Here is a 57,671-nt window from a genome sequence, read left to right on the forward strand (position 1 = left end):
GAAACAACTTTGCGCCGATGATAGTGCTGCAACCAGTGTGAAAGTAGGTTATCGTCAGGCTTGTTATTCGCAGTAGAGAGAAACCCCGCCAGCAATGGTGGGGTTTTTTTTCGTCTGGCGCTTTGTCTGACTAGGCATGCAAGTGTAAAAAAAAGCAGCGTTGCACGCTGCCTTTGTCGCCGAACGTCGCTTAACTTCCCCGATAAGTCGAATACGACCACGGTGACACCACCAGCGGCACATGGTAGTTTTCATCCGTATGCGCAATGCCGATGGCCAGGGTAACCAGGTCGATAAAGCGTGGTGTAGGCAAGTCGAGGCCTTGGGCGGCGAAATAGTCGCCTGCGTTGAACACCAGCTCATATTGGCCCGCCTTCATGCTCTCGCCTTCCAGCAAGGGCGTGCTGCAGCGGCCGTCGCTATTGGTCATATCCATCTTCAATAACACTTTGCCTTCCGGCGCGACGGAAAACAGGGCCACCTTGACGCCGGCTCCCGGCCTGCCGTGGGCGATATCGAGTACATGCGTGCTGAGTTTTCCCATTTGCTGTCCTGTATATAGGGTGAATGACTGTGCTTATCGTGCAAATCATATACCGGCGACTGCGCCGGGCTATATGATTGGGCATATAGCCAACATTGTCCTCCTATAGGCGCGCCTCCGCATGAACAATTACGAACATTATCCACGCGACTTGATCGGCTATGGCCGCACGCCACCCCACCCGCAATGGCCGGGCAAGGCCCGCATCGCACTGCAATTCGTCCTCAATTACGAGGAAGGGGCGGAAAACAGCGTGCTGCATGGCGATCCCGCTTCGGAAACGTTTTTATCGGAAATGATCGGTGCGGCCGCTTTTCCTGCGCGCCACCTCAGCATGGAGTCGATTTATGAATACGGCTCGCGCGCCGGTCTGTGGCGCTTGCTGCGCATGTTCGAGGAGCGGCGCCTGCCGCTGACAGTGTTTGGCGTATCGATGGCCTTGAAACGCAATCCGGAGGCGGTGGCCGCCTTCCAGCAACTTGGGCACGAAATCGCCTGTCACGGCTTGCGCTGGATTTCCTACCAAAACATGGATGAAGCGACGGAGCGCGAACACATGCGTGTAGCCGTGCAGATAATCCGTGAATTGACAGGTTCCGCCCCACAAGGCTGGTACACGGGGCGCGATTCGCCCAATACGCGCAAACTGGTGGTCGAGCATGGCGGTTTTCGCTACGACGCCGATTATTACGGTGACGACTTGCCATTCTGGGACAAGGTGGCATACACGGATGCCGCCGGCCTGCCCGCCGTGCAGCCGCAGTTGATCGTGCCCTATACCCTGGACACGAACGACATGCGTTTTGCCGCCATGCAGGGCTTTAATTCAGGCACGCAATTCTTTGATTATCTGAAGGATGCCTTCGATGTGCTGTACGCGGAAGGCGATCCGAACGGCTTGAATCAGCCAAAGATGCTGTCGGTGGGCTTGCATTGCCGCCTGGTGGGGCGTCCGGGACGGGCCGCGGCATTGGCGCGCTTCCTTGACTATGTACAGCGCCATGAGCAGGTGTGGATCACGCGCCGCATCGATATCGCCGAACATTGGCATGCGACGCATCCTTGCGCTATTTGATGGGTATTGATATTGGATGATAAGTAAAATCAGTCTTTGCATATAGTTGTCCCATATGCCGGTGTTAATCTCCTATACTGGGACTATACCGAGGCCAGCATGTCAGAACCGATCCGCTTTTACTATCGTGGTGCCGTACAGGAAGTACGCAACGCCGCCCCTACGCAGACTGTGTTGCAGCACCTGCGCGAGGACTTGCATTGCACGGGCACCAAGGAAGGCTGCGCGGAAGGCGATTGCGGCGCCTGCACGGTGGTCATCGGCAGCCTGGTCGATGGCCAGGTCGAGATGAAGGCCGTCAACGCCTGCATCCAGCTTACGCCCACCCTCGATGGCAAGGCCCTGTTTTCCGTGGAAGACTTGCAGCAGCCCGATGGCGCCCTGCATCCGGTGCAGCAGGCGATGGTCGAATGCCACGGTTCCCAGTGCGGCTTTTGCACACCCGGCTTTGTCATGTCGCTGTGGGGCATGTATCTGGCGAAAAACGGCGAGACGCCCACGCGCTGCGAAATCGACGATACCCTGTCGGGCAATCTGTGCCGCTGCACGGGCTACCGGCCCATCATCGATGCAGCCAGACGCATGGGCGAACTGCCGCATGTGACATTTGACCGCGATGCCCTGGCGCAGCAATTGCAGGCGCTGCAGCGCGACAGCGTGAGCACCTATGAACACGGCGGCCAGTCTTTCCACGCGCCGCGCAGCATCGATGAACTGGTGGCACTGCGCGCGGAAAAGCCGCAGGCGTGCCTGCTGGCCGGTTCCACCGATGTGGGCCTGTGGGTCACCAAGCAACTGCGCGACTTGGGAGACATCATTTATCTCGGCAACGTGGCTGCCCTGAAAACCATCGCTGTGGACGATGGCAAGCTGCACATCGGCGCCGGCGCCAGCCTCAACGATGCCTATGCGGCGCTGTGTGGGCACTATCCGCAAGAATTGTCGGAACTGTGGCAGCGCTTTGCTTCCTTGCCGATTCGCAACGCCGGCACCCTGGGCGGCAATGTGGCGAATGGTTCTCCCATCGGCGACTCGATGCCGTGGCTGATTGCGCTGGGCAGCGAGATCGTGCTGCGCGGTGCCGCCGGCCAGCGCAGCATGCCGCTGGAAAACTTCTATCTGGCTTACCAAAAGAAAGATCTGCAACCAGGAGAATTCGTCGAAGCCGTGCGCGTGCCCTTGCCGCGTGCCAATGTGCATTTCCGCACGTATAAACTGGCGAAGCGCTTCGACCAGGATATTTCGGCCGTGTGCGCCGCGTTTGCCTTCCAGCTCGATGGCGAGCACATCATTGATGCGCGCATCGCCTTTGGCGGCATGGCGGCCACGCCGCAACGCGCCGCGCAAACGGAAGCATTTTTGCTGGGGCAGGCGTGGACGGAAGACAACCTCGTCATCGCCATGCGCTTGCTGGCCGACGATTACGCGCCGTTGTCGGACATGCGCGCCTCGAATGCCTACCGCATGACGACGGCGCAAAACCTGTTGCGCCGCTTCTGGCTGGAAACACGCCCCGGTGCGCCTTTGCTGCGCACTGCCGTCAACGCCTACGCTTGCCGCGCCTGAAAGGAGCAGCATGAACCATCCTGTCACGCCCGAATTGCAAGCGGCCGCCTGGGCCGCCGTGGGCAAGCCCAGCCCCCATGAATCGGCGCAATTGCATGTGCTGGGGCAAGCCACGTACACGGACGATATCGCCGAATTGCAGGGTACCTTGCACGCGGCGTTGGGCCTGTCGCAAAAGCCCCATGCACGCATCACGGCCATGGATTTGTCGGCCGTGCGCGCCGCCGCCGGTGTTGTCGCCGTCTACACGGCGCAGGACATTCCTGGTACCAATGATTGCGGCCCCATCATCCATGACGACCCTATCCTGGCTGCCGAACTGGTGCAATACGTGGGCCAGCCCATTTTCATCGTGGTGGCCGATACGCATGACCATGCGCGCCGCGCTGCGCGCCTGGCGCAGGTGTCGTACGAGGAATTGCCCGCGATCATGACGCCGCAGGCGGCCAAGGCCGCGCAATCGTATGTGCTGCCGCCGATGCAATTGACGCGTGGTAATTACCAGGCTGCCTTCGAGAAGGCGCCGCATGTGGTCAAGGGCCAGCTGTATGTGGGCGGCCAGGAACAGTTTTACCTGGAAGGACAGATTTCCTACGCCATCCCGAAGGAAGCGCAAGGCATGCTGGTGCTGTGTTCGACCCAGCACCCGAGCGAGATGCAGCACGTGGTAGCCCATGCGCTGGGAGTGCATTCGCATAACATCACCGTCGAATGCCGGCGCATGGGTGGCGGTTTTGGCGGCAAGGAATCGCAGTCGGCTCTGTGGGCGGCTGCGGCATCGATTGCGGCGGCAAAACTGAAGCGTCCCGTCAAATTGCGCGCCGACCGCGACGACGATATGCTGGTGACGGGCAAGCGCCACTGTTTTTACTATGAATACGAAGTAGGCTACGACGACGACGGGCGGATCCTTGCCGCCAAGGTCGACATGACCACACGTGCGGGCTACTCGGCCGATCTGTCCGGCCCCGTCGCCACGCGCGCCGTCTGCCACTTCGACAACACCTATTATTTGTCCGACGTGGACATCCGTGCCGCCTGCGGCAAGACGAATACCCAGTCGAATACGGCATTCCGCGGCTTTGGCGGGCCACAGGGCGCCATTGCCATCGAGTACGTGATCGATGAAATCGGCCGCCACTTACAACGCGATGCGCTCGATATCCGCCTGCTCAATTTCTATGGCCGCAATGATGGGGAAGGGCGCAATGTCACGCCGTATGGCCAGAAGATCGTCGACAACGTGATCCATGAACTCGTTGCCGAACTGGAAGACAGCAGCGATTACCGCGCACGCCGCCGCGCCATCGACGCCTTTAACGAGGCCAGCCCCATTTTGAAAAAGGGCCTGGCATTCACGCCGCTGAAATTCGGCATCGCCTTCAACGTCACGCATCTGAATCAGGCCGGTGCCCTGGTCCACGTGTACGTGGACGGCTCCGTGCTGGTCAACCATGGCGGCACGGAAATGGGGCAGGGCATCAATACCAAGGTCATGCAAGTGGTGGCGCACGAGCTGGGACTGGACCTGGACAGAGTGCGGGCCACGGCTACCGATACCAGCAAGGTGGCGAACACGTCGGCCACGGCGGCATCCACCGGCGCCGACCTGAATGGCAAGGCGGCGCAGGATGCAGCGCGCCAGATCCGTGAACGCCTGGCCGATTACGCGGTCAAACTGTATGGCGGCGAAACGGGCACGGTGGGCTTCTTTGATAACCACATCCACGTCAACGGTCACGTCGTGGCATTTGCCGAGCTGGTGCAAAAGGCTTACCTGGCCCGCGTACAACTGTGGTCGGACGGTTTTTATGCCACGCCCGGCCTGTCGTGGGATGCAAAGACGATGACGGGCCATCCGTTTTCCTACTATGCGTATGGTGCGGCCGTGGCCGAAGTGGTGGTCGATACCTTGACGGGCGAGTGGAAACTGCTGCGTGCCGACGCCTTGTATGATGCGGGTCAGTCGCTCAATCCCGCGATTGATCTGGGTCAAGTGGAAGGCGCATTTATCCAGGGCATGGGCTGGCTGACGACGGAGCAGCTGTGGTGGAATGCGGCGGGCAAGTTGATGACGCACGCGCCATCGACGTACAAAATTCCCGGCATTTCCGATTGCCCGGAAGATTTTCGCGTCAAGCTGTTCCAGAACCGCAATGTGGAAGACAGCATCCACCGTTCCAAAGCCGTGGGTGAACCACCGCTGCTGTTGCCATTTTCCGTGTTCTTTGCCATTCGTGACGCCATTTCCAGCGTCGGCCATCATGCCGTGCAGCCACCGCTGAATGCCCCCGCCACCAGCGAGGAAATCCTCAAGGCGGTCATGGCCGTGCAAGCGGCCGGCGTGGCCGCTTAAGAGACGATGATGAGCGACTGGCTGACAGCGATGGAGAATGACATGCAGGCATCCGTGCTGGTGACGGTGGCCCTGGTGGAAGGTTCCGGGCCGCGCGAGGCGGGGGCGAAGATGCGTGTCACCCTCGATGGCCAGGTCGACACCATCGGTGGCGGCCACCTGGAATTGCGCGCCGTGGAAATTGCCAAGACCATGCTGGCCACGGGCGACACGCATGCGCGGCTCGAGCGTTTTGCGTTGGGCCCCAGCCTGGGACAATGTTGCGGCGGTGTCGTCCACCTGGCGTTCGAGTATGTCGATGCCAGCCTGAAAGAGTTGCTGGCCGCCTTGCGCGAGCGCCGCCAGCAGGATAGTTGGCGTCTGATGGCACTCGATGGCGATGCTGCGTCGGCCCTGTTCGATGCCGCCGGTAAATTGATCGCCGGCACGCCAGGCCAGGCGCCCGACACGTTTTCACGCGAACGCAGTACCCATGTCGCGCAGGGGAGTGAAGGGCGGCGTTGGCTGGTCGACCCCTGCCTGGCGCCGCGCGCGCACCTGACCTTGTTTGGCGCCGGTCACGTGGGTGCCGCCATCGTGCGTGCTCTGGCCCACTTGCCCTGCAATGTCACCTGGGTCGATGAACGCGAAGACATGTTTCCAGCGCAACTGCCAGATAACGTGCGCATCGCCGCCACCGACACGCCCGAGGAATTCGTCGCGATGGCGCCGCCGGGCGGCAGTTTTCTCGTCATGACGCACAGTCATGCGCTGGATCAACGCTTGACGCAAGCCATCATGGCGCGCATGGACGCGGGCTGGTTCGGCTTGATCGGTTCGCACACGAAGCGCAAGCAATTCGAGCACCGCCTGCAGGCGCGCGGCGTGCCGGACGAGCGCATTGCCGCCATGGTCTGCCCCATCGGCATGCCAGGCATTCGCAACAAGGCGCCGGCAGTGATCGCCGCCTCCGTTGCCTGTCAATTACTCATGGTGTGGGAGGAAGCGGCCGCTGCCGCCCTGGCCGCACCGCTGCGGCTGGCCTCTGCCAGCGCACCGCCGCGCCGCCAACCACGCGCCGCCATTCACCCGTTATAGAAAGAAGTCATGCCGATTGTTCCCGCCACATTGCAAGCTTACCGTGCCAGCTTGCTGCACTTCCACGCCGATCCAGCTTTCACCGAGGAGGCGCACGCCTGGCATGCCGATGGCTTGCTGATCGTGGCCGAGGGCAAGGTCGTGGCGGCTGGCGATTACGCGCAACTGCAAGCGACTTTGCCGCCTGGCACGCAGATCGTCGATTATCGCGGCAAGCTGATCGTGCCGGGTTTCATCGATACCCATCTGCATTTTCCGCAGACGGAAATGATCGCCTCGCCCGCGCCCGGTTTGCTGCCATGGCTGGAAACGTACACCTTCCCCACCGAGCGGGCATTTGAGAATCCCGAGCATGCGCGCAATGTCGCCGAGTTTTTCCTCGATGAACTGCTGCGCTGCGGCACCACCACGGCCATGGTGTATGGCAGCGTGCATCCGCAATCGGTCGATGCCTTCTTTGGCGCCAGCGAGGCGCGCGGCTTGCGCATGGTGGCGGGCAAGGTCATGATGGACCGCAACTGTCCCGAGTTCCTGCGCGACACGGCCGAGTCGGGCGCGCGCGAAAGCGAAGAGCTGATCCGGCGCTGGCACAAGCACGGCCGCTCACTGTATGCGATCACGCCCCGTTTCGTGCCGACGTCCACGAACGAGCAGATGCACCTGGCGGGCGAACTGGCGCGCGCCTATCCGGATACGTATTTGCAGACGCATGTGTCGGAAAACGAGGATGAGTGCCGCTGGGTACGCGAACTGCATCCGCAGGCGCGCAGCTACCTCGATGTGTATAACCAGTACGGCATGTTGCGCCCGCGCGCCATGTTTGGCCACTGCGTCTGGCTCGACGAGGGCGACCGCGCGCGCATGGCGGAAACGTCCTCGGCGGCCGCCATTTGTCCTACTTCAAACCTGTTCCTGGGCAGCGGCCTGTTCGATTTCGAGCGGGCCGATGCGGCGCGCGTGCTGCTGTCGCTGGCCACCGACGTGGGCGGTGGCACCTCGTTCTCAATGTTGCAAACCATGAACGAAGCCTATAAAGTAGCACGCTTGAAAGGCAGCTATCTGCCCGCTTTGCGCATGTTTTACCTGGCGACTCTGGGTGCCGCACGGGCCATGCAACTGGAAGGCACCTTGGGCAATTTCACGGCTGGCACGGAAGCGGACTTTATCGTGCTCGACAAGCAATCGACGCCGCTGCTGGCGCGCCGCACGGCCGGCTGTCAAAGCCTGGAGGAATTGCTGTTTGCCTTTGCGCTGCTGGGCGACGACCGGGCCGTTGCCGCCACCTATTCAGGCGGGCAATGCGTGCATGTGCGGGGGCAGGGCTGACCTACCCGTTGTTCAATACGAATTATCCTCAGCGAGAACGCGAATGCACAAGAAACTCACTGGCCTGGCGCTTGGCGCCGCGCTGGCACTGACCGGAACGGCGCAGGCCGCCAAGGCATTGGCCACCCCGACTTCCAACGAAGCGGCCACCGCGCGCCATTTTGCAACCCTGCTTGCGGGCGCGCAGCCGAAGACAGCAGAGTTGAGCCTGTTCTTTTCCATGATGCCCAAGGGCGGCGATTTGCACCACCATTACTCGGGCGCCATTTATGCCGAGCAATTCCTTGACTGGGTCGACAAGGAAAACTATTGCGTCAACAAGACGACGTATCGCATCGAAAGCAACAAGGACGTCGTAGCGGCCGAGCGCGCCAAGCCGGCGGCGCAGCGTGGCTGCCTGTCGTCCACGGAAGTGTTTGCCGACGCGGGCCTGTATGCGGAATTGCTGCAGCGCTGGTCGACCAAGGATTTCTATAACCACGGCGCCATCCAGACGCCGCCGGACCGTACCTTCTTCGATACCTTTGGCTATTTCGGCCCGGTGGCGTCGAGCAATACGGCCGACGGCTTGAAAACCCTGAAGCAGCGCGCCATCGCGGAAAACCTCAGCTACATCGAGACGATTTTCGAGCTGTCGCCATTCGTGCAAAACGCGCAGTTCGACCAGCAAGTGCTGGCGCCAGGCTTGCCGCCGGCGGCGTTGCAAGCCGTGCTGGCCAATTGGACCAATAGCCTGGAACAGGATGCCAGCTTCCAGAAAAGCATCACTGCCTATAATGACAACGTGAACGCCAGCAGCGCCGGCATCGACGATGCGAACTTCACCATGCGCTACCAGGCGTATGTGTTGCGTTTCCTGTCGCCATCGCAAGTGTTCTCGTCCATGGTGGCCGCGTTCAAGGCGGCCAGCCTGAATCCGTTGCTGGTGGGCGTGAACATCGTGGGCCAGGAAAGCGTGAATGTATCCATGCGCGATTACAGTCTGCACATGGAAATGTTCAAGTTCCTCAAGGCAAAATATCCGAACGTCAAGATCGCCCTGCACGCCGGTGAGTTGGCGCTGGGAATGGTGCCGCCGGAAGGCATGGCTTTCCATATCGCCGAAGCCGTCGATGTGGCAGGCGCCGACCGTATCGGCCACGGCATGGATATTGCCTACGAGCACAATGCGCTGGCGACCATGCAAAAGATGCGCGAACGCAGTATTCCCGTGGAAGTGAACCTGACCAGCAATGATTACATTCTCGGCATCAAGGGCCAGGCCCATCCGATCACCCTGTACCGCAAGTATGGCGTGCCCTTCGTCATCTCCACCGATGACGCGGGCGTGTCGCGCAATACCCTGTCGAATGAATACGTGCTGTTTGCCAGCCAGTACAAGACCGATTATGCGGAAATCAAAAAGCTGTCGTATAACAGCCTGCGCTATTCCTTCCTGGCGCAAGCGGACAAGCAGCGTTTGCTGAAAGCACTCGATGCCCGTTTCACCCGTTTTGAAGCGCAAATTGCCGCGGCTGACAAGGCAGACAAGAGCAGAAAACCGTAAGTTGCGCGACGTTCACAACTGATACTCTCAGGGCGGCCGGATCTTCCGGCCGTTTTCCATTTACCTTCTCAAATCCCCGCAGTGTTTTTTTGTTAATTTTGTGGCGGCCATGCGACACAATTAACGGCAGATACACGACTTTATCCAATTTCCTGGATGAATCAATTTCAAGTACATATTGCTCATTTATAATCACGCGCCATAAGCCCGGACGCTGTCAGCACGATATCAATCCAGCTAGTTACCCTATGCTATTTATATTTTAAATATATAAATAGGTAAAAAAAATCGTATTTGTCATCCATTTTTTGATGATGCATAGTGGGATGAAGGTGATATTAAAAAGTCACAATTCATCTGGGCGATATCGTATGAAGATGGGTATTTGCAGTAAATAAAGGTGAGATGCAGAGTGAAATAGACAGTCGCGCAGCTAAATGACGACATTCTTCTGTATTTTGCCGCCGTGTCACAGTCTTGAAATATTTAACAATTACACTCGCGGCTTGCCATGTTAGCCGGGTAAGCATGTCGGGTGAATGACACAGGTGCTAGCGCCCTGGGTTGTACGGATCGGTTGCAGTTTTTCCGCCGTTATTGTCTGGATAGGAATAGTTGTGATGTGTGGAGCGGCGTTTTGTGATGGTCTTGTCAGGACCGCAGCCAGTCCCGCCGGCGTAACAGTTGCAGCATCGTAAAGAGGAAATGTTGTGTTTGTGTTGCTGTGCGGCGCAGCCGGACGGTGGGGCAATCCAGGATTTTCAAAAAATAATAGTCTTTTCTGGGGTTAAAGATGATCAATCACAAGCGACTTCGGCTAACGCAAATCGCGTTCAGCCTGTCTATTGCACTGGCGGCGGCACCATCGTTCGCACAGAACACTACTTCGGCCATCAGCGGACGTATCTCGTCCAATGATGGTCGCCCAGCAGCTGGCGTTCAGGTCAATATCGTCCACGTTGAATCTGGCTCCGTCAGTAACGTGACCACCGATGCCGAAGGCCGTTATGTTGCACGTGGCTTGCGCGCAGGCGGTCCTTACACGATTACCATCACCAAGAACGGTGAAGTGGAAAAACGTGAAAACGTTTTTGTGGACTTGGCTGAAACAGCCAACGTCGATGCCACCTTGGGCGCGCCGATGCAAGTGGTTAGCGTGGTTGGCTCTGGCGTGCGTGCACAGATTTTCAACCGCAACAATATGGGCGCCGGTACCAATATCAGCTCGGCAGAACTGGCTTCCCAGGCATCTATCTCGCGTAGCCTGCAGGACTATGCACGTGCTGATCCGCGCCTGTCCCAAACGGACAAGGATCGTGGCGAGATTTCCGTTGCCGGCCAGAACTCGCGTTACAACTCGATGACGATTGACGGCGTAGCCGTGAACGATACCTTTGGCCTGGAGGCTTCCGGTACTGCTACCGGTAAACAGCCGATTTCGATCGAAGCCATCCAGTCAGTGCAAGTGAACGTCGCCAACTATGACGTGACACAAAAAGGCTACACGGGCGCCAATATCAATGCGGTGACCAAGTCCGGTACTAACAAGGTCAAGGGTAGTGTCTATTATGTCTTCCGCAATGACAAGATGGCTGGTGATCGCCACAACGACACGACTGGCGAATATTATGCGCCACCGAAATCGAAAGACACTACCAAGGGTATCACCCTGGGCGGCCCGCTGATTGAAGATAAGTTGTTCTTGTTTGCCAACTACGAAAAGAGCAGCAGCAGCCGCAGTTCGCCGACGTTTGGTCCGATTGGCAGCGCGCTGACCAACGTGACGATTCCACAAGCGGCTATCGATAGCGCCATTGCGATTGGCCAGAATACCTACGGCATCCCAATCGGTACGTCGGTAGTACCTGGTGGCACCGAATTCACAGCCACCGAAAAGCTGTTGAAGTTGGACTGGAACTTGACCGATACCCAGCGGATGATGCTGCGCTACTCGAAGACCGAACAGTCGGAACCAATCTTCCCTGGCTTCTCGAAAGATGGCTTGTCGCTGAGCTCGTACTGGTATGCCCAGAACAAGAGCTTGGAAACTCTGGTGGCCCAATGGACCTCCGAGTGGACGCCGACTTTCTCGACCGAAGTAAAATTCTCGACGCGCAAATATGATAGTGTGCCGCAGAACAATGCCAATCTTCCATCTATTGGCCTGAAATTTACTGGCGCCGCGCCAATTGGCTCGCCTTCCGGTTTGAGTACTGCAGATCGTTACCTGAATTTCGGTACAGAATCGAGTCGTCAAAAAAACGTCTTGAATAACAAGGCGCTGGACGCCTATGTCGGTGCCACGTGGTCGTTGGGTGAGCATGAAATCAAGTTCGGTACTGACTATAACGCAACCAAGGTCTATAACGCCTTCTTGCAAAACGTCAATGGTAACTATACATTTGGTTGCGTGACTGGTCTCAGCTACTCGTTTGGCGCCTTGGACTGTACACAGGCAACGGCTGCTCAACAGCAAGCTGCAATCCTGGAAAACTTCCAGAAAGGGCGTCCTGCTTCCTACACGCTGCAGGCACCGGTCGCTGGCGGTTCGCTCGATGATGCAATTGCCCGCTTCACGCTGAAAAATATCGGCCTGTTCGTGCAAGACAGCTGGAATGTCAACAAGCAACTGACTGTAATGGTCGGTCTGCGCGTCGACGGTACGCGTATCGGTGAAAAACCAATCCGCAATGCGATCGCAGCTCAGCCTGTAGGCCCCGTCGTCGGTGGTCGTCAAACAGGTGGATTTGGCATCGATAATACGCATACGATCGATGGTGAAAACCTGGTCCAGCCACGTCTAGGCTTTAACTACAAGCTCAATGCGGCACGCCCAACGCAGGTGCGCGGTGGTTTCGGCCTGTTCCAGGGCGCTGCCATGGCCGTTTGGCTGGGTAATCCATACCAGAATACGGGTGTGGCCACGCTGAACTATACCTGCAGCTCAACCGGTAAAGCATGTCCTACGAACGACGGTTTCTTCAGTACCGATCCGTTAAACCAACCTAGGAACGTTGGCGCAACTGTCCCTGCCATGAAAGTTGATGTGCTGAGCAACGATTTGGCACAACCTTCTGTCTGGAAGGGCAATCTGGCGCTGGAGCATGAATTGCCATGGATGGGCCTGGTGTTTGGTGCGGAATACATGCGCACGCAAACCAAGGATGCGATCTACTACCAGGAGCTGAATCTGGGTGCGCCGACCAAGACTGGTACGGATGGCCGCGCATTGTACTGGGGAGCGAATGCTTACCTGAACAAGTGCTGGGATGTGAGCAAGGGTGCCCTGACAGGAAAAGCTGATTGCCGTGCTGATACCAAAGCTGGTAACAATGCCGCATTTGGCCAGGTACTGATGGCAACCAAGACCGACAAAGGCGCAGGTAATATCCTGACACTGTCGCTGCGCAGTCCAATGCGTAGTGGTCTCTCGTGGGGTACCTCGTACACCTACACAGACGCTACCGAAGTGTCGCCGTTGAGCTCGTCGACCTCCAGCTCCAACTGGGGTGGCCGTGCTTCGTTCAACCCGAACGAAAACGTTGCCTCGAATTCGAACTACATGGTTAAGGACCGCTTTACTGCCAACGTGAATTGGCAAAAGCGTTTCTTCGGCGAATACAAGACCGGATTCGGTCTGTTCTACGAAGGCCGTAGCGGCAAGCCATATAGCTGGACTTTCAACAATGACTTGAACGGCGACGGCTTGGCTGGCAATGACTTGATGTACATTCCAAAAGCGCCAGGTTCGGGCGAAGTGGCTTTCTACGGTACGACTGCAGCTGCTCAGGCCGCCAATGAAGCAGCATTCTGGAAAGTCGTTAATGGAAACGGCGATCTGCGCAAGGCCGCTGGCGGCGTTACTCACCGTAACGATAGCTTCTCTCCATGGACCAACAGCTTTGATGTGCGCTTCAGCCAGGAGGTGCCGGGCTTCTTTAAAGGTAATAAAGGTATCTTTACTTTTGATATCTTGAACGTTGGTAATATGATCAACCGTAAATGGGGACGTATCAACGAAGTTGCCTTCCAAGCGCAAGGTGGCCAGGTACGCAGCTTTGTCGATTTTGTTGGCATCGACCCACAGGGCCGTTATATCTATAACACCCGTCCGGTGACGGAAGGCACGGAAACGCGCCAAGCTAAAGGCGAATCGCAATGGGCACTGCAAGCAACGATCAAGTACGAATTCTAATTTCGTAGTTGCCTCGTAGTTTGGCAAGCTAAAGACGGCTGGTGGCGACACCAGCCGTTTTTTTTATAGACCAGATGGTTTACTCTTTCCTCTTTTTGACAAATATCATTCCATGGCTCACTTTTTACGCACTCCGGTCGCCAGCGCGGCTCTGATTCTGTCCCTGTCTGCCTGCAGCCATTTCGCTTCCGTGCCGCAGCCCGCGCCGAGCGGTCCGATTGAAGTGAACCTGGTCGCCTTGAACGACTTCCACGGCAACCTCGATCGCAGCAAATTTACCTACACGAGCGTCGTCGATGCCGAGCGCAGGACGGTACAGGCCGGTGGCATCGATACCTTGTCTGGCGCCCTGACGGCGTGGCGCCGCGAAGATGCGCAACTGATCTTTGTCGGCAATGGCGACCTGGTCGGCGCCAGCCCCGCCATGTCGGCGCTGTGGGCCGATGAACCGAGCATCGTCGCCATGAATATGCTGGGCATGAAGGCCAGTTCCGTCGGCAACCATGAATTTGACCAGGGCAAGGCGGAATTGCTGCGCCAGCAGCGCGGCGGTTGCGAGTCGTCGCGCGCGGACAAGGCGTGCAAGTTCACGTCGGACTTCAAGGGCGCCAGCTACACCTATATGGCGGCCAATGTCATCGACACGCAAACGGGCAAGTCTCTGCTGCCCGCCTACCGCATCGAAGAGGCGCATGGCGTCAAGGTGGGCTTGATCGGCGCCGTGCTGAAAGATACGCCGTCCGTGGTGACGGCCGCCGGCATTGCCGGCCTGCAGTTCGGCGATGAAGCGGACGCCATCAACGCCACCTTGCCGCAGTTGCGCGCGCAGGGCGTGGGCGTGTTCGTCGTGCTGCTGCACCAGGGCGGCGAGACGAAGGAAGCCGTCGACCAGCCCGATTGCAGCCATTTGAAGGGCGAAGTGGTCGATGTAGTGAAACGTCTCGACCCGGCCATCAAGCTGGTCATCAGCGGCCATTCCCACCAGGGCTATCTGTGCCGTGTCGATGGCCGCCTCGTGACGCAGGCACAGATGGGCGGACACATGTTGACGCGCATCAAGCTCAAGGTCGATCCCGTCAAGAATGCCGTCGTCGATGCCAGCGCGCAAAACGTCGTCATGCTGCCAGGCATGTATGAGCCGGACCCGGCCGTGGCAGCTTACCTGGAATCGGTCAAGCAACGTAGCGCGGCGGAATTGTCGCGTCCCGTGGCCCTCATCGCCGTGCCGAACGTGGGCCGCAGCACCAAGGGCGGCGGCGCTTCCCCGCTGGGCGATCTGGTGGCCGACAGCACCCTGTTCGGCGCGCGCGCTGCCGGTGCGCAAATTGGCCTGATGAACAATGGCGGCATCCGCAAGGACCTGGAAGCGGGCGCCGACCTGATGACGAACGTGGGCCAGAACCAGGCAGTTGTACCGTTCGGCAATACCCTGATCGTCGTGAGTCTTTCCGGCGCACAAATCCGTACCTTGCTCGAACAGCAATGGCCAGGCGAAGAGGCCGGCGAGGGCAATCTGCTGCAAGTGTCCGAAGGCTTCAGCTATCGCTGGGACAGCACGCAGCCGCAGGGCCAGCGCGTGCTGCTGGGCAGCATCATGCTGAATGGCCTTCCCCTTGAGGACAATCAACAATACCGTGTCGCCGCCAACAGTTTCCTGGCCGGCGGCGGCGACCGCTTCACCGTGCTGGCGGCCGGCACGCGCCGCCTGGACACGGGCGTGCGCGACATCGACGCTTTCAGCAATTACCTGATAGCCCGTGCGCGCGCCGGCAAGCCCGCTGGCAGTGCCACGGCGGCAGGGCGCATCGTGCGCGTCAAATAATTTACAAGGAATAACCATGCGTCGTTTATCTGTTTCCCTGCTCGTCGCTACCCTGTTCGCGGGCACGGCCCACGCGGATTTCACCATTCCCGGCTTTGAGCTGGTGCACACTTCGCCCGTGGAAACGAGCTTGACCAATCCCGACCTGCGCGAGCCCGTTGCCGTGTGGAGCGAGCTGTTTGATTCGGCCAAGAAAGAAATCGTCATCGCCCAGTTCTATGCCGTCAGCAAGCCGGGCACGGCTTTTGAAAAAGTGCTGGCCAGTTTGACGGCCGCGGGCCAGCGCGGCGTGAAAATCCGCTTCCTGCTGGACCAGAAGGGCGTGGGCCTGTCGGAGGCGGCGACCATCGCCCGGATCAAGGCGATTCCGAATCTGGACTTGCGCCTCATCGATTTCAATAAAATCACGGGCAACGGCATCGTGCACGCGAAATACCTGGCCGTCGATGGTCAGGTGGCGTACATCGGCAGCCAGAATTTCGACTGGCGCTCGTTCGAGCACATCCATGAGACGGGCTTGAGAATCACCGAGCCCGCCATGGTGAGCCAGGTGCAAGCCATCTTCGAGCAGGATTGGCAAGCCCAGGCATTGACGTCGCAAGGCAGCCGCGCCACGGTGCTCAACAGCAAGGTGGTGCCGGCCAACTATGCGCAAAACGCGTTTTTGCTGGCCAGCCCGAATGCGTACAACCCGGCTGGCGTGGGCGACTCGGAAACGGGCTTGCCCGCCTTGCTGGCGGAAGCGAAAAGCGAAGTGCGCATCCAGCTGCTCGATTACGCGCCCTTGTCCTACGGCCCGAACCGCACGCGCCCGTACTACGCCGTGATCGACAACGCCGTGCGCGCAGCCGCCCAGCGTGGCGTGAAAATCAAGCTGATGGTATCGGCCTGGAACACGGAAGCGCCGGCCATCGCCTACCTGAAAAGCCTGGCCCTGGTGCCGAACGTGGAAATCCGCATCGTGACGATTCCTGCCGCTTCGACCGGTTTCATTCCCTTCGCGCGCGTGATCCACAGCAAGACCATGAGCATCGACGGCAAGCTGGCCTGGGTCGGCACGAGCAATTGGGCGGGCGGCTATTTCGACTTGTCGCGCAACCTGGAAGTAGTGCTGCGCAACGAGCAGATGGCACAGCGTATTGCCGCGCTGCATGAGCAGACGTGGAGTTCGGCGTATGCGCAGCCTATCGACATCAACAAGCAGTATCCGAAACCGGCCAAGGCCGCTCCGCAAGGCAAGGAGTAATGGTGAACATGAAAAAATTACTCTGCGTGCTGGCGCTGGGCACCGCTTTTGCTTCCGGCAATGTACTGGCGTGGGGCAATGACGGCCACCGCGCCGTGGGCGCCATCGCCGATCAATTGCTCAAGGGTAGCGCGGCGCAGGCGCAGGTAGCCAAGTTGCTGTTGCCCGGCGAAAGCCTGGAAAAGATCGCCAACTGGCCCGATTGCGTGAAGGGCACGTATTGCGGTCCGCAATCGCCGGAAATGCTGACCTATGTGGCGGCGAACCCGAAGCATGGCGAGTACCATTACACGAATGTGCCATTCCAGAACGCGCACTACCATGACCATGGCGTGGGCACGGCCGACGACGATATCGTGCAAACGCTCAAGCAGGCAATCCTGGTATTGCAAGGCAAGGCTGATGCGGCCAGCAATCCGCACGGCTTCAGCCAGCGTGTAGCGCTGATCCTGATCACGCACCTGGTGGGCGATATCCACCAGCCACTGCATGTTGGCAATGCGTTTCTCGGCAAGGATGGCCAGTTCTTTGCGCCCGCCACGCAGGCGCAGATCGACGACATCGCGGTTTTCAATGCACGGGGCGGCAATGACTTGCTGCTCGACGATGCGAAGATGACGGCGCTGTCGGACGCCGTGATCCCCGCGCCGCTGCCGGTGGAAGAAGGCGCGGCCAAACCTGCCAGCGCATATCCGAAGTCGCCCACCAAGCCCCTGCATTCGTACTGGGATACAACCGTGGTCGATTACGCCATGCGCCGCCTGAGCACGCGTACGCCGCAGCAGTTCGCCAGCACCGTGATCGCCAGCGCGCCTGTGGTGAGCGCCAATAGCGGCGACCCTGCCACCTGGCCGTATCAGTGGGCCGATGCCTCGCTGGCGGCGTCAAAGATTGCTTTCACGGACGTGGTGGCAGGCCCCGCCACCGAGCAGACCAGCCGCAAGGGTGAGGTCTACAATGTCTGGAGCTTGACGGTGCCGGACAATTATCCTGTGCCCAGCTCGGCGCTGGCAAAGCAGCAGCTGATCGAGGGTGGCTATCACCTGGCCGCCGTGTTGCAAATGATTTGGCCACAATAAGTTGGCCGCAATAAGATGAGGAGTGGAAAGCGGCCTGCGGGCCGCTTTTTCATGCCAGGGTGACGCTAATTCCCATCTCGCGGTAGGGCGCGACCAGGGCGTCGTCCACGTCGCGGTGCACGATGATATCGTTGACCTGGCTCAAGGGCACGATTTGAAACGGCGAAGCCGTGTTGAACTTTTCCGGTGAGGCCAGCACGATGGTGCGACTTGACGCCTCGCTCAGGGCGCGTTTCACGCACGCTTCTTCATAGTCTCCCGTGGTGATGCCCGCTTGCGGATGTAGGCTGGACACGCCCATGAAATACAGGTCGGCGCGGATGCGGCCGATGGCTTCCACGGTGGCAGCGCCGACGGCCACGATCGAATGCTTGTACAGGCGCCCACCCAGCATCAGCACTTCGATTGATGGGTGATTCACCAGTTCGACGGCAATCGAAGGACTGTGCGTGACGATGGTGGCGCGCAATTCGCGCGGCAACTGGCGCGCCAGCTGCACGGCGGTTGTACCTCCATCGAGAAACACCACTTGTCCCGTCTGTATCATGGCCGCGGCTGCGCGGCCGATGGCGGGTTTGGCTTCAGGTGAGATCTGTTCGCGCCCCGCAAATGGCGCAAGCGCGGGCGAGCGCGGCAACAAAGGCAGGGCGCCACCGTGCACGCGTTCCAGCAATCCCTCTTTCGCCAGCTCGCGCAGGTCGCGCCGTATCGTATCTTCCGACAAGCCCAAGGCGTCGCTGACGGCCCTGGCGACGATCTGGCCTTCGCGCTGGAGCAAGTCCAGCAGGTATTGTTTGCGTTGATGTGTCAGCATGGGTTTTCTTGAATTATCTTATATTTTCTTGATATTGCACGAGTTTGCATGATAAAGTCGTCAAAGGCAAGGTCATGCAAGCACAAGGAGACACTATGCGCGAAGAAAATGCTGAGCAACAACGGGTACGCATCCAGGGTGTGGTAACCCTGTCGCACGACTGGTATTTGTTGCAAAAGACCACGTTCGACTATCTGCGCCGCGATGGCCAGTGGCAGACGCAGACGCGGGAAACCTATGACCGCGGCGATGGCGCCACCATCCTGCTCTACAACAAAGTCAAACGCACGGTGATCCTGATCCGCCAGTTCCGCTTTCCCACCTACCGCGATGGCCACGATGGTTTCCTGATCGAATCAGCGGCCGGCTTGCTGGAAGAGGCCAGTGCGGAGCAGCGTATCCGCGCCGAAGTGGAAGAGGAAACCGGTTACCGGGTGGGGCAGGTACAGAAGATCTTCCAGGCTTTCATGAGCCCCGGTTCCGTGACGGAGCGTTTGCATTTTTTTGTGGCCGAGTATGACCCAGCCAGCCGCATCAGCGAAGGCGGCGGCCTGGCGCACGAGGGCGAAGATATCGAAGTGCTGGAATTACCGCTGGCGCAAGCGCTGCAGATGGTGGCGGACGGGCGCATCTGCGATGGCAAGACCATCATGTTGCTGCAGCATGCACAGTTGCACTTGATGCCGCCAGCGCAAGAGATGCGGCGGGGCATGCAGATCCTGGTTGCCGGCCCCTACCGCTCGGGCACGGGCGACGATCCCGCCCTGATGGCGGCGAATGTGGCGGCCATGCAAGCCGTCTGTCTGCCTTTGTACGCAGCCGGTCACATGCCCGTGCTCGGTGAATGGCTGGCTCTGCCCATGCTGGCGCTGGCCGGTTCAACCCGGGTAGGCGATGCCGTGTATGAAGAATTGTTCCACGCGCATGCGACGCGCCTGCTCAGCCATTGTGATGCCGTATTGCGCCTGGTCGGCGCTTCCCTGGGGGCCGACCAGATGGTGGATGTGGCGCGCAGCCTGGGTCTCCCCGTGTTTTTCTCTCCGGAAGAGATTCCCCAGGCGTAAAAAAAGCGAAGCCTGCGGGCTTCGCTTTTTTGCATCAAGTTAAAGTCAGACTTAACGCGATTTTACAAATGGGATACCAATAGCTTTCGGCGCGATGGATTTCGCCATCAAGCCGGCCAGCACGATCACGGTGACCACATACGGCACCATCTGGATCAGCGAGCCGGGGATGCGGCCCACGACGGGCAAGTCCACGCCTTCGATCTGGATCTGGATGGCGGCGAAGAAGCCGAACATCAAACAGCCCAGGAAGGTATACACGGGACGCCAGTTGCCGAACACCATGGCCGTCAAGGCCAGGTAGCCGGCGCCGGCCGACATGTCGCGCAGGAAGAAGCCGCTTTGCACGATGGCGAGATAGGCGCCCGAGAACGAGCACAGGATGCCGGCCACCAGCATGGCCAGGTAGCGCGTCGCCTCCACGCTCACGCCAGCCGAGTCTGCTGCGTGCGGGTTTTCGCCGCAGGCGCGCAGGCGCAGGCCGAAGCGCGTGTGGTACAGCAGCCAGTGCACCAGCGGAATCAGCAGGAAAGCCACGTAGACGAGGATGGAATGGCCGCCGATCAGATGGGCATACACCCAGCCGATGAAGGGAATGTGCTCCACGTATTGCGTGCCCGGTAAGACCACGTCGAACAGCCGCGCCGAACCGAGGTCGGGCGTGCGGCCGCCTTGCTGGAAGAAGAATTGCGCCAGCACAAACGTCAGGCCGCTCATGGCGATATTGATGGCCATGCCGGCCACCAGCTGATTGCCCTTTTGCGTGATGCTGACGTACGCCTGCAGCAGGGCCAGGGCGACGCAGACCAGCATGCCGGCAGCCATGCCGTAATATGGGTTTTGCGTCGTGTAGGCCACGGCGGCGGAAGCGAAGGCGCTGGCCAGGATCTTGCCTTCCAGGCCGATGTCGATCATGCCGCTGCGTTCGGCAAACAGGCCGGCCATGGCGGCAAAGATCAGGACGGGCGCATTGCGCACGGTCGATACCAGGATGCTGGCGAATTGAAAGTCGTCGAGTGTCATGGTGTTAGCCTTTGGTGCGCTTGAGCAGGGCGGAAATGGCCGGTGCGTAGAAGTTTTCCATGGCGCCGCAGAACAGTATGATCAAGCCCTGGATGAAAATGAAGGTTTCCGTCGGGATATTCGGTTTTTCCAGCGACAGGTCAAAGCCACCCTGGATCAGCGCGCCGAACAGCACCGCCGACAAAAAGATGCCGATAGGATGCTGGCGGCCCATCAGCGCGATGGCGATGCCGATGAAGCCGGCGCCACCGACGAAGTTGAGCGACAGGTAATGGGTCGAACCCATGATGGAATTGACGGAACCGAGGCCCGCCAGCGCGCCGGAAATGAGCATGACGATGATGATCATCTTGCTGATCGACACGCCCGCATAGTGGGCCGCATGCTTGTTGAGGCCCGTGGCGCGCAGCTTGAAGCCCCACGACGAGCGCCAGACCATTACGCCGTAGATCACCAGCGCGGCAATTGCCAGCAGAAAACTGATGTTCAGCGGCGTGTCGCCCAGCGACGGGAACCAGGTGGAGAGGCGCGGCATTTCGCCGCTTTCCGCAAACACGCGGCTGGCCGTGTTCTGTTCGCCCGGTGGAATCAGGTACTTCACGATCACGAAGTTCATCAGGCTGGCGGCGATGAAGTTGAACATGATGGTGGTGACGACGATATGGCTGCCGCGCCTGGCTTGCAGGTAGCCGGGCAAGAAACCCCACAGGGCGCCGAACAGGGCCGCACCGATCATGGCGGCGGGAATCAAGAGCCAGGCGGGCAGGGTCTGGTCGAAGGCCAGCATGGCCACCGTCAAGCCCAGGCCGCCGATATACATCTGGCCTTCGGAACCGATATTGAACAGGCCGGCCTGCATCGCCACGGAAACCGACAGGCCCGTGAAAATGAAGGTGCTGGCGTAGAACAGGGTGTAGCTCAAGCCTTCCGGATTGAGGATGGCGCTGTGGACCAGGATACCCAGCGATTCGGCCGGATCTTCGCCCAGCATATAAATCACCAGGGCTGCGACCAGCAAGGCCGACAGCAGGTTTAACATGGGCATGACAAAGGCTGTCGCCCAGCGTGGCAAGTCGTTATTCATGATTTATGCATTCCCCCCATCAACAGACCGATGCGGGTGGTATCGAATTCTTCAATTTTCAGTTCGCCGGTGATGCGTCCGCCGCACATGACCAGAATGCGGTCGGCCAGCGCCCGCACTTCTTCCAGTTCGACGGACACCAGCAGGATTGCCACGCCCGCGTCGCGCAGGGCCAGCAATTGCGTATGGATGCTTTCGATGGTGCCGATGTCGACGCCACGCGTGGGTTGCCCCACCAACATCAGTTTCGGCTTGGCCAGCACTTCGCGCGCGATCACCACCTTTTGCTGGTTACCGCCCGACAACAAGCCGATGCGCAGGTCCGGATTGGCCGGGCGCACGTCGAAGGTTTTCAGCAGTTCCGCGCAGCGGGCGCCGATGGCCTTGAAGTTGAACAAGCCCCAGCGGTTTTTCAGGTGGTCCTGGTAACCGAGGATGGTGTTTTGCATGACGGAGAAATTTTTCACCACGCCATCGCGCAAGCGGTCTTCCGGAATGTGGGCGATGCCCAGTTCGCGGAAGGCCAGCGGCAAGCCGTCGGCGTCAGTGCGCTTGGCAAAGGGCAAGTCCTTGTCCAGGAAGCGCAGCTTGCCCGAGGTCGGCAAACGCATGCCGGACAGAATTTCCAGCAACTCGCTCTGGCCATTGCCGGAGACCCCCGCGATGGCGACGATTTCGCCGGCACGCAAGTTGAAACCGATGTCGGCCAGCAGCTTGACTTGCTGCGCGTCAGCCAGTTGCAAACCGTCAACTTCCAGCACCGTGGCGCCCGGATTGTAGGGCGCGCGCGGCAGATGGCTCTGGATGGGGCGGCCCACCATCATATTGGCCAGTTCCTCTTTCGAAGTGGTCGCAGTGGCAACGGCGCCTACCACCGTGCCGCCGCGCATGACGGTGACGTTGTCGGTGATTTCCAGGATCTCTTGCAGCTTGTGCGTGATCAGGATGATGGTCTTGCCTTGCTCCTTGAACAGGCGCAAGATTTCAAACAGCGAGGCCGTTTCCTGGGCCGTCAGCACGGCTGTCGGCTCGTCGAGGATCAGGATGTTGGCGCTGCGGTAAATCTGCTTGAGAATTTCCACGCGCTGCTGCGCACCGACCGACAAGTCTTCGATCTTCGCCAGCGGGTCGACGTCGAGGCGGTAGCGCGCGCAAATCTCGCGCAACTTGGCTTCCGCTTCCGTACGGTGGCTGGCCAGGCGAAAACCGCCTTCCGTGCCCAGCATGATATTGTCGAGGACGGTGAAGTTCTCGACCAGCATGAAATGCTGGTGCACCATGCCGATGCCGAGATTGATCGCTTCCTGGCTGTTGCGGATAGGCTGTACTTTTCCGTCGAGCAAGATTTCTCCGCCGTCGGCACGGTAATACCCGTACAGGATGCTCATCAAGGTCGATTTGCCGGCGCCATTCTCTCCCACCAGGCCGTGGATACTGCCCTTGGCGATGGAGAAGCTGACGTCGGCGTTCGCCTTCACATGTCCAAACTGCTTGGAAATGCTGCGAAATTCTACTGCTGGCTGCATAGGTTCATAACTGGATAGTTTCATGGAAACGCGCCGCGCGGAGACAGGCCCCGGCGGCGCGCTAGAAGATACGGAGAAAAATTAAACCGGGCAGTTGCTGCCGACGCGGTAATCGATCACTTTGATCTTGCCATCGATAATGTCCTTACGCGCACCCAACACGCGCTTTTCGATTTCCGGCGTAATCAGCTTGCGGTTGTTCGCATCGAGCGCCCAATCCACGCCGCCTTCTTTCAAGCCTTTGTAGCTGGTGCCGCCCTTCCAGGTGCCGTTCTTGACTTGCATGAAGCTGTCATACACGGTGTTGTCGACGCGCTTGACCATCGAAGTCAGGATGCTGCCCGGGTACAAACCATTCTGGTTCGAATCGACGCCGATCGCCAGCTTGCCTTTTTCCTTGGCCATTTGCAGCGTGCCCATGCCGCTGCCGCCAGCGACGGCGAAGACGACATCGACGCCGCGCTCGAATTGCGAGCGGGCCAGTTCGCCGCCCTTGGCCGGGTCGTTCCAGGCGCCGGACGTGGTGCCGACCATGTTTTGCGTGATTTCCGTCTTCGCATTGACGGCCTTGACGCCTTGCGCGTAGCCGCAGGCGAAGTTGCGGATCAGGGGAATATCGATGCCGCCGATGAAGCCGACCTTCTTGCTCTTGCTGGCCATGGCCGCAGCCACGCCCACGAGGTAGGAGCCTTCTTCTTCCTTGAAGACGACGGAATTGACGTTGCTGCCGGCAGCCTGGCCGTCGATCAGCACGAATTTCACATTCGGGAATTCCTTGGCGACCTTTTGCACGGCTTGCGTTTGCGCAAAGCCGATGGCGGCGATCATATCGAGTTTCTTGCGGGCCAGGCCGCGCATGACTTGTTCGGCTTGCGTATCGCTCGATGCCTGGACTTCGATGAAGGAAATGCCTGTGTCTTTTTTGAAGCGCGATGCGCCTTCGAAAGCGGATTGGTTGAACGACTTGTCGAACTTGCCGCCCGCGTCATACACGACACCCAGTTTTGGGGTAGCCGCGGACGCTTGAGCAGTCAGAAATACGGCTGCGATCGTCAAACTAAATTGTGTAAGTTTCATGAGTGGCTCCTGGAAGATCGATATTGTATATTTTTTATAGGTGAAACATATAATTTGGGGCCGATTTAGCCTGTTTTTGATGCACGAGGTGATAATTCCTTATCAACATTGCACTGTATCGCACAAGATCATTGCTGGCCTTGTCTGCTTTTATGTTGTCAGTGTGATGCTCATGCAACAGTCGCGCCCCGTCTCTTTTATAGGTACAACATCGAATGGGGCTGCCGGAGCGGGCTGGGATGCGCCGTCAGTTGACGGGCAGGGCAAGCACGGGACCGGCGCCGCGATGGGCGTCCGGATCACTATGCATCATGCCAGATATGTATGACAAATACGTTTTTGTTTATGTATTTATATGCAGCGCATATAAATAGGCGGTAAAGGTCAGGCTGGAGGATTCAGTATGTTTAAAAAGGCCCGCACGACGGGAGCGTCGTCCAGCGTGGTGTAGCTGATATACAGGTTGGCCGATGGCGGATTGGTCTTGATCGGCAGGAAGACGACGCCGGGCCAGCCGATGCGGCTCGTTGTTTCCGGCACCAGCGTCACGCCCAGGCCCGCACCCACCATGGCCAGCAGGGTTTGCGGTTCGCTCGCTTCCTGGAAAATCACGGGTTCGAAACCGGCATTGATGCAGCATTGCACCAGGTAGCGGGGAAAGGCCGACTTGTCGAGGTTCAGCGTGAGCATCGGTTCGTGGGCGATGTCGATCAGCTCGATGGCCGTGTTTTTTGCCAGCGGATGATGTTCGTTGACAGCCACGCAGACGTTTTCGCGGAAGCATAGTTCCTGGCGTAAATTATCGTGACGCAAGTCGTCGTCGTTGAGCTTGGGTTCGCGCCAGAAACCTACGTCGATTTGCTTGGCGCGCAAGGCTTCGTATTGCACCGTGGGACCGAATTCATGGATGGTCCAGGTGACGCGGGGAAATTTGGTCTGGAATTCTTCCAGCAGACTGGGGATGGGACCCCACATGGCCGAGCCGACGATGCCCACGCGCAAGCGGCCCACTTCGCCGCGGTCGATCTGGCGGATGGTGTCGATGGTCATGCGCATCTTGGCCAGCAGGTCGGCCGCCTCGTTCATCAGCGCCTTGCCCGCCACGGTCAGCTCGAAAGTGCGCGTGGTGCGCGCAAACAGGCGCACGCCCAGTTCGCTTTCCAGTTTCATGATCTGCTGGCTCAGGGGCGGCTGCGAGATATGCAGGCGCTCGGCGGCGCGGCTGAAGCTTTTCTCCTCGGCAACGGCAAGAAAATACTTTAACTGTTTCAGATCGATGGACATGCTTTCCTTGGCGTTGCGTGGTGCTTGGCGATGGAACGGCGCGCAGGCCTTGATGCCGGCATGCGCGCTTTCTTTACAGCAGTCCTATTATCGTGCCACGACTGCCTGCATGGCAATGGCCAGCGCGGTGCCGACCTGGGCATTGTGCTTGACCAGCGCGATATTCGTTGCCAGGCTGCGCCCGTCCGTCAGTTGCTTGATGCGCGACAACAGGAATGGCGTGACTTGCTTGCCCTTCACGCCGCCCGCGTCCGCTTCCTGCAGCGCTTGCGTGGTGATCGCATCGATCTCTTCCTTCGGCATGGCTTGCGCAGCCGGCACGGGGTTGCTGACGATCACGCCGCCTTTCAAGCCCAGCTGCCACTTGGTGCCGATGAAGGCAGCCTGCTCGGCGGCCGTGTCGAGGCGGAAATCGGCCTTGAAGCCGCTTTCGCGGGTAAAGAAGGCAGGAAAACCTTCCTGGCCCACGCTGATGACGGGCACGCCGTGGGTTTCCAGGTATTCCAGGGTCAGGCCGATGTCGAGGATGGATTTGACGCCCGCGCAGACGACGGCGACGGACGTTTGCGCCAGTTCCTGCAAGTCGGCGGAAATGTCGAAGCTGGTTTCCGCGCCGCGGTGCACGCCGCCGATGCCGCCCGTAACGAACACGGAAATACCAGCCAGTTCCGCGCAGATCATGGTGGCGGCCACGGTGGTGGCGCCTAGCTTGCCTTGCGACAGCACGAACGGCAAGTCGCGGCGGCTGACCTTCATGGCGTCGGGTGAGGTGCCCAGCAGTTCCAGCTGCTCGGGCGACAGGCCCACGCAAATCTTGCCACCGATGATGGCGATGGTGGCCGGCACGGCGCCGCCGTCACGGATGATCTGTTCCACTTCGCGCGCCATTTCCACGTTTTGCGGATACGGCATGCCGTGCGAAATGATGGTCGATTCCAGCGCCACGATGGCCTTGCCGGCGGCGCGCGCGTCGATGACTTCTTGCGAGAACGAGAGGAAATTATTCAATTGCGTCATGTGTCAATCCTGTTGAAAGAGGGTAGGGGGAGGTGGCGCCAGGTCGGCGTCGTCAATGTTGTCGAGCGCGCCGGCGGAAATCTGGGGGGAGACGGTGGCAGCCGATTCCAGGGTCATGGCAGCCAGCTTCAGGCCGCGCCGGCATGCCAGTTTCAAATCGCTGCTGTCGTGGTATAGGGACCAGCAGACGGCGGCGGAAAACGCGTCGCCGGCGCCCGTCACGTCGACGGCGTCCACTTCGCGCGCGGCCAGGTGCACGACTGGCGCATCCTGGCTGTCGCCATTCGTAAAGTACACGCCTTCGCCGCCGCAGGTGACGATCACCTGGCGCGCACCCTGGCGCTGCACTTCGCGGCAGGCGGCGCGCACATCAAACGCCGTGGGCAAGGCGCGCGCCACGCGCGTTTCCAGTTCTCCCCGGTTAAGGATCAGCAGGTGCAAGCCCGTCAGGTCTTGCGGCAGGTGCGCCATCTTCGGCTGCGAGACGGCGACGATGACGAGCGGCGTCGCGTAGGCCGCCTCCTGGCGCGCGTCGGCCAGCAGTGCCTGCACGCTGTCGTGGCCCAGGTTCAGGTCGCAGACGGTGAGGGCGGCGGCGGCGCGCTGCGGCTGGCGGCTATGTAAAAAGGCTGGGGTCAGCTGTTCGTACAGTTGCATATTGGCCATCGCCAGCAGCATTTCGCCAGTTTCGTCAAGCACGGCCGTGTAAGTGCCGCTGCTGGTGTTGCTCAGATGCAAGCTGCCGCGCATATCGATGCCCGCGTCTTCCGCATGCGTCTGCAGGGCGTGGCCGGCCGCGTCGTCGCCCAGCGCCGTCAACAGGGCCACGGGGATAGCCAGACGGGCCAGGTTTTCCGCGATGTTGCGGCCCACGCCGCCAAACACTTCTTCCGAGCGCACGGGATTCGAGGTGCCCATCTGCAGGGGCGCCAGGGTGCGCATCTTGCGGTCGAGGTTGGCTGCACCTATGCACAGCACGGGGCGACTGTCGGGCAGCACGTAGGCGCGTCCCAGCAGGCGGCGCTCGCGGATCAATCCGGCGATGTGGCCGGCGACGGCCGAGCGCGACAAGCCCAGTTCGCCCGCCAGGTCTTGCTGCGAGATGAAGGGGTTGTTGCGGATCAGCGTGTACAGCTGGTCTTTTTTATTGGTATCGGTCACAAGGTGTTCGCTGAAGGGTTAAACATTTGTCTGTGACTTTAAACATTTGTCCGATCGGTGTCAAGTTCGCGTCAAGGGTGTGCGAAAATTGTTCGTATGGAGCTTGTATGCATGCATTTCCCGGGCATCGCAAGGGCGTGGCCGTCGCTGGCGGGCGAGCGCTTGCCTCGACTATAATATCGGCCATTTATATTTGAATTGTATAAATGGGCAAGAAAAATGGTATTTGCCATACATATTCCGTTTGATGCATAGTGGCGGCAAATAGTGGCAATACGCATTTGGATATACCCGTAACACCCATACATACCCGATTCCTGGGCGCGATACTTTGCGTACCCCGCCGCGCAGGCAGCAACCATCATCATTAGTCAATCAGAGGATAACCATGTCGAACAACGCCCCTTTCCACGCCGCCGAAATCATCCGTGCCCGCGCTCCTGAAAATTTCAAGCCGCGCGTGGCGATGATCCTCGGCTCCGGCCTGGGTGTGTTGGCCGAGCAGATGACGGACGCCGTCAGCATCAGCTTTGACGAATTGCCAGGTTTCCCGATCAGCACCGTGCACGGCCATGCCGGCGAACTGGTGGTCGGCACCCTGTCGGGCGTCGCCGTCGTCTGCATGAAGGGCCGTGGCCACTTTTATGAAGGCTATGGCATGGGCGTGATGACGAGCGCCATCCGTACCTTGAAACTGCTGGGCTGCGAAATGCTGTTCGTTACCAACGCTGCCGGTTCCCTGCGCCCTGAAGTGGACGCCGGCAGCCTGGTGGCCATCAGCGACCATATCAACCTGCTGCCAGGCACGCCGATGGTCGGCCCGAACGACGACCGCTTCGGCCCGCGCTTCTTCAGCATGGCCAACGCCTATGATGCGGACCTGCGCCAGCAAGTCAAGGACACGGCGGCCGCCAGCGGCATCACTCTGCACGAGGGCGTGTTCGTCGCCTACCCTGGCCCGAATTTCGAAACGGCGGCCGAAATCCGCATGATGGCCCGCCTGGGCGCCGACACGGTCGGCATGTCGGTGGTGCCGGAAGTGGTCTCGGCCCGCCATTGCGACCTGAAAGTGGTGGGCGTGTCCGTCGTCACCAACCTGGCCGAAGGCATGTCGCCATTCGCCCTGTCGCACGAGCAAACCCTGAAATACGCGGCCATCGGCGCGAAAGACCTGGTCAAGCTGATCCTCGCTTTCCTGGCCAAAGTCGCTGAGAAACCGCAAGCCTAAGCACTTTTTTACGCAGTAGCGGCGCGCCGGCCACCGGCGCTGCTGCGCGGCAGGCCGGGGAAATCCGGCCTACACTGTTCGCATCATCCCGCATCACTCCATAAAGCGAGCCTTATCATGTCACGCGCATTTATCCTCCTGCTTGATTCCTTCGGCCTTGGCGCGACGCCAGACGCCGCCAAGTATGGCGACGCAGGTGCCAATACCTTTGGCCACATTGCCAGCACTGTCGCCAAAAGCGGCAAGGCCTTGAAACTCCCTAACATGGAACGCCTGGGACTGGGCGCCGCCGCGCACCTGGCCAGCGGCGAATGGGCCACGGGCTTCGACCAGCGCGACGGTTTCACCGGCGCCTACGGCGCGGCGCGCGAGCGCTCCACCGGCAAGGACACGCAGAGCGGCCACTGGGAAATCGCCGGCGTGCCCGTCGAATTCGACTGGGGATATTTTCCCCGCACCACGCCATCGTTCCCCGCCGACCTGACCGACAAGCTGAAAGCCATGTCGGGCGTGCCCGGCTTCCTGGGTGATTGCCATGCCTCCGGCACGGACATCATCAACAAGCATGGCGATGAACACGTCGCCACCGGCAAGCTGATTATCTATACCTCGGGCGACTCGGTGATGCAGATCGCCGCGCACGAAGAATCGTTCGGCCTCGAGCGCCTGTACGCAGTGTGCGAAATGGCTTTCAAGCTGGTCGAGCCATACAACATCGGCCGCGTCATCGCCCGCCCGTTCACCGGCAGCAATGGCAACTACACGCGCACCAGCAACCGCCACGACTACGCCGTCGCGCCGCCAAGCAAGACCCTGCTCGACCACGTCAAGAATGCGGGCGGCGAAGTCGTCGGCCTGGGCAAGATCAGCGACATTTTCGCCACCCAGGGCATCTCGCGCGTCGTCAAGGGCGTCGACAACATGGCGCTGTTCGAAGCGCTGTTGAAAACGGCCGATGAAGTGCAGGACAAGTCGCTCACTTTTGTGAACTTCGTCGATTTCGACCAGGCCTTCGGCCACCGCCGCAACGTCGAGGGCTATGCCGACGCGCTGCGCGAAATGGATGCGCGACTGCCGGAATTCATGGCCAAGCTCAAGGAAGGCGACCTGGTCGTGATCACCGCCGACCATGGCTGCGACCCGACCTGGCACGGCTCCGACCACACCCGCGAACACATTCCGATGATCTTCTTCGGTCCCGGCGTCGCCCCGCGCGCACTGGGTATTTCCGAGACGTTCTCCGATATTGGTCAAACCCTCGCCAAGCACCTTGGCGTACCACCACTTGCTAATGGAACCAGCTTGTTATGACACTCATGCACCCCGAATTCAAGCGTAACGAGGCCGTAGGCCTCGACCTGGGCTGGATCAACCAGATCCGCGTCAACCGCGCCGCGACGGACCGCCGCGCGGCCAGCCTGGCGAACCGCCGTACGGTGAAAAAGGAATACCAGGCCGCCTGGCTGGTCAAAGCCATCCAGATGATCGACCTGACCACCCTGGGCGGCGACGATACGCCGGGCCGCGTGGAACGCCTGTGCATGAAGGCCATGCGCCCACTGCGCGCGGACCTGATGGCCGCACTGGGCCTGACGCAATTGAGCACCGGCGCCGTGTGCGTGTACCACGAGATGATCCAGCCAGCCGTGAAAGTCATCCAGGGCCGCATGCCCATCGCCGCCGTGTCGACAGGTTTCCCGGCCGGCCTGACGAGCATGGAAACGAAGCTGCGCGAGATCGAACTGTCGGTCGCCGCCGGCGCTTCCGAGATCGATATCGTCATCACGCGCCAGCACGTCCTGAACGGCAACTGGCAAGTGCTGTACGACGAAATGCTGGCCTACCGCAAGGCTTGCGGCGAAGCGCACGTGAAGGCGATTCTCGCCACGGGCGACTTGCTGACCATGGAAAACGTGGCCAAGGCTTCGTGGGTCTGCATGATGGCCGGCGCCGATTTCATCAAGACCTCCACCGGTAAAGAGGGCGTGAACGCCACCATCCCCGTGGCCCTGACGATGGTGCGCACGATCCGCGAATACCACGAGCAGACGGGCTTCCAGGTGGGCTTCAAGCCGGCCGGCGGCGTCAGCTCGGCCAAGAGCGCGCTGCAATACCTGACCCTGATGAAGGAAGAACTGGGCAACGAATGGCTGCAGCCGCACCTGTTCCGCATCGGCGCTTCCAGCCTGCTGACCGACATCGAGCGTCAGCTCGAGCACTACGTCACCGGCAGCTACTCGGCCAATCATCGTCACGCACAACCTTAAAGAACAATCGTCATGCCAACAATTAACGAGATTCTCAATACTATGGACTACGGCCCTGCTCCCGAAAGTCAAAAAGAAGCGCAGGCGTGGCTTGATGGCCACCAGCGCAAATTCGGTTTGTTCATCGACAATGCCTGGAGCGAGCCGGCCGAGCTGTTCGCTTCGACCAATCCTGCCGATGGCACGCAACTGGCGGAACTGACGCAAGCGAGCGACCTTGACGTGGAACGCGCCGTGGCAGCGGCGCGCCGCGTGCTGCCGGTATGGCAGGGCATGGGTGGCCATGGCCGCGCGAAAGTCATGTACGCGCTGGCACGCTTGCTGCAAAAGCATTCGCGCCTGTTCGCCGTGCTCGAAACCCTGGACAACGGCAAGACCATCCGCGAAACGCGCGATATCGATCTGCCGCTGGCCGCGCGCCATTTCTACCATCACGCCGGCTGGGCGCAGCTGCAATCGGAAGAATTCGCCGACTACCGCGCCGTGGGTGTGGTGGGCCAGATCGTGCCGTGGAATTTCCCCCTGCTGATGCTGTCGTGGAAAATCGCCCCGGCCCTGGCGGCCGGCAACACGGTGGTCTTCAAGCCGGCTGAATTCACGTCGCTGACCGCCATGCTGTTCGCCGAATTGTGCGTGCAAGCGGGCGTGCCGGCCGGCGTGGTCAATATCGTCACCGGTGACGGCCGCGTAGGCTCGGCCATCGTCAACCATTCTGGCGTCGACAAGATCGCGTTTACGGGTTCCACGGAAGTGGGTCGTTTGATTCGCGAGGCGACGGCCGGCAGCGGCAAGAAGCTGTCGTTAGAACTGGGCGGCAAGTCGCCGTTCATCGTCTTTGAAGACGCGGACCTGGACGGCGCCGTGGAAGGCCTGGTCGATTCAATCTGGTTTAACCAGGGACAAGTGTGCTGCGCCGGTTCGCGCCTGCTGGTGCAGGAATCGATCCAGGAGCGCTTCCTGAACAAAGTGCGCGCGCGCATGGAAAACCTGCGTCTTGGTTCGCCCCTGGACAAATCGATGGACGTGGGCGCGCTGGTCGACCCCGTGCAGCGCCAGCGCATCGCCGCGCTGGTCGATACCGCCCGTGCCGAAGGCTGCGACGTGTGGCAACCGGCGTGCGAATTGCCGGCTGACGGCTCGTGGTTCCCGCCCACCCTGATCACGGGCGCATCGACGTCGGCCGCCGTGGCACAGGCTGAAATTTTCGGCCCCGTGCTGGTGGCCATGAGCTTCCGCACGCCGCCCGAAGCGGTGCAACTGGCGAACAACACGGTGTACGGCCTGGCCGCCAGCGTGTGGACCGAGTCGATCAGTCTCGCGTTGGACATCGCTCCTGCCATCAAGGCTGGCGTGGTGTGGATCAACAGCGCCAACCAGTTCGATGCCGCGTGCGGCTTCGGCGGCTACCGCGAATCGGGCTTCGGCCGCGAAGGCGGCCGCGAAGGCATGCTGGAATACATGACGGCCCTGGCCGAAGATGCGCGCCCGGCCTTGCCGGTGGTGCAGGCGAAAGCCAAGGGCAATGTGAAACCGGCAGCAGCCGACCCCTTCGCCATCGACCGCACGGCCAAGATGTACATCGGCGGCAAACAGGCGCGTCCTGACAGCGCCTACAGCGCGCCCGTATTCGGCGCGAATGGCGCGCTGCTGGCCGAGGTGGGCGTAGGTAGCCGCAAGGATATCCGCAACGCCATCGAAGCGGCGCATAAAGCGTCCGGCTGGACCAGCGCCACGGCGCACAACCGCGCGCAAGTGCTGTACTACATCGCCGAAAACCTGGCGGCGCGCGCCGACGAATTTGCTGCCCGCATCGCCGCCATGACGGGCAGTAAAAATCCTGAGAAGGAAGTGCAGGCATCGATTGAACGCCTGTTTTACTACGCCGCCTGGGCCGACAAGTACGACGGCCTGGCGCACCAGCCGCCCACCAAAGGCATTACCGTGGCGCTCAATGAAGCGGTCGGCGTGATCGGCATCGTCTGCCCGAACGAAGCGCCACTGCTCAGCTTCATCTCGCTGGTGGCGCCGGCCATCGCGCTGGGCAACCGCGTGGTGGTGGTGCCATCGGAAGCGCATCCGCTTTCCGCGCTGGACCTGTACCAGGTCTTCGACACGTCCGACTTGCCGGGCGGCGTCGTCAACATCATCAGCGGCAACGCCGATGAACTGGCGCGCACCCTGGCCACGCACGCCGACATCGACGCCGTCTGGCGCCATGACGGATCCGCTGAGGGTTGCGCGGAAGTCGAGCGCCTGTCGGCCGGCACCCTGAAACGCACCTGGGTCGGTGGCGCCAAAGGCCGCGACTGGTACAGTGCCGCCCAAAGCGGCGGCCGTGCCGTGCTGGCACATGCGTCGCAAGTGAAAAACGTGTGGATTCCTTACGGCGTCTGATCGATAAGTAGTGCTGGCAAAGCTGGGGTCAGAACCGTAGGGACTGACCCCAGATCATATGATTGGAGTTATTCCATGTTGTTAACCCAAGAAATCATCCGCAAGAAGCGCGACAAGGGCGTGCTGAGCGCCGAAGAAATCCAGTTTTTCGTACGCGGCATCACTGACGGCAGCGTCAGCGAAGGCCAGATCGCGGCGCTGGGCATGGCCGTCTATTTCAACGACATGAACATGGACGAGCGCGTGGCGTTCACCCTGGCCATGCGCGATTCCGGCCAGGTGCTGGACTGGCGCTCGCTGAACTTGCCGGGCCCTGTCGTCGACAAGCATTCGACGGGCGGCGTGGGTGACGTCGTTTCCCTGCTGCTGGGCCCCATGGTCGCCGCATGCGGCGGCTACGTGCCGATGATCTCGGGCCGCGGCCTGGGCCACACGGGCGGCACGCTGGACAAGTTCGACGCCATTCCTGGTTACTGCACCGTGCCGGACAATGAATTGTTCCGCAAGGTAGTGCAGGATATCGGCGTGGCCATCATCGGCCAGACGGCGCAGCTGGCGCCGGCCGACAAGCGTTTCTACAGCATCCGCGACGTCACGGCCACGGTGGAATCCGTGGCCATGATCACCGGTTCCATCCTGTCGAAGAAGCTGTCGGCCGGCCTGGATGTGCTGGTGATGGACGTCAAAGTGGGCTCGGGCGCCTTCATGCCGACCTATGACAAGTCGGTGGAACTGGCCGAGAGCATTGTCGCCGTCGGTAATGGCGCGGGCATGCAGACGTCGGCGATTTTGACGGACATGAACGAATCGCTGGCGCCGTACGCGGGCAATGCGCTGGAAGTGCGCGGCGCCATGGATTACCTGACGGGCCGTTCGCGTCCCGCGCGCCTGCACGAAGTCACTTTGTCGCTGTGCGCCGAGATGCTGGTGCTGGGCGGCCTGGCTGCCACCGAAGACGAGGCGCGCGTGAAATTGATGGCGGCCCTCGATTCGGGCGCAGCGGCCGAGCGCTTCTCGCGCATGGTGTCCGCCTTGGGCGGCCCGGCCGATCTGGTCGAGAATCCGGACAAGCACCTGGACAAAGCGCCGTTCGTCGTGCCGGCACCGGCGCTCACCGCCGGTTACGCGAATGTGCGCGATTGCCGCGGCATCGGCCTGGCCGTGGTGGCCCTGGGCGGTGGCCGTCGCCGTCCGACCGACAGCATCGACTTCGCTGTCGGCCTGACGGATCTGGTGGGTCTGGGTGAGCAAGTATCCGTTGGCCAGCCGTTGGCCATGGTGCATGCGCGTACGGAAGCGGCGGCGCAGCAAGCCGTCAAGGAAATCCAGGACGCGTATGCCATCAGTGCGGTGGCGCTGACGGCCAATCCGGTGATTTACCGTACGATTCGTCCGTAAACTAAGCCCAGAAGCAAAGTCTGGGGTTGAAAAGAAAACAAAATGAACAACCAAGAACTGATCGCCGAAGCCAATGCCGGCCGTGAACTGGCCTACGCGCCATACTCGCGTTTCAAGGTGGGGGCGGCGCTGCTGTGCAAGGATGGCCGCGTCTTCCGTGGCTGTAACGTGGAAAACGCCGCATATGGCCTGTGCAACTGCGCCGAGCGTACGGCGTTTTTCAGCGCCATCGCGCATGGCTGTAAACCAGGCGACTTCGCCAAGCTGGCCGTCACGGGCGACACGGCGGAACCGATCTCGCCCTGCGGCGCCTGCCGCCAGGTGATGTTCGAGATGGGCGGCGCCGACCTGCCGGTGATCCTCACCAATCTGAAAAACGACATCATGGAAGTGACGGCGGGCTGGCTGCTGCCGCACGGTTTCGGCAATTCCGACCTGGACATGCAGTAACAGGATCCGCTTGAACAAGACGATCGACATCCAGGCGGCCGTGGCGATTGCCGCGGCCGAAGCCATGGCAGCCAAGACGCAGGGCACCTTCGGCGTGGGCGGCGTGCTGCTCGACGGCGCCGGCAATGTGCTGCAATCGATGCATAACAACGTCGTGCGCCAGGGGCTGGTGTTCGATCCCACCGCGCATGGTGAACGCCAGTTGGTGGACTGGTATTTTGCCGAACGGGCCAAGGGAACGCCCTTACCGCCGCCGGGCGAACTGACCATCGTCACCTCGCTCGACCCGTGCTGCATGTGCACGGGGGCGATTTTGGCGGCCGGCTTCAACGTGGTGGTGGCCGCGCCCGACGTCAAGGCGGGCATCAATTACGATGGCGCTGCCACGTTCACGGCCTTGCCGGCGCTGCTGCAGGCCCAGGCCGGCCGAAGCTTTTGCTATCCGGCCGTGCGTGGCGCCACCGAGTATGCGCGGCTGCCTTCCGGCGCCGCGCCCAAATCTTTTTTCATCGGCAAGAGCATCCACGAGGCGACGCAGGCACTGTGCTCGCTCGTGTTCGAAGCGACATCGGCGCAGGTGATGCAGCTGCTGAACGCCGGCGACGACGTGCACCTGCGCGACCCGGCTACCTTGCCGTCCGAGCATGCCGTGGTGCGCGCTCTGCGCCGCCGCTATCCCGACGCTCTGACTTACCGCTGCGAGCCACATGCGCCCGATGCTGGCCTGGCGCCATTCCTGCAGGCGGCCATGGAGCAGGATGTGCGCGATGGCGGCCAGGGCGACGCGGCCGCCTTGCTCGATCCTTTCGGCAATCTGCTGCTGTGCATGCCGGGAAAATTGGCGCAATCGGCCATCCGCACGCCATTCATGGAATGCACGCGCCAGTACGCGCAATTGCGTTTTGAATTGATGGCGAATGCCGAGCCGGCGCTGCAGGAAGAAATCAAAAGCTACCTGGGTCACCCCAAGCACGGCACCTTCGTGCTGGCCATCGGCCCGGACGACAGCGCCGCCAGTTTCATGACCCTGGGTGCCTACGGCTCCACCATGGAAGGGGCGCTGCCGGAGAATAATCCGGCACAATTCCAGTACGTGCGCCCGGCCATGGCGGAAGATGCGCTGCTGGCGCTGTGCGACGCCATGCCGCCGCTGTACCGCAAGCTGATACGCATCCGGCCGCGCCAGGTGGTGGACCAGGCTTTGATCCGCGCACTGGGCTAGGCGTCGTCGTCGGGCAGGTTTTTGAGTAAAAAGTCGCGCACGTTTTCGCCCGCCACGCGGCGGATTTGCGCTTCCGACAGGCCCGCATCGAGCAGCGCCTGCGTCAGGCGCGGCAAGCCGGTGGCGTCGATGGCCGTGGTGACGGCGCCGTCGAAGTCCGAGCCATAGGCCACGTGTTCCGCCCCGATCAGTTTTACCGTGTACTTGATGGCGCGCGCGATGGATGCCACGTCCTTGCCGCAGACAGCCGTATTCCAGAAACCGATGCCCACCAGGCCACCCTGGGCGGCGATGCGTTTCAATTGTGCGTCGCTCAGGTTGCGCCCATTGGCGCAGGTGCCGCGCACGCCCGTGTGCGACACCATCACGGGGCGTTTCGCCAAAGTTAGCACGTCGTCGATGGTGGCCGGCGAGGCGTGTGCCAGGTCGACGATCATCTTGCGCTGCTCCATGGCGCGCAGCCATTGCTTGCCCAGTGGCGTCAGGCCGCCTTTTTTCAGGCCGTGCTGGGAACCGGAGAGTTCCGTGTCGAAGAAGTGCGTGGGCGCGGCCATGCGATAGCCGGCCCGGTACAAGGTATCGAGGTTGTCCAGCTTGCCTTCGAGCGCATGTGCGCCTTCCAGTGTCAGCCAGCCGGCCAGCAGGCCGGGATCGTTCTCGCGCGCGGCGATGAAGCTGCGCAGCTGGGCGCGGCTGCCGATCACGCGGACCTTGCCATGGCTCTTGCCCGCTTGCTGGCGCAGCTCGTCGGCCTGCCAGGTGGCGCGCGCCAACAGGCTGTTCCAGGTGGCGGGCGGCAAGCCTTGCGCCACCACCAGCGCCGTGATGTTGTCCGTGTCGCTGCCATTGCGCTCGATATTCATCTTGCGCGGCGTCTTGGTGACGACGGAAAAGGCTTGCAGCGCCACGTTGGCCCGCTGCAGGCGGGGGAAGTCGACATGCCCGCGCTGGCTGTCGCGGTTCAGATTGCGTTGCCACAGCAGGCTGTCCGCGTGCAGGTCGGCGATCCACAGGCTCTGGTGCAGGGCCACAGTGGCTGTCGATGGCTTCTTGCCGGACGGCGCGTGTACACGGTTGAGGTGCTCGTCGACGAGGACGGGAGCGGACAGGAAACCGCCGACCAGCGCAAGGCTGGCGGCGGCGAGGGTAATGATAATCATTGTTCTCCGTTTTACCATGGATCGTAGGTGCCCAGGCTCCAGATATGGCCTTCCGGATCGCGGCAGGTAAAGCCTCGTCCGCCGTAGTCTTCATCCTTGATGTCGAGCACGATCTCGGCGCCGGCCTCGCGCGCGCTGCGGTAGACGGCGTCGGCATCGTTGACGACCAGGTAGCAGTTTTGCGTGTTGGCGCCACCGATGTCGCCAGGCAGTTTCATCAGGCGGCCATAGTCGCTGTCGAGGGCCGGTGCCACCATGACCATGCCATTGCCAAAGCTCAGTTGCGCGTGGGCGACGCCACCGTTGCCGTCAGGCACGATCAATTGTTTTTCAAAACCGAGTGCGGTGCACAGCCATTCGATGGCGGCGGGGGCATCGCGGTAGCGCAGACAGGGAATGGTCGTAGCTGCTGTAGCTTTTGCTGTCGTGGTCATCAGAAAACTCCTATGGCTGTGGGGGAGTAGCTTCGATCATGGATACTGCGTAGCGTTCCGTCTCAAACCCATCCATCGGGATGGGTTTGATGCCCGTCAATGCTGCGTGCATCCATAGTGCCATAGAACAATCATTGCACTCTTGCCACGACGAAAATTTTTATTGCGGCGACTGGGGAGAGTTTGCCGCCTTCGTGTCCGTGCCCGTGTCGTCGCTGTTGCTTGCCCATCTCAGCAGCATGACGAGGGCAAACAGCATGATGGCCAGCGGCAAGATGGTGATCAGGAACGCCAGTCCCAGGCAGCACGCCAGCAGCATGGGCCAGGACATGGCGCGCAGGGCGGCCATGCCTTGGCGCGCGTAAGCGCACAGCTCGTTCCAGAAAGCGCTGAAGGAAGTGCTGCCCGGTGCCGAATTGATGTCTTTCATGCCGTTCTCCTGTCGTGTGAGTGCCGCTGCCGTATGCATGCTGGCGATGAATCCACTATAGGCAAAACTTTGCTGCCGGGCATCGCGTATGCGACGGATGGCAGGAATGGCGGACCGAACGGTGAAAGGCAGGGACAAACGGCTATTCAAACACCTTGAGTTTCAGCTGGAAACTGAGGGCGCCATACAGGCGATCCTTGTAGGACGGCACGATGGCGATATTCACGCCCACGCGCTGATATTCATAGCTGATGGTGGGGACCAGGGCCGGGAACCAGCCGCCATCGCGCATCTTCGGATAGCCGCTGAAGCCGCCAACGACGGCGCCGATCCGCAGCGGGCCCACCCGGATCGGCTGGTAGTACACGCCCAGGTAGTTCGAGTAGGCGCGGTCGCTATTGTAGAAGCGCCCGGCCGTGACCGACGCGACGGTGGAAAAGCGGTATTCGGCGCCCAGGCCCGGATTGCTGTCGTTCAGATTCTTGTCGCGCTGAAAGTGATACGAATAAAAGCCCGCGTTGAGCCAGGTTTCGCTGAGCGGCTGATTCTCTATCATGCCCACTGTCTGCGCCTGTGCCATGGATGCCACTGCCAGCAGCGCCGCGCAGGCAGCTTTGCTCAGCAATGACGCGGTGCGCGCCGATGACCATTGTTTCATGCCTGTTCCTTATCCTGTCGATATGGCGTCGCCATTGCAAACGCTCCAGCGCGCCATGCTATCACTGCTAGTTTGTTCATTGGAAATTTCATCACGCGCCGGGCGCTGCCGCAGGCAGGGCGATGGCCGCCTGCACCATGTGCGTGAGCAGGATTTCGGCGTCCTCGTAATCCTTGCGCGTGAGCTGCTTGCGTTCCAGCACCAGGGCCATCTGCGCCGAAAAGTCCGCATACGATTGCGTCATGGCCCAGATGGCGAACATCAGGTGCGTGGCGTTGACGGGCGCGATCCTGCCGGCGGCGATCCAGGCTTCGAAGACGGCGATATCCTTGCGCAGCAGGGGCACGACCCGGTCGCGTATCTGCGCGCCGTACAGGGGAGCGCCATTGATCACTTCCAGCGCATACACGCGCGAGGCCCATGGCTGTTCGCGCGAAAAACGCAGCTTGGCGCCGATATACGCGCGCAGCACGTCGCGCGGTTCGTCGTGTTCGTTGGCCAGCGACTCCATGCGCGCCAGCCAGTCGTCGAGCACGTCGTCGAGCACGCGCTGGTATAGCAGCTGCTTGGATGGAAAGTAATACATCAGGTTTTGCTTCGACAGGCCGGCCCGTTCGGCGATGGTGGCGATCGACGCGCCCTCGTAGCCGCTTTCCGCGAACGCGCGCACGGCCTGCTCCAGGATGTCCGCTTCCAGGCGGTCGCGGTTTTGCAGGCGCCGGCCGCCGGTATTTTTCACGGGAAGGGCAGGGGGTTTTTCGCTGGCCATGGCGGATTCTTTAGCGTGGGCGTATCGATTGCAGGAAGGCTTGCAGCACGGGGTTGTCGGTGTAGGCCACGTTGAAGCGGAACCACACCGTCTCGGGCGCGCGCAGCATGAAAAATTCGTTCGGCGACAGCAGGATGCCGGCTTTTAATGCCATGTCGGCGATGATCTTGCCATTCCATTCCGGCGTCTGCAGGTCGGGCCAGCCGGCGCTGACGAACATGCCGCCGCGGGGCCGCGCCACGGGCGCCATGCCCGCTTGCGCCAGACCGTCGATGCTGCGCTCGCGGGCTGCATCGAGCTGCGCCACCAGCCGTTCCACCATGCGCTTGTAGGGTCGCGCGGAGATGGCGTGGTAGACGGCGCGCTCGTTGATTTCCGACGTCGTCAGTCCTGCCAGCATTTTCACGCGCACCAGTTCGGCCACCAGCGACGGCGAGGCGCAAATCGACCCTACGCGCAGCACGGGCGACAGGGTCTTGGAAAAACTGCCCACGCGGATCACGCGGCGCAAGCCGTCCATCGCCGCCAGCGAGGCGTCGCCACGCGCCGCCAGTTCGCGGTAGATATCGTCTTCCACCAGCCAGAAATCGAATTGCTCGGCCAGCGCCAGCAGGCGGTGCGTTTGCGCCTGGCTGAGCGAGGTACCGAGTGGGTTTTGCAGCACCGTGTTGACGAACATCAGCTTGGGCTGGGTACGCGCTGCCTCGCTGGCCAGCGCATCGAGGTCCAGGCCCGCCTCGCCGCGGTTGACGCCGACGGGGATGCAGCCGTGGTGGCGGATCAGCGACTGCAGATTGCTGTAGCCGGGGTCTTCCACCAGCACCGTGTCGCCCGGCTTGGTCAGGCTGCGCAGGATCAAATCAAATGCGTGCGTGGCACCGTGCGTCAGCAAGACCTGGTCCGCTTCCACCTGGAACAGCTCTTCGGACAGAGTGGTGGCCAGGTGCTGGCGCAGCGAGGGGAAGCCCAGCGGGTGGCCGTAGCCGCGCAGGCGGCTGGCGGGAATGCGCATGGCCTGGCGCACGGCATCGAGCACGGTCGCTTCGCCATACATCTCGGGCGGCAGCCAGCCCGCACCCACGGGCAGCGCATCCGAGACGCCCGAATACAGGTCAGGCGTGAGGGCGTCGATGGCGGTGGGACTCGTAAGGGTGTTGGCAATTAGGGCCGCCTGCGGCGAGGCGGCGATATCGTGTCGCGCGACGAAATAGCCGGAACCGCGCCGTGACGACAGCAGGCCCAGATTGACCAGGCGGTCATACGATTCGACGACGGTAAACGTCGATACGCCATTGCACCGGGCGAACTGGCGCACGGAAGGCATGCGTGTGCCGATGCGCAGGGCGCGGCTGCCCACCATGACGCTGATGGCGATGACGATCTGCTCGACCAGTCCGCCCTTTTTCTGGCGATCGATGTCCAACACGGGCCAGCCGCTGCCTTGCTCGGGGGCCTCGTCTGTGCTGTCGCTGTGCTTCACGGTGGCTCCTTATGCTGCCTTGCACAAAACTGTAGTGGTTTTTTGACCTGTACGGTTGGGACACTTTGCCGTTTGTGTATCTGTGCCATTTGGGGTGGCCTGTCTATTATTACATCAGCTTTTTGCCAACTGGTAAATTATTTTACGCTTCGTCAAAAACGATCCTGGCCCCGCGCCAGCCCATCCCAAGGAGAAGGTCATGAACGAAACCAGGCCAGAATCTATGTCGGCATTCTGGATGCCGTTTACCAACAACCGCGATTTCAAGGCCCATCCGCGCCTGCTGGTCTCGGCCGAAGGCATGTATTACAAGGACGTCGATGGCAACGCCATCCTCGATGGCACGGCCGGCCTGTGGTGCGTGCCGTGCGGCCATGCGCAGCCGCAGATCGTCGGCGCCATCCGCGAAATGGTCGGTCAGCTCGACTTCGCGCCCACCTTCCAGATGGGCCATCCGGCCGCCTTCGACCTGGCGGAAAAACTGATGGACTACACGGGCCACAAGTTCGGCCACGTTTTCTACACCAACTCCGGCTCCGAGGCCGTCGACACGGCCCTGAAGATGGCGCTGGCCTACCACAGGGCGCGCGGCGAGGGCGCACGCACGCGCCTGATCGGCCGCGAACGCGGTTATCACGGCGTGGGCTTCGGCGGCATTTCCGTGGGCGGCATCGGCGGCAACCGCAAGACCTTCGGCCCCTTGCTGCCAGGCGTGGACCACCTGCCGCACACGCACAACCTGGACAAAAACGCCTACACGGTGGGCGAGCCCGAATACGGCACTCACCTGGCCGATGAACTCGAACGCATCGTCGCCCTGCACGACGCCTCGACGATTGCCGCCGTCATCGTCGAACCGGTGGCCGGTTCCACGGGCGTGCTGATCCCGCCGAAAGGCTATCTGAAACGCCTGCGCGAGCTGTGTACCAAGCATGGCATCCTGCTGATCTTCGATGAAGTGATCACGGGTTTCGGTCGTATGACGACGCCGTTTGCCGCCGATTATTTCGACGTCGAACCGGACCTGATGACGACGGCCAAGGGCCTGACCAACGGCATGGTACCGATGGGCGCCGTGTTCAGCAAAAAGTATATCCACGACGCCTTCATGGATGCGCCACCGGGCATCGAGCTGTTCCACGGCTACACGTATTCCGGCCACCCGCTCGCCTGCGCCGCCTCGCTGGCCACCCTGCAAGTGTTCGAGGAACAGGACATCCTGGGCCACGCGAAAAGCATGCAGGCGTATTGGAGCGACGCCGTGCATTCCCTGAAAGGCTTGCCGCACGTGATCGACTTGCGCAGCATCGGCCTGATCGCCGGCATCGAGCTCGAGCCCATCGCCGGCAAACCGGGCGCGCGCGCCTTCAACGCCTTCAAGCAGGCCTTCGCCGACGGCGTGCTGATACGCACGACGGGCGACATCATCGCCCTGTCGCCGCCGCTGGTGTTGGAAAAACAGCATGTCGACGAGCTGTTTGGCAAGCTGGCCAAGGTATTAAAAAATCTCGACTAAGGAACACCATGAACACTCTCGACACCATCACCCACTTCATCAACGGCGCTAAAGTCGACACCCGGAGTGGCCGTTACGGCGATGTCTACAACCCTGCCATCGGCGAACCCGTCGCCAGGGTCGCGCTGGGCACCAGCGAAGAAGTGGACTCTGCCGTGCAGGCCGCGGCCGCCGCCTTTCCCGCATGGTCGGCCACGCCGCCGTTGAGCCGCGCCCGTGTCCTGTTCCGTTACCTGCAGCTGTGCCAGCAGCACACGGACGACTTTGCCGCCATGCTCACGCGCGAGCATGGCAAGACCTTTGCCGATGCGCAGGGCGAGGTGGCGCGCGGCATCGAGATGGTGGAGTTTGCCGTCGGCATTCCGCAGCTGCTGAAAGGCGAATTCACCGACCAGATTTCGCGCGGCATCGACGCCTGGTCCATGCGCCAGGCGCTGGGCGTGGTGGCCGGCATCACGCCATTCAACTTCCCTGTGATGGTGCCGATGTGGATGTTCCCTGTTGCCATCGCCTGCGGCAATACCTTCGTCTTGAAACCGTCCGAGCGCGATCCGTCGGCCTCCTTGCTGCACGCGAAATTGCTGAAAGAAGCTGGCTTGCCCGACGGCGTCTTCAACGTGGTACAGGGAGACAAGGTGACGGTCGACGCCTTGCTCGATCACCCCGTGGTGCAGGCGATCAGCTTTGTCGGTTCGACGCCGATCGCCGAATACATCTATGCGCGCGGCAGCGCCAGTGGCAAGCGCGTGCAAGCCCTGGGTGGCGCGAAGAATCACATGGTGGTGATGCCCGACGCGGACATGGAGATGACGGTCGATGCGCTGATCGGCGCGGCCTACGGTTCGGCGGGCGAGCGCTGCATGGCCATCTCGGTGGTGGTGGCCGTGGGTGACGCGGGCGACAAATTGATCGATGCACTGGCAACGCGCACGGCTGCACTGAAAGTGCGCGACGGCATGGCGGATGGTGCGGAAATGGGACCGGTCGTCTCGCTGGCCGCCAAGCAGCGTATCGAAAAACTCATCGCCTCTGGCGTGGAGCAGGGCGCGACTTTAGTGGTCGATGGCCGCAACCATGTGGTGCCGGGCCGCGAGAACGGTTTCTTTGTCGGCGGTACCTTGTTCGACCATGTGACGCGCGACATGAGCATCTACAAGGAAGAGATTTTCGGCCCCGTGCTGTGCGTGTTGCGCTGTCCTGACGTGGTGCATGCGGTGGAGCTGATCAACGCCAACGAGTATGGCAACGGCGTGGCCATCTACACGCGCGACGGCGGCGTGGCGCGCGAATTCGTGCGCCAGATCCAGGTCGGCATGGTGGGCGTCAACATCCCCTTGCCCGTGCCGATGGCCTTCAACAGCTTTGGCGGCTGGAAGCGCAGCATGTTCGGCGACCACCACGCGTATGGTCCCGAAGGCGTGCGCTTCTACACCCGCCACAAGGCCGTGATGCAGCGCTGGCCGAACACGGCAAGCGCTGGTGTGGAATTTGCTTTTCCCCAGATGAAGTGACGGTTTCGAACTAAAAATCCACTGCAGGCTCAAAGAAGGAAAACGCGATGATCGAGTCCCTGAACTATTTGCCGCATCCCGCCCTGCCCAACGAGGAACTGGCGGGCCATTTCACGGACCTGGCGCCGCCCCTGACGGCGCGCCAGGCGGCCATCGAAAGCGCCCGCTGCCTGTATTGCTACGACGCGCCGTGCAGCCGCATCTGTCCGTCGGAAATCGACGTGGCCAGCTTCATCCGCAACATCCACGACAAGAACATCAACGGCGCCGCCGCCGGCATCCTGAAACAGAACATCCTGGGCGGCAGCTGCGCCCGCGTCTGTCCCACGGAAATCCTGTGCGAAGATGTCTGCGTGCGTAATCACGATGGGGAAGGCCAGCCGGTGAAAATCGGCCTGCTGCAGCGCTACGCGGTCGATCACATGCATTTCGCGCAGCACCCGTTCCAGCGCGCCGCCGCCACCGGCAAAACGATTGCCATCGTCGGCGCGGGACCGGCGGGACTGTCCTGCGCGCACCGTCTGGCCATGCTGGGCCACCACGTGGTGATCTTTGAAAAGGAAGACAAGGCGGGCGGCTTGAATGAATACGGCATCGCCAAGTACAAGCTGACAGACGATTTCGCGCAAAAGGAAATCGACTTCCTGCTGCAGATAGGCGGCATCGAGGTCCGATGTTGCCAGGCGCTGGGCGAGAACCTGCAGCTGCGCGACTTGCACGCGCAGTATGACGCCGTCTTCCTGGGCCTGGGCCTGGGCGCCAGCCGCAAGCTGGGCCTGACGGGCGAGGATGCCCCTGGCCTGCTGGCCGCCGTCGACTATATCAGCGCGCTGCGCCAGGCGGACGACCTGGCCGCGCTGCCCGTGCCGAAACGCGCCATCGTCATCGGCGCCGGCAATACGGCCATCGACATGGCGGTGCAAATCCAGCGTTTGGGCGCCGAGGAAGTCACCTTGGTGTACCGGCGCGGTTTCGACGCCATGACGGCCACCCACCATGAACAGGAGATCGCCAAGGCCAACCAGGTGCGCATGCTGACGTGGGCCCAGCCGCAGCAGGTGCTGCTCGATACTGCCGGCAAGGTGGCCGGCATGCGCTTCGAGAAAACGCACATGCAGGGTTCACGCCTGGCGGGCACGGGTGAAACGTTCGACGTGGCGGCCGACGCCATCTTCAAGGCCATCGGCCAGAGCCTCGACATCGAAGTGCTGCATGACCCGATGGCGTCGTTGCTGAAACGCGAAGGCGACAAGATCGCCGTCGACACGGGCTTTCGCACGGTGCTGCCGGGCATCTATGCGGGCGGTGATTGCGTGGCGCCGGGGCAGGACTTGACGGTGCAAGCCGTCCAGCATGGCAAGCTGGCCGCACTGGCCATCCATCACGATCTTCTTTCCAAAGTGGAGGCTGCATAATGGCTGATCTCAGCATCGAATTTTGCGGCATCAAGGCGCCGAATCCCTTCTGGCTGGCGTCCGCACCGCCGACCGACAAGGCCTATAACGTGGTGCGCGCCTTCGAAGCGGGGTGGGGCGGCGTCGTGTGGAAAACCCTGGGCGAAGACCCGGCCGCCGTCAACGTCTCGTCGCGCTACTCGGCCCTGTATGGCAAGAACCGCGAAGTGGTCGGCTTCAATAACATCGAACTCATTACCGACCGTTCTCTGGAAATCAATCTGCGCGAAATCACGCAGGTGAAAAAGGACTGGCCGGACCGCGCCATGATCGTCTCCCTGATGTTGCCCTGCGAAGAGCACTACTGGGCCGACATCCTGCCCAAGGTCGAGGCGACGGGTGCCGATGGTATCGAACTCAATTTCGGCTGCCCGCACGGCATGCCGGAGCGGGGCATGGGCGCGGCCGTGGGCCAGGTGCCCGAGTATGTGCAGATGGTCACTGCCTGGTGCAAGAAGCACAGCCGTCTGCCCGTCATCGTCAAGCTCACACCCAACATCACGGACGTGCGCATGCCGGCGCGCGCGGCCAAGGCGGGCGGCGCGGACGCCGTCTCGCTGATCAACACCATCAACTCGATCACCTCGCTGGACCTGGACCGCATGGTGGCCCTGCCCATCGTGGGCGGCGCCAGCACGCACGGCGGCTATTGCGGGTCTGCCGTCAAGCCGATCGCCCTGAACATGGTGGCGGAAATCGCCCGCGATCCGCAGACGCGCGGTTTGCCCATTTCCGGCATCGGCGGCATTGGCAACTGGCGCGACGCGGCCGAATTCATCGCATTGGGCGCCGGCTGCGTGCAGGTCTGCACGGCGGCCATGCTGCATGGTTTTCGCATCGTCGAAGAAATGAAGGATGGCTTGTCGCGCTGGATGGATGAGAAGGCCTATGAGCGTATCAGCGACTTTTCCGGCAAGGCCGTGGCCAACACGACGGACTGGAAATATCTGGACATGAATTACCAGGTCATCGCGCACATCAACCAGGACGACTGCATCAAGTGCGGCAAGTGCTATGTGGCCTGCGAAGACACGTCGCACCAGTCGATTGCGCAACTGATCGACGCTGCAGGCATGCGCACGTATGAGGTGATCAAGGAGGAATGCGTGGGCTGCAATCTGTGCGAAATCACCTGTCCGGTGCAGGGCTGCATCACGATGGTGCCGCAGACCACGGGCAGGCCGTACATGAACTGGACGCAGGATCCGCGCAACCCGCATGCGTTGGTGGAGACGGCATAGGGCACGCATCAAGGCATGTATCTTGCGTGTGTTTATTTTGTAAACGGCGGCCGGCCTTTGCGGTAAGCTAGATTGACTTAAAAGTCGAGCCGTTTCTATAAAACCGATCCCCTCCCAACCGATGGAGCATACCTGTGAACCACGACTATTCAGGCAACACGCAACTCTGGAATGAAGACCTGGCGCCCACCACTGCGGCGCAGCGCACCTGGCGCTGGTATCACTTCGCCGCGCTGTGGGTCGGCATGGTGATGTGCATTCCCGCCTACACCCTGTCGGCCAGCCTGATCGACAGCGGCATGTCCGGTTACCAGGCCGTGCTTACGGTATTTCTCGCCAACGCCATCGTGCTCTTGCCCATGCTCTTGATCGGCCATGCGGGCACCAAGTACGGCATCCCGTATGCCGTGCTGGCGCGCGCCTCGTTCGGCACCATGGGCGCGCGCTTGCCGGCCCTGATGCGCGCCATCGTCGCCTGCGGCTGGTATGGTATCCAGACTTGGTTTGGCGGGCAGATGATCTACACCCTGATGGGCGTGCTGGTGGGCCATGAGCTGGGCGGCGAGAAGATCGCTGGCCTGGGCATCAACGGCAGCCAGTTGCTGTGCTTCCTGGCTTTCTGGGCCATCCAGTTCTATTACATCCTGCATGGCATGGAGTCGATCCGCAAACTGGAAACGTACACGGCGCCGCTGAAAATCCTCATCTGCTTCGTGCTGCTGTACTGGGTGCACAGCAAGGCCGGCGGCGTGGCCAGCCTGCTGGACCAGCCATCGCAATTCATCCCCGGTGGTAAAAAGGCGGGCCAGTTCTGGAGCGTCTTCTGGCCATCGTTGACAGCCATGGTGGGCTTCTGGGCCACCCTTGCCTTGAACATCCCCGACTTCACGCGCTTTGCCAAGAGCCAGCGCGACCAAGTGATCGGCCAGTCCATCGGCTTGCCCGTGCCCATGGGATTGCTGGCCATGCTGGCTGTCATCGTCACTGCCGGCTCCGTCGTCATGTACGGCAAGGCCATCTGGGACCCCGTCGACCTGGCCAGCCGCATGACGGGCGCCGCCGTGCTGATCGCCCTGATCATCCTGCTGATCGACACGGTCAGCGTCAACCTGGCGGCCAACCTGGTGGGCCCGGCCTACGACTTTTCCTCGCTGGCACCGAAGCAGATTTCGTACAAGATGGGCGGCTACATCACGGCCTTCATCGCCATCGTCATGATGCCGTGGAAGGTGCTCGAATCGACGCAGGGCTATATCTTCACGTGGCTGATCGGCTACTCGGCACTGCTGGGTCCCATCGCCGGCATCCTCATCGTCGACTACTACTTTGTGCGCAAGACGCAGCTCGACGTCAAGCAGCTGTACCGCGACGATGGCATCTACTCGTATGGCAATGGCTGGAATATGGCAGCCTTGATCGCCTTTGTCATCGCCGTGCTGCCGAATCTCCCGGGCTTTTTGAACGCGGCCTTTCCCACGGCGTTTCCCGGCGTGGCCGAAGGCTTTAAAACCATCTACACCTACGCCTGGTTCGTGGGTGTGGCCATCGCCGCAGTCGTCTACGGCGTCATGATGAAGGGTAAGGCCGTGGCGCACGTGCAGCAGGCGCCGCAGTCCTGATCTTTTCGAGAAGGAGACAAGATGACTACACTGATACGTGGCGGTACCGTCGTCAACGCCGACCGCGCCTTCCGCGCCGATGTGCTGATTGAGGGCGATATCATCGCCGCCGTCGGCGAGAACTTGCCGGTGCCGGCCGGTGCCACCGTGATCGACGCGGGCGGCCTGTACGTGATGCCGGGCGGGATAGACACCCACACGCATATGAATCTGCCCTTCATGGGCACCGTGACGTCCGACGATTTTTTCACGGGCACGGCGGCGGGATTGGCGGGCGGCACCACCACCATCATGGATTTCGTCATTCCCGCACCCAAGCAATCCTTGATCGAGGCGTATTACCAGTGGCGCGAGTGGTCGGCCAAGGCGGCCGGCGACTACACCTTCCACGTGGCGATTACCTGGTGGAGCGAGCAGGTACATGAAGAGATGGGCATCCTCGTGCGCGAACATGGCGTGAACAGCTTCAAGCACTTCATGGCCTACAAGAACGCCATCATGGCCGACGATGAAACGCTGGTGAAAAGCTTCAGCCGGTCGCTGGAACTGGGGGCGCTGCCCACCGTGCATGCGGAGAATGGCGAACTGGTTTTTCAATTGCAGCAAGCCTTGCTCAAGAAGGGAATTACCGGGCCGCAGGCGCATCCGCGGTCGCGCCCGCCGGCCGTGGAGGCCGAGGCGGCCAACCGCGCCATTGCGATCGCCAATGTCCTCAATACCCCCGTATACATCGTGCACGTCTCGTGCGCCGAGTCGCTCGACGCCATCACGCGGGCGCGCGCGAATGGCCAGCGCGTGTATGGCGAAGCGCTGGCGGGCCACCTGGTGATCGACGACAGCGTCTACCAGAGCGATGATTTCGATTACGTGGCAGGCCACGTCATGAGCCCGCCGTTCCGCGGCAAGCACCATCAAGCGGCCTTGTGGCATGGCCTGCAGAGCGGCAACCTGCACACGACGGCCACCGACCACTGTACCTTTTGCGCCGAACAGAAGGCGGCGGGCAAGGACGACTTCACGCGCATCCCGAACGGCTGTGGCGGCGTCGAGGAACGCATGGCCGTGGTGTGGGATGCGGGCGTCAATCCGGGCATGCTCACGCCCTCCGAATTCGTCAAGGTTAGCTCCACCAATGCGGCGCAGATATTCAATATGTATCCACGCAAGGGCGTCATCGCCGTGGGCAGCGATGCCGACATTGTGCTGTGGGACCCGCATGGCACGCGCACCATTTCCGCCGCCACGCAGTTCGCCAAAGGGGGCTTCAATGTCTTCGAAGGGCGCACCGTGCGCGGCATCCCCCGCACCACGATAGCCGCCGGCAAGGTGGTCTTCCACCAGGGCGAACTGACGGCCGTCGAAGGGGCCGGACGCTATATCGAACGGCCTGCCTTTTCCGCCACCACCGCATGAAGTCAGGAGACAATAATGGATGATCTACGGGATGATCTACGCATCAATGGCGAACGATTGTGGGTGGCCCTGATGGAACTGGCGCAGATCGGCGCGACAGTGAAGGGTGGCGTCAAGCGCCTGGCCCTGACGGACCTGGACAAGCAGGGGCGCGACCTGGTGGTGCGCTGGGGCCGCGAGGCCGGCATGAGCATCACCATCGACCAGATCGGCAATGTCTTCATGCGCCGCGACGGTACCGACAATGCCCTGCCGCCCGTGATGACGGGCAGCCATATCGACACGCAACCCACGGGCGGCAAGTTCGATGGCAATTACGGCGTGCTGGCGGGCCTGGAAGTGGTGCGCACTCTGAACGACTTGAAAATCAAGACGCAGGCGCCCATCGAAGTGGCCTTCTGGACCAACGAGGAAGGCTCGCGCTTCGTGCCCGTGATGATGGGGTCCGGCGTATTCTGCGGCGCCTTCTCGCTCGAAACCGCGTATGCGGCCAGGGACACGGAGGGCAAGACGGTGGGCGAGGAACTGGCGCGCATCGGATACAAGGGCGAGCAGGTGCCAGGCGAGCATCCCATCGGCGCCTACTTTGAAACGCATATCGAGCAGGGGCCCGTGCTGGAAGACGCGGACAAGGTGATCGGCGTGGTACCTGCCGTGATGGGGCTGTCGTGGTACGACTGCGTCGTGACGGGCATGGAGGCGCATGCGGGACCCACGCCCATGGGACTGCGCAAGGACGCGCTGCAGGTGGCCACCACGATCATGCAGGAAGTGGTTGCCATCGCCAACCGCTATCCGCCATATGGCCGCGGCACGGTGGGCATGGTGCAGGTGTTCCCGAACAGCCGCAACGTGATCCCAGGGGAAGTCAAATTCAGCATCGACCTGCGCAATGTGAACGATGAACTGCTCAACACCATGCATGGCGAAATCACGGCCTTCATCGATGCCACGCGCACCGGTACGGGACTGGATATATCTCTTGAACGGGTTTCCTATTACCCGCCATGCCCGTTCCACCCCGATTGCGTTGGCGCCGTGCGCAATGCGACTGAAAAACTCGGCTACTCCGTGATGGACGTGGTGTCCGGCGCCGGCCACGACGCCATCTATGCGGCCAGATTGGCGCCGGCCGGCATGATCTTCGTGCCGTGCAAGGATGGCATCAGTCACAATGAAATCGAGGATGCCAAGCCTGAGCACCTGGCAGCGGGCTGCAATGTGCTGTTGCACGCGATGCTGGAGCGGGCCGTGGCCGTCTAGCTGTCGCTGCGCGGCGGTGCTATGCTGGGAGCCTTGCGACAACAGGCGGCCCAGCGATGAGCATTTCCGATACCGATACCGAGCGGCACCCGGCCGCGCTGCATGCCGCGCGTGGCGGCGAACTGCTGTCCATGGGCGACGCGGCGGGCGCGCAGGCGTCTTTCCAGCAGGCGCTGGTACTTGACCCCGGCAACGCGTTTGCCCTGGCCAACCTGGCCTGGATGCGGGAACAGGAGGGCGCGCTGGAGCACGCCGTGGCCTTGTACCTGCGCGCACTGGCGCAAATGCCCGACGATACGCATCTGCTGCAGAACCTGGGCGCGCTGCTGCTGCGGATGCGTCGCATGGACGAAGCCGAGCAAATCCAGCGCCGCGTGCTGGCGCTGGAGCCCGAACGGTCTTCTGCCTGGTCCAACCTGGGCGTGCTGCAGGCCAGCCTGCAGCGCGAAACACAGGCGGAGCGCTGCTACCGCCGTGCCATGGAACTCGAACCGGCCTACGCGAACGCGCGCTACAACCTCGCCTACCTGCTGCTGCGCCAGGGCCGCCTGGCAGAAGGCTGGAAAATGCTCGAAGCGCGGCCGCAACCGTCCGCGTTTGGCGACTACTTCCACTTCCCGCGCTGGCAGGGAGAGTCGCTGGCCGGCAAGTCGCTGCTGATCTGCCCCGAAGCGGGCATGGGCGATATGCTGCTGCTGTGCCGCTACGTGCCCTTGCTGCGCGATTTGGGCGCGGCCAGCGTGTCGCTACTGTGCCATGCGCCGCTCAAGGCGCTGCTGCAGACCGTGCCTGGCATCGACGAGGTGCAGGCCATCGGCGAGGCGGTCGCGCAGGGCGGACGCGATTATTGGGTCGCCCTGCTGAGCGTTCCCGGCCTGTGCGGTACGGTCCTGGAAACGATACCGTCGAACGTGCCGTATCTGCACGCGGATGCGCGCGCCGTGGCCGCCTGGACCGCGCGCTTGCCGCCCGCGCCGCTGCGCGTGGGCCTGGCCTGGAAAGGCAATCCTGCATTTGAAAACGATGGCGAGCGTTCGCTGGCGGCGCTCGACACGCTGGCGCCGCTGGGAGCGGTGGCCGGCGTGCAGTTTGTCAGCTTGCAGAAGGGCGCCGGCGAGGATGACACTTCGGCGTCACTGGCCCTGGTCGGCGGCGGCGCGGCGCTGGGCGACATGGCCGATACGGCGGCGCTGATCGCCAACCTGGACCTGGTGATCAGCGTCGATACGGCCGTGGCGCACCTGGCGGGCGCGTTGGGTACGCCGTGCTGGCTGCTGCTGCCGCACTACCGGCCCGACTGGCGCTGGCTGGCGGGGCGCAGCGATAGTCCCTGGTATCGCGCAATGCGCCTGTTCCACCAGCCTGCGCCAGGCGGTTGGGCACCGCTGATCGCGCAGGTGGCCGAGCAACTGACGCGCTGGCGACAGAAGACGCTCCCTGCTGGGATAGACTCTTAGTCTTTGGGCTCGGGCTGGAAATCGCGCAGGAACGCCAGCAGCGCGCGCGCCGCGATATCGGCGTCGTCGGCCGTCATGGTTTCCAGCGGATTGTGGCTGATGCCGCCATTGCCGCAGCGCGTAAACAGCATGGCCACGTCGGTGATGGCGGCCATGGCCATGGCATCGTGGCCGGCGCCCGACAGCAGCGCGTATGGTTCGATGCCCACCGATTCCACTGCCTGGGCCAGTTGCGCCATCAGCCACGGCGCGCACGGCGCCGCACGCGCCGACAGCAGCAGCTCCAGCTGATAGTCGATCTGGCGCCGCGCGCAGATGGCGGCGATGCCATCCAAAATATCGTCGACGGCCGCCTGGCGCACGGCATCAACGGCGGCGCGGATGTCGAGCGACAGGATGCAGGCGCCGGCGATCACGTTGACGGAACCGTTGGGCACGTGCAGCTGCCCCACGGTGCCCACCAGCGCTACGCCCTGGTTGCAGCGCTGTTCCACCAGCAGGATGATTTCGGCCGCCGCGCTGGCCGCGTCCTTGCGCATGGTCATGGGCGTGGTGCCTGCATGGCTGGCCACGCCGCCAAGATTGACCAGGTAGCGCGAGCTGCCGGCAATCGCCGTGACGATCCCCAGCGGCAGGTCGCGCTCCAGCAGCACGGGGCCTTGTTCGATGTGTACTTCCACATAGCCGAGCAGATCGGCCGGATCGCGCGCAATGGCACCGATGGCGCTCGCCTCGTGACCGGCGGCAACCAGCGCCTCGCGCATGCTCACGCCATCCGCGTCAACCTGTTCCAGCAGCGACACGTCGAACTTGCCCGTGACGGCCGTGCTGCCCAAAAACGTGCTCTTGAAACGCACGCCTTCCTCCTCGGCGAAGCCGACAATCTCGACGTGGAAGGGCAGCTTTTCACCCCGCTCATGCAGATGGCGCACGACGGCGATCGGCAGCACGATGCCCAGGCGGCCGTCGTACTTGCCGCCGTTGCGTACCGTGTCGTAATGCGATCCCGTCATCAGCGTCTTTGCGCCTGGCGCGTCGGACAGATAGCGGCCGACGACATTGCCGACGGCGTCGATGTGTACCTGCATGCCAGCCTCCCGCATCCAGTCGGCCAGCTGCGCTGCCGTTTTCTGGTGGGCTGGCGTCAGGTAGGCGCAGGTCAGGTTGTAGTCGCTATCGCTCCAGCCGGCCAGGGTTTCCGCGTGCTGCATGATGGCCGGGCCGAAGTCCAGGCGCACGTCGAACAGGTCGTTCAGGCGCAGTTCGGCGATGCGCTTGATCTGCCGCAGCGATTCGGCCAGTTCATCGGCATGGCGGTTTTTCAGGCGCCGCGCAAACGTGGCGATGATGTCCTGGCGCGTCAAGCCTTCGCCCGTCGGGCCCTTGACGGCCAGGATGAAGGGAAAGCCGAACTTGGCGTTGTACTCGCTATTGAGGCGTTGCAGGGTGGCGAATTCGTCGGCACTGCACAGGTTCAGGCCGGACTTGGCCTGCTCGCGCGTCGATTCCGCCGTCAGCTGTCCCGCGATGGCGGCCTTGCCGGCCAGCTCCGGGTGAGCGCGTATCAGTCCCAGCTGCTCTTCGGACGAGGCTTGCGCCAGCACGCGCTGCAGTTCCGCCTTGAGTGCCGTCAGGCTGGCAAACGGCCGGGCGGGGGCCGCGCGCTGGGCGATCCAGGGCGAGTGTTCATAGATGCCGTGCAGCTGCTCGATGAAGCCGGCGTGGCTGTTGGCGTTCAGGTCTGAAAGGGTGGTCATGGTTTTCCGATCATGCAAGCGGTGATGATAGCGCCCCGTTCCTGCATCCATTATATGCGCGTGCTGATAGCGGCTATCGCTGTACCAGCGCCTTGGCAGCCGCGCTGACCTGGTCGCGCAGCCATTTGTGTTCGGGCGCCTGGTGCACGCGTTGGTGCCACAGCTGGTAAAAGCGCATCGGCGGGAATTTCAATGGCACGGTATACGTTTTCAGCGGCAGGGTTTTTTCATAGAAGCGCATGAACTGCCGGCCCGTGGTGAGTACCAGGTCCGTCTGCGTCAGCATGTAGGGGATCAGGCCGAAATACGCCGATTCCACCACCACGTTGCGTTGCAGGTTTTGCCGTTCGAGGAAGGAATCGATCACGCCGTGGTAGCCAGGCATCATCTGCGACGGTGCCACGTGGGGCAGGCTCAGATAATCGTCGAGCGTCATGGCGTCGCTGGCCGTGCGCCGCGCATAGGCGTTTTCCGCATGCATGGCGCAGATGATGGGGTCTTCAAACAGTTTCGAGATATGCAGATGCGCGGGCGGCTCGTCCCAGTTGGCGATGACCAGGTCCAGGCCACCATCGGAGAGTTGGCGGATATGGTCGATGCCCGGCCCCAGGCTATGCAGCACGACGCGGCTTTTCGGTGAACCGCGGCGCAGCAGGGCTACCACGTTGGGCAGGAACTGGCTGTCCAGGTAGTCGGGCGCGGCGATATGGAAGGTACGCGCCTCTTCCTGCGCCACGAACGGCGTCTTCTTGACGAACAGGCTCTCCGTCTGGTCGAGGATGCGCTTGGCCGGATTGAGCAGGCTTTCGCCATGCTGGGTCGGCACCATGCCGCGCGCGCCGCGCACCAGCAGCGGGTCGCCCGTCAATTCGCGCAGCTTGCGCAGCGAGGCGGAAATCGAAGGCTGCGGCTGATTGAGTTTCAGTGCCACGCGCGAGACATTCTTTTCCACCAGCAGCAGGTAGAGGATGCGGATCAGGTGCAGGTCGAGGTGTTGCGGCAGGCTGGACATGTGGCGGCGGCTCTGTTGTATATCGATTTGAATATGTCAAATATACGATATTTTTCATGTGATGGGCGGTAAATCCGTTTATCTTGTGTAGATTGGCACGAATATGGGTTCGGTCTGACTAGAGGAAATTTATGGAAGTATTTGCCTACCTGATTCCGTACGGCCTGGAGTGGCTGAACCTGATCGTCCGCTGGCTGCACGTCATCACGGGCATCGCCTGGATCGGTGCTTCCTTTTATTTTGTCTGGCTCGACAACTCGATACGTCCGCCCGCGCCCGGCTCCGAGCTGGCGCAGAAGGGCGTGGCGGGAGAATTGTGGGCCGTGCATGGCGGCGGCTTTTATAACCCGCAAAAATACCTGGTGGCGCCCGCGGAACTGCCGAAGGAACTGCACTGGTTCAAGTGGGAAGCATATTCGACCTGGCTGTCCGGCTTTGCGCTGCTCACCATCGCGTATTACTTCAATGCGCAGGCCATGATGATCGACAAATCCGTGGCCGATCTGTCCAGCGGCCAGGCCGTCGGCATCGGCATCGCCACCCTCGTCATCGGCTGGACCGTGTACGACCTGCTGTGCCGTTCCCCGCTGGCCAAACATGAACTGTGGTTCGGCGTGACGGTGTTCGCGCTGATCGTCGGCGCCGCGTATGTGCTCACGCATTTGTTGAGCGGACGCGCCGCCTATATCCACGTGGGCGCCATGATCGGCACCATTATGGTGGCCAATGTGCTGATGCTGATCATTCCCGGCCAGCGCAAGATGGTCGAAGCCATGGCGGCCGGCAAGCTGCCCGACCCCAAATACGGCTTGAAGGCCAAGCAGCGCAGTGTGCATAACAATTATTTTACCTTGCCCGTGCTGTTCATCATGATCAGCAACCACTACGCGATGACCTATCGGAATGATCATGCGTGGCTGGTGCTGGCGCTGATCATGGCGGCTGGCGTCTTCATTCGCCACTTCTTCAACCTGCGCCACAAGGGCCGGGTCGAGTGGCGCTATCCGGCCATCGGCGTGGCCCTGCTGTTGGGCGTGGCCGTGGCCATCGCGCCGAAAGCGCCCGTGGCCATGGCGGCTGCGCCTGCGCTGGACCCGGCCGCGCAGTTCAAGAGCGTGCATGCCATCATCGCCCAGCGCTGCGCCACCTGCCATTCGGTCCGGCCCACGCAGCCCGGTTTCGCCACGGCGCCGGCCGGCATGATGCTGGATAATGAAGGCGAAATTCGCCAGCACGCGGCGCAAATCTACAAGCAGGCCATCGAGCTCAAAGCCATGCCGATCGGCAACCTGACCAACATGACCGACGCCGAGCGCAGTGAACTGGGCGCCTGGCTGCAACAGACCATGCAAGGAGCAAAATGACAACGCACGCAGAACGGATCACGGCCTGGATCGACGATCACTTCGACGAGGAAGTCGCATTTTTACAGAAGGTGGTGCAGCAGCCGACGGATACGCCGCCCGGCAACAACGCGCCCCATGCGGAGCTGGTGGCGCAGCTGCTGCAGGCGTATGGCTGGAACGCCGAAAAGCACGCAGTCCCAAACGATCAGGTGGAAGCGTACGGCATGCAGAGCATTACCAACCTGATCGTGCGCCGACCTTACGGCGCAGGCGGGCCGACGGTGGCCCTGAATGCGCATGGCGACGTGGT

44 protein-coding genes and 1 pseudogene (1 of these 45 running past the window's edge) are annotated in these 57,671 nt (G+C 61.5%); 28 read left to right on the top strand and 17 right to left on the bottom strand.

Features of this window, described 5'->3' with window-relative positions:
* Positions 1-190: 190 nt before the first annotated feature.
* Positions 191-544, bottom strand: coding sequence for a hydroxyisourate hydrolase (uraH, locus tag ACQ4WP_RS19930; protein ID WP_436523644.1), 354 nt, complete (start codon positions 542-544; stop codon positions 191-193).
* A 121-nt stretch (positions 545-665) separates the two neighbouring features.
* On the opposite strand from uraH, the gene puuE reads away from it, so the two are divergent.
* From puuE to ACQ4WP_RS19980, 10 genes are all read left to right on the top strand, one after another.
* Entirely contained in the window at positions 666-1,619 is a 954-nt protein-coding gene (gene puuE, locus ACQ4WP_RS19935; protein WP_436523646.1) for an allantoinase PuuE, read from the top strand.
* 99 nt (positions 1,620-1,718) lie between these two features.
* The gene (gene xdhA / locus ACQ4WP_RS19940; RefSeq protein WP_436523648.1) at positions 1,719-3,185 is read left to right on the top strand and encodes a xanthine dehydrogenase small subunit; all 1,467 of its coding nucleotides are present in this window, start codon (positions 1,719-1,721) and stop codon (positions 3,183-3,185) included.
* 10 nt (positions 3,186-3,195) lie between these two features.
* On the top strand, positions 3,196-5,541 hold the full coding sequence (gene xdhB, locus ACQ4WP_RS19945; protein WP_436523650.1) for a xanthine dehydrogenase molybdopterin binding subunit: 2,346 nt from the start codon (positions 3,196-3,198) through the stop codon (positions 5,539-5,541).
* Positions 5,542-5,550: 9 nt separating this feature from the next.
* Positions 5,551-6,618 carry a xanthine dehydrogenase accessory protein XdhC gene (gene xdhC / locus ACQ4WP_RS19950; RefSeq protein ID WP_436523791.1) on the top strand — a complete coding sequence of 356 codons (1,068 nt, stop codon included), beginning with the start codon at positions 5,551-5,553 and terminating at the stop codon, positions 6,616-6,618.
* A 9-nt stretch (positions 6,619-6,627) separates the two neighbouring features.
* The gene (guaD, locus tag ACQ4WP_RS19955) at positions 6,628-7,944 is read left to right on the top strand and encodes a guanine deaminase (protein ID WP_436523652.1); all 1,317 of its coding nucleotides are present in this window, start codon (positions 6,628-6,630) and stop codon (positions 7,942-7,944) included.
* Between the two features lie 43 nt (positions 7,945-7,987).
* Positions 7,988-9,490 carry an adenosine deaminase family protein gene (locus tag ACQ4WP_RS19960; RefSeq protein WP_436523654.1) on the top strand — a complete coding sequence of 501 codons (1,503 nt, stop codon included), beginning with the start codon at positions 7,988-7,990 and terminating at the stop codon, positions 9,488-9,490.
* A gap of 793 nt (positions 9,491-10,283) precedes the next feature.
* Positions 10,284-13,685, top strand: coding sequence for a TonB-dependent receptor (locus tag ACQ4WP_RS19965; protein WP_436523656.1), 3,402 nt, complete (start codon positions 10,284-10,286; stop codon positions 13,683-13,685).
* A gap of 112 nt (positions 13,686-13,797) precedes the next feature.
* Positions 13,798-15,507, top strand: a complete 1,710-nt coding sequence (locus tag ACQ4WP_RS19970; protein ID WP_436523658.1) for a bifunctional metallophosphatase/5'-nucleotidase — start codon at positions 13,798-13,800, stop codon at positions 15,505-15,507.
* A 16-nt stretch (positions 15,508-15,523) separates the two neighbouring features.
* Positions 15,524-16,753 (top strand): phospholipase D-like domain-containing protein, encoded by a 1,230-nt coding sequence (locus tag ACQ4WP_RS19975; protein ID WP_436523660.1) that lies wholly within the window; start codon positions 15,524-15,526, stop codon positions 16,751-16,753.
* Positions 16,754-16,761: 8 nt separating this feature from the next.
* On the top strand, positions 16,762-17,832 hold the full coding sequence (locus tag ACQ4WP_RS19980) for a S1/P1 nuclease (protein WP_436523662.1): 1,071 nt from the start codon (positions 16,762-16,764) through the stop codon (positions 17,830-17,832).
* 49 nt (positions 17,833-17,881) lie between these two features.
* Here the strand turns inward: ACQ4WP_RS19980 and ACQ4WP_RS19985 are convergent, their stop codons facing one another.
* On the bottom strand, positions 17,882-18,646 hold the full coding sequence (locus ACQ4WP_RS19985) for a DeoR/GlpR family DNA-binding transcription regulator (RefSeq protein WP_436523664.1): 765 nt from the start codon (positions 18,644-18,646) through the stop codon (positions 17,882-17,884).
* Positions 18,647-18,741: 95 nt separating this feature from the next.
* On the opposite strand from ACQ4WP_RS19985, the pseudogene ACQ4WP_RS19990 reads away from it, so the two are divergent.
* Positions 18,742-19,326, top strand: a pseudogene (locus ACQ4WP_RS19990) (NUDIX domain-containing protein); the annotation flags it as partial.
* Positions 19,327-19,761: 435 nt separating this feature from the next.
* Here the strand turns inward: ACQ4WP_RS19990 and ACQ4WP_RS19995 are convergent.
* The 7 genes from ACQ4WP_RS19995 to ACQ4WP_RS20025 all read right to left on the bottom strand — a co-directional run bounded on the left by ACQ4WP_RS19995 (position 19,762) and on the right by ACQ4WP_RS20025 (position 27,882).
* Positions 19,762-20,733: an ABC transporter permease gene (locus ACQ4WP_RS19995; RefSeq protein WP_034754516.1), complete on the bottom strand. Its 972-nt coding sequence runs from the start codon at positions 20,731-20,733 to the stop codon at positions 19,762-19,764.
* A gap of 4 nt (positions 20,734-20,737) precedes the next feature.
* Complete coding sequence (locus tag ACQ4WP_RS20000; protein WP_436523666.1) at positions 20,738-21,817, bottom strand: ABC transporter permease; 1,080 nt, start codon at positions 21,815-21,817, stop codon at positions 20,738-20,740.
* Positions 21,814-23,343 (bottom strand): ABC transporter ATP-binding protein, encoded by a 1,530-nt coding sequence (locus ACQ4WP_RS20005; RefSeq protein ID WP_436523668.1) that lies wholly within the window; start codon positions 23,341-23,343, stop codon positions 21,814-21,816. The genes ACQ4WP_RS20000 and ACQ4WP_RS20005 overlap by 4 nt, the downstream gene beginning before the upstream one ends.
* A gap of 81 nt (positions 23,344-23,424) precedes the next feature.
* A complete protein-coding gene (locus ACQ4WP_RS20010) occupies positions 23,425-24,420 on the bottom strand; it encodes a BMP family lipoprotein (RefSeq protein ID WP_436523670.1) in 996 nt (331 codons plus the stop codon).
* Positions 24,421-24,804: 384 nt separating this feature from the next.
* A complete protein-coding gene (locus ACQ4WP_RS20015; RefSeq protein WP_436506792.1) occupies positions 24,805-25,704 on the bottom strand; it encodes a LysR family transcriptional regulator in 900 nt (299 codons plus the stop codon).
* Between the two features lie 87 nt (positions 25,705-25,791).
* Positions 25,792-26,721 (bottom strand): pseudouridine-5'-phosphate glycosidase, encoded by a 930-nt coding sequence (locus ACQ4WP_RS20020; RefSeq protein WP_436523672.1) that lies wholly within the window; start codon positions 26,719-26,721, stop codon positions 25,792-25,794.
* Positions 26,722-26,724: 3 nt separating this feature from the next.
* Entirely contained in the window at positions 26,725-27,882 is a 1,158-nt protein-coding gene (locus ACQ4WP_RS20025) for a carbohydrate kinase (RefSeq protein WP_436523674.1), read from the bottom strand.
* Positions 27,883-28,270: 388 nt separating this feature from the next.
* Here ACQ4WP_RS20025 and xapA point away from each other — a divergent pair, with 388 nt between their 5' ends.
* From xapA to ACQ4WP_RS20060, 7 genes are all read left to right on the top strand, one after another.
* Positions 28,271-29,110: a xanthosine phosphorylase gene (gene xapA / locus ACQ4WP_RS20030; protein WP_436523676.1), complete on the top strand. Its 840-nt coding sequence runs from the start codon at positions 28,271-28,273 to the stop codon at positions 29,108-29,110.
* 117 nt (positions 29,111-29,227) lie between these two features.
* Positions 29,228-30,421, top strand: coding sequence for a phosphopentomutase (locus ACQ4WP_RS20035; protein ID WP_436523678.1), 1,194 nt, complete (start codon positions 29,228-29,230; stop codon positions 30,419-30,421).
* On the top strand, positions 30,418-31,377 hold the full coding sequence (deoC, locus tag ACQ4WP_RS20040; RefSeq protein ID WP_436523680.1) for a deoxyribose-phosphate aldolase: 960 nt from the start codon (positions 30,418-30,420) through the stop codon (positions 31,375-31,377). The genes ACQ4WP_RS20035 and deoC overlap by 4 nt, the downstream gene beginning before the upstream one ends.
* 12 nt (positions 31,378-31,389) lie before the next feature.
* Positions 31,390-33,771, top strand: coding sequence for an aldehyde dehydrogenase family protein (locus ACQ4WP_RS20045; protein WP_436523682.1), 2,382 nt, complete (start codon positions 31,390-31,392; stop codon positions 33,769-33,771).
* A 75-nt stretch (positions 33,772-33,846) separates the two neighbouring features.
* A complete protein-coding gene (deoA, locus tag ACQ4WP_RS20050; RefSeq protein ID WP_436523684.1) occupies positions 33,847-35,169 on the top strand; it encodes a thymidine phosphorylase in 1,323 nt (440 codons plus the stop codon).
* A gap of 42 nt (positions 35,170-35,211) precedes the next feature.
* Entirely contained in the window at positions 35,212-35,619 is a 408-nt protein-coding gene (locus tag ACQ4WP_RS20055; protein WP_436523686.1) for a cytidine deaminase, read from the top strand.
* Between the two features lie 4 nt (positions 35,620-35,623).
* A complete protein-coding gene (locus ACQ4WP_RS20060; protein WP_436523793.1) occupies positions 35,624-36,841 on the top strand; it encodes a nucleoside deaminase in 1,218 nt (405 codons plus the stop codon).
* Here the strand turns inward: ACQ4WP_RS20060 and ACQ4WP_RS20065 are convergent.
* The 6 genes from ACQ4WP_RS20065 to ACQ4WP_RS20090 form a co-directional block, all read right to left on the bottom strand.
* On the bottom strand, positions 36,838-38,001 hold the full coding sequence (locus ACQ4WP_RS20065) for a dipeptidase (protein WP_436523688.1): 1,164 nt from the start codon (positions 37,999-38,001) through the stop codon (positions 36,838-36,840). The two genes, ACQ4WP_RS20060 and ACQ4WP_RS20065, sit on opposite strands and share 4 nt — an antisense overlap.
* Before the next feature lie 11 nt (positions 38,002-38,012).
* Entirely contained in the window at positions 38,013-38,435 is a 423-nt protein-coding gene (locus ACQ4WP_RS20070) for a VOC family protein (RefSeq protein ID WP_436523690.1), read from the bottom strand.
* Positions 38,436-38,595: 160 nt separating this feature from the next.
* Entirely contained in the window at positions 38,596-38,865 is a 270-nt protein-coding gene (locus ACQ4WP_RS20075) for a hypothetical protein (RefSeq protein WP_436523692.1), read from the bottom strand.
* Positions 38,866-39,007: 142 nt separating this feature from the next.
* Entirely contained in the window at positions 39,008-39,523 is a 516-nt protein-coding gene (locus ACQ4WP_RS20080; protein ID WP_436523694.1) for a hypothetical protein, read from the bottom strand.
* A gap of 91 nt (positions 39,524-39,614) precedes the next feature.
* Positions 39,615-40,292, bottom strand: coding sequence for a TetR/AcrR family transcriptional regulator (locus ACQ4WP_RS20085; RefSeq protein WP_436523696.1), 678 nt, complete (start codon positions 40,290-40,292; stop codon positions 39,615-39,617).
* 10 nt (positions 40,293-40,302) lie between these two features.
* The gene (locus ACQ4WP_RS20090) at positions 40,303-41,772 is read right to left on the bottom strand and encodes an aminotransferase-like domain-containing protein (RefSeq protein WP_436523698.1); all 1,470 of its coding nucleotides are present in this window, start codon (positions 41,770-41,772) and stop codon (positions 40,303-40,305) included.
* A gap of 199 nt (positions 41,773-41,971) precedes the next feature.
* On the opposite strand from ACQ4WP_RS20090, the gene aptA reads away from it, so the two are divergent.
* The 8 genes from aptA to ACQ4WP_RS20130 all read left to right on the top strand — a co-directional run bounded on the left by aptA (position 41,972) and on the right by ACQ4WP_RS20130 (position 53,246).
* A complete protein-coding gene (gene aptA / locus ACQ4WP_RS20095) occupies positions 41,972-43,288 on the top strand; it encodes an omega-aminotransferase AptA (RefSeq protein WP_436523700.1) in 1,317 nt (438 codons plus the stop codon).
* Positions 43,289-43,296: 8 nt separating this feature from the next.
* On the top strand, positions 43,297-44,799 hold the full coding sequence (locus ACQ4WP_RS20100; protein WP_436523702.1) for a CoA-acylating methylmalonate-semialdehyde dehydrogenase: 1,503 nt from the start codon (positions 43,297-43,299) through the stop codon (positions 44,797-44,799).
* Positions 44,800-44,846: 47 nt separating this feature from the next.
* On the top strand, positions 44,847-46,214 hold the full coding sequence (locus ACQ4WP_RS20105) for an NAD(P)-dependent oxidoreductase (protein ID WP_436523704.1): 1,368 nt from the start codon (positions 44,847-44,849) through the stop codon (positions 46,212-46,214).
* Positions 46,214-47,494, top strand: a complete 1,281-nt coding sequence (preA, locus tag ACQ4WP_RS20110; protein WP_436523706.1) for an NAD-dependent dihydropyrimidine dehydrogenase subunit PreA — start codon at positions 46,214-46,216, stop codon at positions 47,492-47,494. Before ACQ4WP_RS20105 ends, preA begins: the two co-directional genes overlap by 1 nt.
* A 134-nt stretch (positions 47,495-47,628) precedes the next feature.
* Entirely contained in the window at positions 47,629-49,113 is a 1,485-nt protein-coding gene (locus ACQ4WP_RS20115) for an NCS1 family nucleobase:cation symporter-1 (protein WP_436523707.1), read from the top strand.
* A gap of 21 nt (positions 49,114-49,134) precedes the next feature.
* Positions 49,135-50,526 (top strand): dihydropyrimidinase, encoded by a 1,392-nt coding sequence (hydA, locus tag ACQ4WP_RS20120; RefSeq protein ID WP_436523709.1) that lies wholly within the window; start codon positions 49,135-49,137, stop codon positions 50,524-50,526.
* 15 nt (positions 50,527-50,541) lie between these two features.
* A complete protein-coding gene (locus tag ACQ4WP_RS20125) occupies positions 50,542-51,789 on the top strand; it encodes a Zn-dependent hydrolase (protein WP_436523711.1) in 1,248 nt (415 codons plus the stop codon).
* A 56-nt stretch (positions 51,790-51,845) separates the two neighbouring features.
* Positions 51,846-53,246, top strand: coding sequence for a tetratricopeptide repeat protein (locus ACQ4WP_RS20130; protein WP_436523713.1), 1,401 nt, complete (start codon positions 51,846-51,848; stop codon positions 53,244-53,246).
* Here the strand turns inward: ACQ4WP_RS20130 and ACQ4WP_RS20135 are convergent.
* Positions 53,243-55,003 carry an allantoate amidohydrolase gene (locus tag ACQ4WP_RS20135; protein ID WP_436523715.1) on the bottom strand — a complete coding sequence of 587 codons (1,761 nt, stop codon included), beginning with the start codon at positions 55,001-55,003 and terminating at the stop codon, positions 53,243-53,245. The two genes, ACQ4WP_RS20130 and ACQ4WP_RS20135, sit on opposite strands and share 4 nt — an antisense overlap.
* Positions 55,004-55,076: 73 nt before the next feature.
* Positions 55,077-56,015 (bottom strand): LysR family transcriptional regulator, encoded by a 939-nt coding sequence (locus tag ACQ4WP_RS20140; RefSeq protein WP_034754583.1) that lies wholly within the window; start codon positions 56,013-56,015, stop codon positions 55,077-55,079.
* 131 nt (positions 56,016-56,146) lie between these two features.
* On the opposite strand from ACQ4WP_RS20140, the gene ACQ4WP_RS20145 reads away from it, so the two are divergent.
* A complete protein-coding gene (locus ACQ4WP_RS20145) occupies positions 56,147-57,379 on the top strand; it encodes a urate hydroxylase PuuD (RefSeq protein WP_436523717.1) in 1,233 nt (410 codons plus the stop codon).
* On the top strand, positions 57,376-57,671 hold the start of the coding sequence (locus ACQ4WP_RS20150; protein ID WP_436523719.1) for a M20/M25/M40 family metallo-hydrolase. Its footprint extends 937 nt past the window's final position; only the first 296 of its 1,233 coding nucleotides appear in the window; the start codon lies at positions 57,376-57,378; its stop codon lies beyond the right edge, outside the window. Before ACQ4WP_RS20145 ends, ACQ4WP_RS20150 begins: the two co-directional genes overlap by 4 nt.

The organism is Janthinobacterium lyxosi, from assembly GCF_051380665.1.
Lineage (GTDB): Bacteria > Pseudomonadota > Gammaproteobacteria > Burkholderiales > Burkholderiaceae_D > Janthinobacterium.

Bases quoted from the DNA above. Each gene is read 5' to 3' on its own strand.
- ACQ4WP_RS20005 (WP_436523668.1), bottom strand. From the start codon at position 23,343: ATGCAGCCAGCAGTAGAATTTCGCAGCATTTCCAAGCAGTTTGGACAT.
- ACQ4WP_RS20100 (WP_436523702.1), top strand. From the start codon at position 43,297: ATGAACACTCTCGACACCATCACCCACTTCATCAACGGCGCTAAAGTC.
- ACQ4WP_RS20015 (WP_436506792.1), bottom strand. From the start codon at position 25,704: ATGTCCATCGATCTGAAACAGTTAAAGTATTTTCTTGCCGTTGCCGAG.
- ACQ4WP_RS20000 (WP_436523666.1), bottom strand. From the start codon at position 21,817: ATGAATAACGACTTGCCACGCTGGGCGACAGCCTTTGTCATGCCCATG.
- ACQ4WP_RS20035 (WP_436523678.1), top strand. From the start codon at position 29,228: ATGTCACGCGCATTTATCCTCCTGCTTGATTCCTTCGGCCTTGGCGCG.
- uraH (WP_436523644.1), bottom strand. From the start codon at position 544: ATGGGAAAACTCAGCACGCATGTACTCGATATCGCCCACGGCAGGCCG.
- ACQ4WP_RS20135 (WP_436523715.1), bottom strand. From the start codon at position 55,003: ATGACCACCCTTTCAGACCTGAACGCCAACAGCCACGCCGGCTTCATC.
- ACQ4WP_RS20140 (WP_034754583.1), bottom strand. From the start codon at position 56,015: ATGTCCAGCCTGCCGCAACACCTCGACCTGCACCTGATCCGCATCCTC.
- ACQ4WP_RS20055 (WP_436523686.1), top strand. From the start codon at position 35,212: ATGAACAACCAAGAACTGATCGCCGAAGCCAATGCCGGCCGTGAACTG.
- ACQ4WP_RS19975 (WP_436523660.1), top strand. From the start codon at position 15,524: ATGCGTCGTTTATCTGTTTCCCTGCTCGTCGCTACCCTGTTCGCGGGC.
- xdhA (WP_436523648.1), top strand. From the start codon at position 1,719: ATGTCAGAACCGATCCGCTTTTACTATCGTGGTGCCGTACAGGAAGTA.
- ACQ4WP_RS20045 (WP_436523682.1), top strand. From the start codon at position 31,390: ATGCCAACAATTAACGAGATTCTCAATACTATGGACTACGGCCCTGCT.
- ACQ4WP_RS20020 (WP_436523672.1), bottom strand. From the start codon at position 26,721: ATGACGCAATTGAATAATTTCCTCTCGTTCTCGCAAGAAGTCATCGAC.
- ACQ4WP_RS19970 (WP_436523658.1), top strand. From the start codon at position 13,798: ATGGCTCACTTTTTACGCACTCCGGTCGCCAGCGCGGCTCTGATTCTG.
- ACQ4WP_RS20010 (WP_436523670.1), bottom strand. From the start codon at position 24,420: ATGAAACTTACACAATTTAGTTTGACGATCGCAGCCGTATTTCTGACT.
- ACQ4WP_RS20125 (WP_436523711.1), top strand. From the start codon at position 50,542: ATGGATGATCTACGGGATGATCTACGCATCAATGGCGAACGATTGTGG.
- deoC (WP_436523680.1), top strand. From the start codon at position 30,418: ATGACACTCATGCACCCCGAATTCAAGCGTAACGAGGCCGTAGGCCTC.
- ACQ4WP_RS20080 (WP_436523694.1), bottom strand. From the start codon at position 39,523: ATGAAACAATGGTCATCGGCGCGCACCGCGTCATTGCTGAGCAAAGCT.
- puuE (WP_436523646.1), top strand. From the start codon at position 666: ATGAACAATTACGAACATTATCCACGCGACTTGATCGGCTATGGCCGC.
- ACQ4WP_RS19995 (WP_034754516.1), bottom strand. From the start codon at position 20,733: ATGACACTCGACGACTTTCAATTCGCCAGCATCCTGGTATCGACCGTG.
- ACQ4WP_RS19965 (WP_436523656.1), top strand. From the start codon at position 10,284: ATGATCAATCACAAGCGACTTCGGCTAACGCAAATCGCGTTCAGCCTG.
- hydA (WP_436523709.1), top strand. From the start codon at position 49,135: ATGACTACACTGATACGTGGCGGTACCGTCGTCAACGCCGACCGCGCC.
- ACQ4WP_RS19980 (WP_436523662.1), top strand. From the start codon at position 16,762: ATGAAAAAATTACTCTGCGTGCTGGCGCTGGGCACCGCTTTTGCTTCC.
- deoA (WP_436523684.1), top strand. From the start codon at position 33,847: ATGTTGTTAACCCAAGAAATCATCCGCAAGAAGCGCGACAAGGGCGTG.
- xdhB (WP_436523650.1), top strand. From the start codon at position 3,196: ATGAACCATCCTGTCACGCCCGAATTGCAAGCGGCCGCCTGGGCCGCC.
- ACQ4WP_RS20075 (WP_436523692.1), bottom strand. From the start codon at position 38,865: ATGAAAGACATCAATTCGGCACCGGGCAGCACTTCCTTCAGCGCTTTC.
- xdhC (WP_436523791.1), top strand. From the start codon at position 5,551: ATGAGCGACTGGCTGACAGCGATGGAGAATGACATGCAGGCATCCGTG.
- aptA (WP_436523700.1), top strand. From the start codon at position 41,972: ATGAACGAAACCAGGCCAGAATCTATGTCGGCATTCTGGATGCCGTTT.
- ACQ4WP_RS20145 (WP_436523717.1), top strand. From the start codon at position 56,147: ATGGAAGTATTTGCCTACCTGATTCCGTACGGCCTGGAGTGGCTGAAC.
- ACQ4WP_RS19985 (WP_436523664.1), bottom strand. From the start codon at position 18,646: ATGCTGACACATCAACGCAAACAATACCTGCTGGACTTGCTCCAGCGC.
- ACQ4WP_RS20105 (WP_436523704.1), top strand. From the start codon at position 44,847: ATGATCGAGTCCCTGAACTATTTGCCGCATCCCGCCCTGCCCAACGAG.
- ACQ4WP_RS20085 (WP_436523696.1), bottom strand. From the start codon at position 40,292: ATGGCCAGCGAAAAACCCCCTGCCCTTCCCGTGAAAAATACCGGCGGC.
- ACQ4WP_RS20130 (WP_436523713.1), top strand. From the start codon at position 51,846: ATGAGCATTTCCGATACCGATACCGAGCGGCACCCGGCCGCGCTGCAT.
- ACQ4WP_RS20065 (WP_436523688.1), bottom strand. From the start codon at position 38,001: ATGATTATCATTACCCTCGCCGCCGCCAGCCTTGCGCTGGTCGGCGGT.
- preA (WP_436523706.1), top strand. From the start codon at position 46,214: ATGGCTGATCTCAGCATCGAATTTTGCGGCATCAAGGCGCCGAATCCC.
- xapA (WP_436523676.1), top strand. From the start codon at position 28,271: ATGTCGAACAACGCCCCTTTCCACGCCGCCGAAATCATCCGTGCCCGC.
- ACQ4WP_RS19960 (WP_436523654.1), top strand. From the start codon at position 7,988: ATGCACAAGAAACTCACTGGCCTGGCGCTTGGCGCCGCGCTGGCACTG.
- guaD (WP_436523652.1), top strand. From the start codon at position 6,628: ATGCCGATTGTTCCCGCCACATTGCAAGCTTACCGTGCCAGCTTGCTG.
- ACQ4WP_RS20070 (WP_436523690.1), bottom strand. From the start codon at position 38,435: ATGACCACGACAGCAAAAGCTACAGCAGCTACGACCATTCCCTGTCTG.